Genomic DNA, 54839 nt, shown 5'->3' on the forward strand with positions numbered 1-54839 from the left:
GCTCTTAGCAATCCGTTTCATCTGGCCGAAGGCGAATGCCCACGCCTGTTCGCAGCCCTCGCTCCTTTTGCAGATCTGGCTCGCCTACTGCCGGTGGAAGAAGATGAAGACATCGAAGGCGCTCTGCTCGACCTGAGTCTGGATCAAGCCAGCCTGCCACAGCAGACACTTACACCAGGCAATACCGAACTACTACGCCGCCTTGAGCTCGGTCCTTTATTGATAGCCCTGCACGAGCCCGCACCACTGCAAGATCGAAGCGCACGCGAGCTGCTCGAACGTGTGCGGCACAACTGGCTGGGGCGCCAGCAGCGCCGACATGATCGTGCCGAACAGGCTATCGCCTGTAGCATGGTGGTCGGTTTGCAGCACATCCACGCCCATCTGCTCGAACACCGCCCTCTCAGGGTGGAAGCTCAGATGCTCGACAACAGTCCGGGGGGCGCACGCCTGCTATGCAGCCCGCAGCATGGCCAGCAGTTGCAGGTTGGCCAATTGCTGCTGTTGCCCGAAACCAGTAGCTCGCCGCTGCTGGCCATGGTGCGCTGGCGCCATCAGAATGCCGACGGTCTGTATCTGGGCCTACGCTATCTCAAAGGGCTTCCACGCCCTGTTTGGCTGCGACGTGCACCGAACGCGCAAACTCATCCCGGCGTATTGCAAAGCACCCCGGCGCCAGGCAACGGCTGGCATCATGGTCTGTGGTTGAATCAGGGGCAATTCGTCGAGGGTGAGAACCTCTGGCTGCAACTACTCAACGTAAACACCCAAACCATCGTGCCGTTGCCTGCGGCCAACCTCAAAACACCACTGGTCATCCGCCACCCATTGCGTCTGGGCTAAGCAGCTCTTGGACCTGTCTTGTGGAACTGCGAGACAGGTCACGCAGCAGATGGCCAGTGCGCACGGTTTTCGCTCAAGCCCCCTTCCTATAATCGCGGAACATTCACCCTGTTGTATCGCCGAGGCCAGTATGAGCCGCATTCCAGACCAAATCGTCGGTCCAGTTCCCAGCCAGATCATTAGTCAGGCACGCATCACCGCCACCGGTGCCGGCAACAAGGCGTCCGAGTTCAACGTCGCCGCCTGGCTCAACCTGCCGGGCCTCGGGGAGTTACCCGTGTCGCTGCTGGTCAGCTACCTCGATGGCAGCGAGCAACGCGAGGTGGCCGTTGAGCACGGCAAGGTCAACAGTCAGGGCAAGATCATGCTCTCAGGCGTGGCTCGCCTGCCGCACAAACAGAAGATCAGCGACATGCAGGTTCGCCTGCGCAGCGCCGTGCCGATTCGCAGCCTGATAGTCGAGGAACTGTTCGTCCAGGCCGCCGACCCGATCAGCGCCGGCAGCAAGGCTTTCGCCTGATCCATACCTCGCCACAGGGATGTGGCCGCTACACTTCCGCTTCGCCCCCGCACGCAAGTCCTCTCGCCTCTCCAGCCGGAGCCTCACGTCCTTGATTGCCCTTGGGCGCCAGTGACTCGGGCCACTCGAAAAACTGCAGCCCCGTGACCCGCCGAAGACTCTCAAGCGCCTGCTGCGGCCGGGCCTGATGCAGGAAGATCACACGTTCACCAGCCGACTTGGAGCGAGACATCAGTTATTCCGGAAATAGCTCAACGATGCACTCGGTGTCTGCCAAAAGCATGCCAGCCATTTGAGGGCATGCACGCTAGCCCTGCCGAGACGTACACCACTGCCCCACGAAACAAACTGCCGTTTTTCGTCACCCGGCCATGGGCTTGAGCCACTGCTGCACACTGCCACTGAACAACTCGGCCTGTTCCTCCTGAAGCATTTCCAGCGCCTGGCGCAACGCCGGATACCAGGCTTCCTCCAGCTGCGCCGGCAACTGCCCGGCGCGCGGCAGGGGCCAGGGGCAACGGACCAGCAGCTGATTGAGGCTGAAATGCCCCAGATCGCGACTGAGCACCCAGCCGCCACCACTGACCCGACAGACCAAGCGCTCAGTCTCGAGAAAATCGACCAGCTCATCCCACTCGTCCTCGGGCAGCGGCCAGCCTTCTCGGGCCAGGTCCGCATGCCAGAGCGGCCGGCCACGCTGCTGGCGCTCCAGAAACACACGCAATACCGCCAGCAGCACCAGCACCCGTGGCAGGCCGCGCTTGCGCCAGCGCCGCGAGGAAGACAGGTTGCACACCAGCTCCGCGCCAAACAGCACGATTACCCAGGACAGATAGACCCACAGCAGGAACAGCGGCACCGTGGCAAAGGCGCCATAGATCAGCTGATAACCGGGAAACAGGCTGACAAACAGGCCGAACAGCGCCTTGGCCACCTCGAACAGCACGGCGGTAAATATTCCGCCGAGCAATGCATGGCGCAGCGGCACGCGGGTATTGGGCACGGCGGCATAGATCAGGGTGAAGGCGGCTACGCTGAAAGCCACCGGCGTCAACCCCAGCAGCAGCGTCGCTCCCGGCAGCGCATGCGGCCCGGAAAGCAGCGACAGCGACGCGATATAGGTACTGAGCACGAAGCCACTGCCGAGCAGCAGCGGCCCCAGACTGAGAATGGCCCAGTACAGCAGAAAGCTGGTCACCCCGCGCCGAGGCTGACGCAGGCGCCAGATGGTGTTGAAGGCCTTCTCGATGGTCAGCAGCATGAGAAACGCCGTCACCGCCAGCAGCACCACACCAATCCAGGTCAGCTGTCGTGCCTGCTGGATAAACCCCTGCAGGTAGACCTGCACCGCCTCGCCGGTGGATGGCACGAAATTGCGGAAGATAAAGCTCTGAATCTGCTCGCCAACCCCCTGAAACGCGGGAATGGCCGAGAGCATGGCAAAGGTCACGGTCATCATCGGCACCACGGCGAACAACGTGGTGTAGGTCAGCGCGGCTGCGCTGTGGGTTCCGCGATCGGCCTGAAACCGCTGCAGAAGGAACTGCCCGAACTCCAGCAGGTCCACTAGGCGCTTGCGCATGCTCTCTCCTTGGATGCCCGACGCGTCATTCACCAGCCCCAGGCTGGCGACAGACGGGTAGAATAGCCGCCTCACCCAAGGCCCGGCGACCCCGTGATGACTGAATTGATCCTCTACCACAACCCACGCTGCTCGAAATCCCGCGGCGCTCTCGAACTGCTGGAAAGCGCCGGCCACAGCGTCAGCATCCTGCGCTATCTGGAAACCCCTCCCAGCGCCGACGAGCTCAAGACCCTGCTGGGCAAGCTCGGCATCCCTGCCCGTCAGCTGCTGCGCAGCGGCGAAGATGAATACAAGAGCCTGCAGCTGGACAACCCGGCGCTGGACGATGATGCGCTGATTGCTGCCATGGCGGCCCATCCCAAACTGATCGAGCGCCCCATCCTGATTGCCGGCGACCGCGCCGTGGTCGGACGGCCGCCGGAAAAGGTGCTGGAGCTACTGGCATGAGCAACCCCTACATTCTCGTGCTGTATTACAGCCGCCATGGCGCCACCGCCGAAATGGCCCGGCAAATTGCCCGCGGCGTGGAGCTGGGCGGCCTCGAAGCGCGCCTGCGCACCGTGCCCGCCGTCTCTCCCGAGTGCAGCGCCGTGGCCCCGGAGATCCCCGAGGAAGGCGCGCTTTACGCCTCGCTGGAAGACCTGCAGCACTGCGCCGGCCTGGCCCTGGGCAGCCCGACCCGCTTCGGCAACATGGCTTCGGCCCTCAAGCACTTTATCGACGGCAGCAGCAGCCTGTGGCTGAGCGGCGCCCTGGTCGGCAAGCCAGCTGGCGTGTTCACCTCCACCGCCAGCCTGCACGGCGGCCAGGAAAGCACCCTGCTGTCCATGCTGCTGCCACTGCTGCACCACGGCATGCTGGTCTGCGGCCTGCCCTACAGCGAGAATGCCCTGCTGGAAACCCGGGGCGGCGGCACGCCTTACGGCGCCAGCCACCACGCCGGTGCCGATGGCAAACGCCCGCTGGATGGACACGAACTGGCCCTGTGCCGCGCACTCGGCCAGCGTCTGGCCGAAACCGCCCGCCGTCTGGAGACTGACCGTGGCTAAGCAAGCTAAACCACTACCGGCACTGGAATGGCTGCAACCGCGCCTGAAGCTGAGCCGCGCCCTGAGCCTGTTCAACTTCGTTGCCCTGTTTGCCGTGCTGGCGATCTGGAACCTGGGCTTTGCCGACCTGCATGGCGCCAACCCGTGGATCGTCATCAGCATCCAACTGGTGCCGCTGCTGCTGCTGGCACCCGGCATGCTGCTGGGCAACGCCCGCGCCCATGCCTGGCTGTGCTTCGTGGTGAATATCTATTTCATTCAGGGCATTCTGGCCGCCATCGACCCGGCACGCGCCCTGTACGGCATCCTGCAGGCCATCATCAGCTTTGCCCTGTTCAGCAGCGCCCTGCTCTACACGCGCTGGCGCTTCCAGTACGACCGTAAGCTGGCAGGCGAGTAAGCCAATCGCCTGCGCGGCAACGCGCAGGCCCTGCTACCAGCCCAGGGTTTCCTTGAGGAAGGGAATGGTCAGCTTGCGCTGTGCCTGCAAGGAAGCCTGATCGAGCTGTTCGAGCAACTCGAACAAGGCACTCATGCTGCGGGCGCCACGGGTGAGGATAAAACGCCCCACCTCGTCCGGCATCTGCAGGCCACGCCGCGAGGCGCGCAACTGCAGCGCACGCAGCTTGTCCTCATCGGCCAGTTCCTGCAGCTGGAACACCAGCGCCAGGGTCAGGCGCGACTGCAGATCCGGCAACTGCACACCCAGCTCGCGCGGCGAAGTCGCCGCCGCCAGCAGCAAGCGCTTGCCGGCATCGCGCAGGCGATTGAACAGGTGGAACAGCGCCTCTTCCCAATCGGCACGACCGGCCACGGCCTCCAGATCATCCAGACAGACCAGCTCACACTGTTCGAGGTTGTCCAGCAGCTCCGGGCCGTAATCGGCCACTTCGGCAAGCGGCAGATACACCGCTGCTTCATCACGCTGCTCGAAGCGCAGACAGGCGGCCTGCAACAGATGGCTGCGCCCGACACCGGCCGCTCCCCACAGGTAGATCAGACTGTCGGTCCAGCCGGCGTCCGCCTCGCACAGACGCTCGACATAGCCGAGGGCCGCCGCGTTGGCGCCGGGGTAATAGTTGGCGAAGGTGGCGTCATCACGCAGACGCACCCCCAAAGGGAGCTGGATTGGTTTCATGCCGGGGGCGAGGCTTCTTGCGAAACCTCGAGGGACTCTCCATAAAGTTCGGAAAGTTTATACAAATCATGCACATGGCGCAGCAGAACCATGATCACCGCCGCCACGGGCAGGGCCAGCAGAATACCGGTGAAGCCAAACAGCTGGCCGCCGGCAAGGATGGCGAAGATCACCGCGACCGGATGCAGGCCGATGCGGTCGCCCACCAGCCAGGGCGTCAGCAGCATGCCCTCGAGCAACTGGCCGACGGTGAAGACCACCAGCACACCGATCAGCGGATACCAGTCGCCCGCGCCGAACTGGAACAGAACCGCCACCAGTGCGGCGCCCAACCCGACCACCAGCCCCATGTAGGGCACGATGCTGGCCAGACCGGCCAGCAGACCGATCAACAGCCCCAGCTCAAGGCCCACCAGCATCAGCCCGGCGGCGTAGATGGTGGCCAGCGCCAGCATCACCAGCAGTTGCCCGCGCACAAACGCCCCCAGCACCTCATGGCATTCGGCGGTCAAGCGCATGACCAGCCCTTCTCGCCGCCGCGGCAAGAGGCCACGCAGCTTGTGCATCAGCACATCCCAGTCGCGCATCAGGTAAAAACTGACAATCGGCACCAGCAGCAGGTTGCCGATAAAGCCCACCAGCGCCAGGCTCGACTGAGTCACCTGCAGCAGCAAAGCGCCGAGGATATCGCTGGTACGGGTGGGGTTATCCGCCACCGCTGCCTTCAAGCGGTCAAACTGCCAGAAGTCCGCACTCAGCCCCAACTGCACCTGCAACCAGGGCATCGCGCTGTGCTGCAGCCAGTCGAGCATCTGTGGCGTCAGTTCATACAGGCGCATCAGTTGCCGCCCCAACAGCGGCAGGAAGATCAGCAGCAACACGGCCACAGCCACGGCAAACAGCAGAAACACCAGCGCAACGCCCAGGCTGCGCGAAAGCTTCAGGCGCTCCAGCCTGTCAACCAGCGGATCGCCCAGATAGGCCAGCAGCATGGCCACCAGAAACGGTGGCAGGATCGGCGTGAGCAGATAGACCAGCCAGCCGGTCAGAAAGATGCCGACCAGCCACAACCAGCGCAGTGAATCGCTCATCATCAGGCCCTCAACCGCGCGGAGCGGTACTTGCGCCCCCAGACCCAGACGTAATGCCCGCCACTGAGCACGGCCAGCAGCAGAACGGTGATGATCAGTGCTGGACGTACTTCGGCAAATGCCGGCAGGATGCTCAGCTCCAACAGCACGGCCAGTACCAGCACAATCTGCATCAGGGTCGAGAACTTGCCCAGCCAGGTGGGTCGGAACTGCAACGGTCCCACCAGATAACGGAACAAGGACGCGCCACTGACAATCAGCAGGTCCCTGAGCAACACCACCGCCGTCAGCCACCAGGGCAGCACTGCGGTGAGGCTCAGGCACAGATAGCTGGTGACCAGCAGCAGCTTGTCGGCAATCGGATCAAGGATCGAACCCAGACGGGTGATCCACTTGAAGCGCCGCGCCAGAAAACCATCCAGCGCATCGGTGAACCCGGCCACGGCAAACAGGCCAAGGGCCTGACCATGACGCTCAGCCAGCAGCAGCCAGGCAATCGGGATGGTCAGCAGCAGGCGCAGCACGGTCAGCAGGTTGGGCAGTTGACGCATGCTGGCACTCCTTGGTCGGGCGTTTACCAGTGGAAACGCAGGGTATCGGCAGCCGGCGTCGGGCCAGGAGCTGCGGGAGCCGCAGGAGCCGCTTCAGCGCTGACTGCCGGACTTTCCTGCAAACGGGCCAGCGCCAGCTGCGCTCGCAGCTGTTCGGCACTGGCACTGACACGGTAGGTCAGACGACTCCCGTCCACCTTGACCAACTGCGCGGCGAAGGGCTCCAGCAGACGCTGCAACTCGGCATAGCGGGCCAGATCGGCACCCTCCACTTCCAGGGTCAGGCTGCGCGCCGCTCCCGGTGCGACCACAAAACGCGGCGCCAGTCGCTCGCTGACAGCCAGCAGGACGGCATCGGCCAGTTGCGCCGGATCGGCAGCCGAGGCTGTGCCCTGCTCGCGGGCATCACCCAGCCACAGGCGCCAGGATGCCTGCCACTGCCCACCATTGTCCTTGGCCTGCACCGCCAGCAGCGCATCGGCGGCATAGCGCTCGGAGGCAGATCGCAGAGTCGCCGGGTCATTGGCGGACAGGTTCTCGGGGGTACCCACCAGTTGCTCATTCAGATCAGCCAGCGGCAGACGCAAAGGCAGGCCGCGATGCTGCGCGCCACGGGCCAGCATGGTGGCACTGTCCTGTCCGTCGCCGGCCAGGCTGCTGCCGGCATCAGTCTCGGTCAGCCACCAGGCCAGAATGGCCGGCCGGTTGGCACCCCACAGCGACAAACCCGCCCGCTGCAAAGCCGCGTCGGTACTGACCGGATCGAACTGCACCAGCAGGGCATCGGCCTCATAACCGTACTGACTGATCACCTGCTGCGGATTCTTGCGCAGCTCCGCCAGCCCGAGGTTCTGCACGGCAGCCGCAGAGCCGGTCAGGCGCAGCACCAGAGTATCCAGCGCGCGCGTCAGTGCGGCACTGCGTTCCTCCGGCTGCTGCCCGCCCACAGCCTCGCGCACCTGATACAGATCGGTGACGGTCTGCGCCCAGGCGGCCGGTGCCAACAGGGCAAGACAGAGGAGGAACGGGCGGAAGACGGCGCGCATAAGGCTCTCGCAGGGTTGGACGGCGGAAAAGCGCATACCTTAAACAGCCCGCCGCCCTGCGGCAACCGCGGCCACCGGCTTTTCTGGCCGCTGGCCGGCAAGCCTGATAAAATCGCGCGCCTCGCAGACTGTGGCCCACGTGCCCGGTCAACTACCGAATTCCCCCGCAAAGGCCTGGATTTATGAGCAAGCAACCCTCCATCAGCTACAAAGACGCCGGTGTAGACATCGACGCCGGTGAAGCCCTGGTCGAACGCATCAAGGGCGTCGCCAAGCGCACCGCGCGTCCGGAAGTGATGGGCGGTCTGGGCGGCTTCGGCGCCCTCTGCGAAATCCCGGCCGGTTACAAGCAGCCTGTGCTGGTCTCCGGCACCGACGGTGTCGGCACCAAGCTGCGCCTGGCACTGAACCTGAACAAGCACGACAGCATCGGCCAGGACCTGGTCGCCATGTGCGTCAACGATCTGGTCGTGTGCGGCGCCGAGCCGCTGTTCTTCCTCGACTACTACGCCACCGGCAAACTGAATGTCGACGTGGCCGCCACCGTGGTGACCGGCATCGGCGCCGGCTGCGAGCTGGCCGGCTGCTCTCTGGTCGGCGGCGAGACTGCCGAAATGCCCGGCATGTATGAAGGCGAAGACTACGACCTGGCCGGTTTCTGCGTCGGTGTTGTGGAAAAGAGCGAAATCATCGACGGCTCGAAAGTCGCCACCGGTGACGCCCTGATCGCCCTTCCTTCTTCCGGCCCGCACTCCAACGGCTACTCGCTGATCCGCAAGATCCTCGAAGTATCCGGTGCCGACATCGAAACCACCGAACTGGACGGCAAGAAGCTGGCCGACCTGCTGATGGCGCCGACCCGCATCTACGTCAAGCCGCTGCTGAAACTGATCAAGGACACCGGCGCGGTGAAGGCCATGGCCCACATCACCGGCGGCGGCCTGCTCGACAACATCCCGCGCGTACTGCCGCAAGGCGCCCAGGCAGTGGTCGACGTGGCCAGCTGGACCCGCCCTGCGGTGTTCGACTGGCTGCAGGAGAAGGGCAACGTCGACGAGCATGAAATGCACCGCGTCCTCAACTGCGGCGTGGGCATGGTCATCTGTGTCGCCCAGGACCAGGTCGAAGCTGCGCTGGCCAGCCTGCGCGCCTCCGGCGAAGCACCGTGGGTGATCGGCCAGATCGGCGTGGCCGCCGAAGGCGCCGCTCAGGTTCAGCTGAACAACCTGAAAGCCCACTGATGACCTGCAAGGTTGTCGTACTGATCTCGGGCTCTGGCAGCAACCTGCAGGCCCTGATCGACAGTCTCAACACAGACAGCCCGGCGCAGATCTGCGCGGTGATTTCCAACCGCGCCGATGCGTTCGGCCTGCAGCGCGCGGCCAACGCCGGGATCGCCACCCAGGTACTGGACCACAAGGCCTTTGCCGACCGCGAAGCCTTTGATGGCGCACTGATCGAGGCCATCGATGCGTACCAGGCCGACCTGGTGATCCTCGCCGGTTTCATGCGCATTCTTACTGCCGGTTTCGTCCGCCACTACCAGGGCCGCCTGCTCAATATCCACCCGTCACTGCTGCCCAAATACAAAGGGCTGCACACTCACCAGCGCGCACTGGAAGCCGGTGATAGCGAGCATGGCTGCAGCGTGCACTTCGTCACCGAGGAACTCGACGGCGGTCCGCTGGTCGTACAGGCCGTCGTGCCTGTTATGGCTGACGACACACCGGAGACCCTGGCCGGGCGCGTGCATATCGCCGAGCACCAGATCTACCCGCTGGCCATGCACTGGTTCGCCCAGGGCCGCCTGCAGCTGGACGAGTCCGGCTGCCAGCTGGATGGTCAGTTGCTGCCTGCCAGCGGCCAGGTCATTCGTACATCCTGATTGGGGAGTTTCACCGCATGCGTGCTCTGCTGCTTGTCGCCCTTGCCCTTGTGGGCCTGAATGCTCAGGCCTTCGAGCTGCATCCTTACTCCGCCAGCTACACCGCCGACTGGAAGCAGGTACCCATCAGCGGCACGGCTGAGCGCAGCCTCAAGCCGCTGGGCGATGGCCGCTGGGAGCTGAATTTCGAGGCTGCCATGCTGGTGGCCAGTCTCAGCGAAGTCAGCACCTTTCGTGTCGAGAATGACGCCCTGCTGCCCCTGACCTACCGTTTCAATCGCGGCGGTCTGGGTAAGAGCAAGCAGGTCGAACATGACTTCGACTGGACCGAAAAGCAGGTGATCGGCAGCGATCGCGGCGAACAGGTACGCCTGCCGCTGAACCGCGGCATGCTCGACAAATCGACCTATCAGCTGGCCCTGCAGCAGGCCGTGGCCAACGGCGAGAAGAACGTCAGCTATCAGGTGATCGACGGCGACGAACTGGATACCTATGACTTCCGCGTGCTGGGTGAAGAGCGGGTACGTACTCAGGCCGGCCTGATCGATGCGATCAAGGTCGAGCGGGTACGCGATCCGACCAAGAGCGCGCGCAAGACCGTGCTGTGGTTCGCCAAGGACTGGGACTTCCTGCTGGTACGCCTGCATCAGGTCGAGAAGGACGGCAAGGAATACCAGATCATGCTCAAGGAAGGCGAAGTCAACGGCCGCAAGGTGGTTGGCGCGAAGAACTGAAGCGTTGCAGATATGAAAAAGCCGGGCAATTGCCCGGCTTTTTCATGGGGTGGCGTTACCACATCAGGTCGTCGGGAACCTGATAGGCGGCGTATGGATCATCGGCATCCGGCGCCTCGGTCGGCGTATTGAGCAGGATCACCCGGCGCGGATCACGCTCCTGAATGCGCAGCGCCGCCTCACGCGGGATCATCTCGTAGCCGCCGCCATGGCGGACAATGGCCAGCGAGCCGCGGCTGAGCTTGTCGCGCAGCATGGCGTTGACCGCAATACGTTTGATCTTCTTCTCGTCGACGAAGTTGTAGTAGTCATCGCTCTGCAGCTTGGGCAGGCGCGAGCTTTCGATCAGCTGTTTGATCTGCGCGGCGCGGGCCTTCTGCTCGGCCTTTTCCTTCTGCTGTTCGTTCAGCGCCTGGTCGCGCGCAGCCTTCTCGGCCTGCGCCTGCAGGGCAGCCTGCCTGATCGCATCGTCGACTTCCACCTGGCCTTTCTTTTCCAGGCGCTGCTGTTTCTGTTTCTGCTTGCCGGCCTGTTTGGCCTGCTTTTCACTGACCAGACCGGCTTTCATCAGCTGGTCGCGAAGGGAAAGACTCATGGAGGGTTCTCGTTCAGTTCGACTCAGCAGCCCAGGGCTGCCTTTTCCTGTTTCTTGGCTTCGCCCCACAGGGCATCCAGCTCATCCAGGCTGCAATTCTCGATGGGACGGCCGGCATCACGCAACGCCTGCTCGATGAAGCGGAAGCGCCGCTCGAACTTGCCATTGGCCGCCCGCAGCGCCGCCTCCGGTTCGACCTTGAGATGGCGGGCCAGATTGACCACGACAAACAGCAGGTCGCCAAGCTCCTCGGCAATGGCCTGCGGATCGTTCTCGCTCATGGCCTCGAGCACTTCATCGAGTTCTTCGCGCACCTTGTCCAGCACCGGCAGGGCCTCCGGCCAGTCGAAGCCCACCTGCGCCGCGCGCTTCTGCAGCTTGGCCGCGCGCGACAGGGCCGGCAGGGCCTGGGGCACATCATCCAGCAGCGACAACTGCTCGGGAGCAGCCGCCCTGGCGGCACGTTCCTCGGCCTTGAGTTCTTCCCAGCGCTGCTTGACCGCCGCCTCTTCCAGCTTCTGCGCATCCGGCGCCGCATACAGATCGCCATCCGGGAACACGTGCGGGTGCCGGCGGATCAGCTTGGCGGTGATGCCATCGACCACCTCGGCAAAACCGAAGCGCCCCTCCTCTGACGCCAACTGGCTGTAGTAGACCACCTGGAACAGCAGATCACCCAGCTCGCCGGGCAGATGATCGAAATCGCCGCGCTCGATGGCATCGGCGACCTCGTAAGCCTCTTCGAGGGTGTAGGGCACGATGCTGGCGTAGCTCTGTTTGAGGTCCCACGGGCAGCCGTGCTCGGGGTGACGCAGACGCGCCATCAGCTGCAACAGATCGTCGAGCTTATACATCCTTACTGCCCCGCTCGCGGCGCGTCTCGATCACGTTGGGCAACTGGCTGATGCGCGCAAGCAAGCGACCCAGAGCCTCCAGCCCGGGAATCTCGATGGTCAGGCGCATGGCCGCGGTGTTGTCTTCCTTGTTCGAGCGGGTGTTGACCGCCAGCACGTTGATCTTCTCGTTGAGCAGCACCTGCGACACGTCGCGCAGCAGACCGGAACGGTCGTAGGCACGCACCAGGATATCCACCGGATAGGTCTGCACCGGCGCGCTGCCCCAGCTCACCTGAATCATCCGGTGCGCCTCGCGCTCGACCAGTTGCAGCGCGGTCGGGCAATCCTGGCGGTGGATGGTCACACCACGGCCGACCGTGATGTAGCCAATGATCGGATCACCCGGCAGCGGCTGGCAGCAACCGGCCATCTGGGTGAGCAGGTTGCCCACCCCGAGAATCTGTACATCGTCGTGACGTCCGGGGCGGCTGCTGGGTTTGCGCGGAATCAGCTCCAGCTGTTCGCTGCTGCGATCCGGCTCGACCAGTTGCTGCGCCTGGTTGACCGTGGGCGCCAGACGCAGGTCGCCGGCCCCGAGTGCCGCATACAGGTCATCGGCGGTCTTGAGGTTGCACTTCTCGGCGAGCCTGGTGAAATCCACCGGCGGCATGGCAAGACGGGCCAGCTCGCGTTCGAGCATCTGCTTGCCGGCGGCGACGTTCTGCTCGCGGTCCTGCTGCTTGAACCAGTGAACGATCTTGGCCCGCGCCCGGCTGGTGGTGACATAGCCCAGGTTGGAGTTGAGCCAGTCGCGGCTCGGCGCGCCGTTCTTGCCGGTGATGATCGTCACCTGATCGCCGGTGTGCAGGCTGTAGGTCAGCGGCACGATGCGCCCGTTGATCTTGGCGCCACGGCAGTTGTGGCCGATCTGGGTATGCACGCGGTAGGCGAAGTCCAGCGGCGTAGCCCCCTTGGGCAGGTCGATGGCATGCCCGTCCGGGGTGAACACGTAGACGCGGTCCGGCTCGATATCGACCTTGAGCTGCTCGGCCAGGCCGCCGATGTCGCCCAGCTCCTCGTGCCACTCGAGCACCTGACGCAGCCAGGCCATCTTCTCTTCGTAGTGGTTGGAGTTGCCTTTGACGTCGGTACCCTTGTACTTCCAGTGCGCACAGACGCCCAGCTCGGCTTCCTCGTGCATGCCATGGGTACGGATCTGCACCTCCAGCACCTTGCCTTCCGGCCCGAGCACGGCGGTGTGCAGCGAACGGTAGCCGTTCTCCTTGGGGTTGGCGATGTAGTCGTCGAACTCCTTGGGGATATGTCGCCACAGGCTGTGCACGATGCCGAGCGTGGTGTAGCAGTCGCGCACCTCGGGCACCAGCACGCGCACCGCACGCACGTCGTAGATCTGGCTGAACTCCAGACCTTTCTTCTGCATCTTTCGCCAGATCGAATAGATGTGTTTCGCCCGCCCGCTGATGTCGGCCTTGATCCCGGCGGCGCTCAGCTCGTCGCGCAGCTGCTGCATGACGTCACTGATGTACTGCTGGCGGTCGAGACGACGCTCGTGCAGCAGCTTGGCAATCTGTTTGTACTGCTCGGGCTCCAGATAGCGGAAGGACAGGTCCTCCAGCTCCCACTTGATGTGACCGATGCCCAGGCGATGAGCCAGCGGCGCGTAGATGTCGAACACCTCGCGCGCCACGCGGTGACGCTTCTCTTCGTCGGCGTCCTTGACCTCGCGGATGGCACAGGTGCGCTCGGCCAGTTTGATCAGCGCCACGCGCACATCATCGACCATGGCCACCAGCATCTTGCGCAGGTTCTCCACCTGCGCCTGGGAGCCAAGCACCAGAGAGTCGCGCGGGTTGACGCTGTTGCTGATCGCCGCCATGCGCAGCACGCCCTTGATCAGCTTGCCGACCACCGGGCCAAAGCGCTCCTGCACGGCGGCCAGACTGACCTTGTCCTCGCGCACCGCGCGATAGATCACCGCCGCTACCAGCGAATCCTGATCAAGCTTGAGATCGGCGAGAATCTCGGCAATCTCGAGGCCGGTGCGGAAACTCGAATTACCCTCGGCCCAGATATTCTTCTGCGCAATCGCCTGCTGCTCGACATCGCGGGCGTATTCGCACGCCATGCGAAGGCCATCACGCTCGAGCGCCGGATCGAGCGCGACGATGTGATCCAGCCATGCATCGAGGTTGAGGCTGCCGTCATCGTTGACCGGCTGCGAAGCCCTTACCTGTACCATCTTGCATCCTCTTGCAGAGCCGGCCTTCCATGGGCCGGTCGGATTACAGGAGCTTCCTAGCAGACCGCTGGAAAGCTACCTGCGTTGCCATCGCTGCGTTAAAAACAGGCTCAAAATGCTCATTTACCACACACGTAAACTGCGCTTTTTCGCCTGTTTTCGCCTTGCGCTGACTGCCTCGCCAACGCTTTCCAAAGGCCTGCTAGCTCCTCTCGAACAACGCCATCGCCTCGACATGCGCCGTCTGGGGGAACATGTCGAGGATTCCAGCCTTGCGCAGCCGGTAGCCCTGTCGGACCAGCTCGGCGGCATCCCGCGCCAGCGTGGCGGGGTTGCAGGAAACGTACAGCACACGCTCGGCGCCCAGGCGTTGCATATCACGCACCACCTCGAAGGCGCCGTCTCGCGGCGGGTCCAGCAAAACGGCAGGGAAGCCGGATTCTGCCCAACTCGCCGCGTGCAGAGGCTGCGCCAGATCAGCGCACAGCACCCGCACATTGTTCAGACCATTGGCCACGGCGTTGGCCTGGGCACGCTCGACCATCGCCGCCACGCCCTCCACGGCCACCACTTCATGCACCCGCCGCGCCAGCGGCAGGGCAAAGTTGCCCAGACCGCAGAACAGGTCGAGCACACGCTCACCGGCCTGCGGCGCCAGCCAGTCTAGCGCCTGAGCCACCATCTGCTCATTGATAGAGGCATTGACCTGCACGAAGTCGCCCGGCCGCCAGGCCAGCTCCACGACATAGGCCGGCAGGGCAAAGCCCAGCTCGGCACCGGCCTGATCCGGGTAAGGCTCTCCCTCGCCATGCCACCACAACTGCACCTGCTGCTCGGCACAGAACTGCCGCAGCAGCTGCTGATCGGCCTCGGCCAGTGCCCCGGTATGGCGCAGCAGCAGCGCCACCCGGGTACCGCTGAACAGTTCGACATGGCCGATCCGCTCGGGGCGGCTGAACTGGCGCAACAGTGCCGGCAAAGCGCGGGCAATCGACTGCAAGGGCTGTACCAGCACCGGGCATTCGCCCAGGGCAACGATGTCCTGACTGGCGGCAGCGCGGAAGCCGACCTCCAGGCGCTTCTGCTTGGCATCCCAGCGCACGGCAATCCGCGTGCGCCGGCGATAGCCCAGCTCCGGACCGGTCAGCGGCGCAGCCCACTCCTCCGGCTGCACCTGCGCCAGACGCTGCAACTGTTCGGCCAGGCTACGCTGTTTCAGCGCCAGCTGTTCGGCATGCGGCAGGTGCTGCAGGCTGCAACCGCCGCAGCGCCCGGCGACTGCGCAGGCCGGCTGCCGGCGCAGCTCACTAGCCTTGAGCACGCGCTCGACGCGGGCATCGACCACCTTGCTGCGAGCGGCCAGCACACGGGCTTCGACGTCCTCACCGGCCAGAGCGCCGGCCACAAACCAGGTGCGGCCGTCGACATGCGCAATGCCGCGACCATCATGAGCCAGGCGCTCTATCTGCAGCTTCTGCTTCTTGCCCACCGGGACGCCGGCAGACTTGTCACCACCGGCCGGCTGGAAACGCAGGGTCTTGGGTTGGCGGGCCATGGCTATTGGTTAAACAGGCCGGACGACAGGTAACGGTCGCCGCGGTCACAGATGATCGCCACCATCAGCGCGTTCTCCACCTGCTGCGACAGACGCAGCATGGCCGCCACCGCACCGCCGGAGGAAACGCCGCAGAAGATGCCCTCCTCACGGGCCAGACGGCGCATGCAGTCCTCGGCCTCGGTCTGCGAGATATCCAGTACCTGATCGACCCGGCTGGCGTCGAAGATGCTCGGCAGGTATTCCTGCGGCCAGCGGCGAATCCCGGGAATGGCCGAGCCATCCTGTGGCTGCAGACCGATGATCTGCACCGCCGGGTTCTGTTCCTTGAGGTAGCGCGAGGTGCCCATGATGGTACCGGTGGTGCCCATCGAGCTGATGAAATGGGTGATGCGCCCAGCGGTCTGCCGCCAGATTTCCGGACCGGTGCTCTGGTAGTGAGCCACCGGGTTATCGGCATTGGCGAACTGATCCAGCACCTTGCCCCTGCCCTCGGCCTGCATGGCCAGCGCCAGATCACGCGCTTCCTCCATGCCACCGACCAGAATCAGCTCGGCGCCGTAGGCCGTCATGGCGGCCTTGCGCTCGGCGGTGGAGTTGTCCGGCATGATCAGGATCATGCGGTAGCCCTTGATCGCCGCCACCATGGCCAGGGCAATGCCGGTGTTGCCGCTGGTAGCCTCGATCAGGGTATCGCCGGGGTGGATGTCACCGCGCAACTCGGCCGCGCTGATCATCGACAACGCCGGGCGGTCCTTCACCGAGCCAGCCGGGTTGTTGCCTTCCAGCTTCACCAGCAGGGTATTGCTGGTCTGTCCCGCCAGGCGCTGCAGGCGCACCAGCGGCGTGTTGCCGACATAGTCGGCAATCGTGGGGAAATCAGTCATGACGTATCGGCACTCGGCCAGCATTACGGGGCACCTATGATAGCGGCAAACCGGAGCAGGCCATACCGCCACACGCGCCAGTTGTTTGCCGCTCGTTGCCGCGCCGCTACACTGCCGGAAAATCTGCAGGAGGCTGTGCGTGTTCAAGGACCTAAGCATCAAGAGCCGGGTATTGCTCCTTACCCTGCTGCCCAGCACCCTGCTGGCCTGCGTACTGGGCGGTTTCTTCAGCTGGATGCAGCTGTCAGACCTGCGCCAGCAGATCGAAGCCCGCGGCGCGCTGACCGCGGAGCAGCTGGCCGTACTCGCCGCCCCCGCCCTGCAGGCAGGCCAGAACGGACGCCTGCAACGCATTGCCGAAGCGGCGCTGGAGCAGGACGATGTGCGCAGCGTGCACATTCTCGCGACTGATCTGCAGCATGCCGCTCATGCAGGGCCACGCCTTAAGAACCCAGCGCCACGGGCAGACCGCCAGCGCCTGGCCGTATCTAGCGGCAGTGACAGCACACGTTTTCGCTTTCCAGTACTCGGCCGCCACTTCAACCTCGGAGCCCAGGCTACTGCCGCACCCGAGCACCTGCTGGGCTGGATTGATGTGGAAATTGTCCACAGCGGCATCTTGCTGAAAACCTATCAGGGACTGCTGGCCAGTCTGTTGCTGACATTGCTGGCCTTGGTCGCCACAGCCATGCTCGCCCTGCGCCTGTCACGTTCGGTCAACGGCCCGCTGCGGCGCATCCAGCAGGCGGTGGCGCAGCTGCGCGAAGGGCAACTGGACACCCGGCTTCCACTGCTCGGCAACGAGGAGCTGGATGCCCTGTCGGCCGGCATCAACCGCATGGCCGAGGCCCTGCAGAGCGCCCAGGAAGAGATGCAGCACAGCATCGACCAGGCCACCGAGGACGTCAGGCAGAATCTGGAAACCATCGAAATCCAGAACATCGAACTGGACCTGGCGCGCAAGGAAGCACTGGAGGCCAGCCGCATCAAGTCCGAGTTCCTCGCCAACATGAGCCACGAGATCCGCACCCCGCTCAACGGCATCATCGGCTTCACCCATCTGTTACTCAAAAGCGACATGACGCCCCGCCAGCTGGACTATCTGGCCACCATCGAAAAGTCCGCCGACAGCCTGATGGGGATCATCAACGAGGTGCTCGACTTCTCCAAGATCGAAGCCGGCAAGCTGGTGCTGGAGAAACTGCCGTTCAACCTCTGCGACCTGATCGAGGAAAGCCTCACCCTGCTCGCCCCCGGCGCCCACGAGAAGCAGCTCGAGCTGGTCAGCCTGTTCTACCGCGACACCCCGCGCGCCCTGATCGGCGACCCGCAGCGCCTCAAGCAGGTGCTCAACAACCTGATCAGCAACGCCATCAAGTTCACCCGCTCCGGCAGCATCGTGGTGCGCACCATGCTCGAAGACGAACGCGATGGCCGCGCCCAGCTGCGCATCAGTGTGCAGGACACCGGCATCGGCCTGTCCGACGAGGACCTGGCCGCCCTGTTCAAAGCCTTCAGCCAGGCGGACAACTCGCTCAGCCGGCAACCCGGCGGAACCGGCCTGGGTCTGGTCATTTCCCGGCGCATCATCGAACAGATGGGCGGCGAGATTGGCGTGGAAAGCCGACCTGGCGCCGGCTCGGAATTCTGGATCAGCCTCAGCCTGCCGCGGGCCCGTGAAGACATCGAAGACCAGCCACGCGCGCCCCTGCTGGGACGCCAGCTGGTCCTGCTGGAAAGTCACGAGCTGAGCCGCCAGGCCATGCAGCACCAGCTCGAAGACCTCGGACTGGAAGTCACCAGTTTTGCCGAGCGTGATGCCCTGCTGGCGCATGTCGCCCGGCAACAGGCCAGCGGACAGCCTGTCGGCCTGGCCCTGCTGGCCATCAGCCTCAGCGAGCTGCCCGCCGAACAACTCAATCCTCTGGTTCTGCAACTGGAGAAACTCGGCTGTCGCAGCCTGCTGCTCTGCCCGACCACCGAGCAGGCGCAACTGCACACCCTGCTTGGCAGCAGCCGCAGCCTGCTGCAGGCCAAACCCGCGTGCCGGCGCAAACTGCAGATCGGTCTCTGCGAACTGCTCGGGCCACGTCCGCAGCCAGTCGAAGAAGCGCCGGCCATGCCTGATCGGCCGCCGCGCCTGCTCTGCGTCGACGACAACCCGGCCAACCTGCTGCTGGTACAGACCCTCCTTGGCGACCTCGGCGCCGAGGTCACGGCGGTGGACAGCGGCTTTGCCGCCCTCGACATGCTCGAACGCAAGGAATTCGACCTGGTGTTCATGGACGTGCAAATGCCGGAAATGGACGGCCGCCAGACCACCGAGGAAATCCGCCGCCGCGAAGCCGTAGCCGGTCGCGCACCACTGCCGATCATTGCCCTGACGGCCCACGCCCTGGCCAATGAAAAGCGCGCACTGCTGCGCATCGGCATGGACGACTACCTGACCAAGCCGATCAGCGAGCGACAGCTGGTTCAGGTCATCCTCAAGTGGACTGGCCTCAGCCTGCGCCGCGTCAGCAGCGAAGGCGCCCAGCTCGACAGCAACCCGCAGATCGACCCGCTGCAACTGCCGGAGCTCGACAGCGAGGAAGGCCTGCGCCTGGCTGCCGGCAAATCGGTGCTGGCCGCCGACATGCTGGGGATGCTGCTGGCCTCTCTGGAAGCCGATCAGATTGCCATTCGCAATGCGCGCGAACAGCAGGATCATCCGGCCCTGCTCGAACGAGTGCACCGCCTACACGGCGCCACGCGCTACTGCGGTGTCCCGCAGTTGCGTGCCGCCTGCCAGCAGGCGGAAACCCTGCTCAAGGAAGGCGATGCAGGCGCGCAACAGGCACTCAATACTCTTGAAGAGGCCATCCGCCGCCTGCAGCAGCAAGCCCGTACACCGGCCTGAGGAAACCAGCCATGCACATCATGCTGTTCAGTTGTCAGCACTACGATCAGGACAGTTTCTCGGCGGCCAATGCGGCAGGCGCCTTTAGCCTTAGCTTTCAGCCCAGTCGACTGACCCTCGCTACCGCCGCCCTGGCCGATGGCGTGCCTGTGGTCTGCGCCTTTATCAACGATGACCTTTCGGCACCCGTCCTGCAGCGCCTGGCGGCCGGAGGCACACGACTGATTGCCCTGCGTTCGGCCGGCTACAACCATGTCGACCTCAAGGCGGCCGAACAGCTGGGCCTTGGCGTGGTGCGCGTGCCCGACTACTCACCGCACGCCATCGCCGAGCACGCCGTGGCTCTGATTCTGGCGCTCAACCGCCGCATCCACCGCGCCTACAACCGCACCCGCGAGGGCGACTTCTCCCTGCACGGGCTGATCGGCTTCGACCTGCACGGCAAGACCGTCGGTGTGATTGGCACCGGGCAGATAGGCGCGGCCTTCGCCCGCATCATGCTCGGCTTCGGTTGCCGGGTGCTGGCCAGCGATCCGCAGACCGACCCCGCCCTGCAGCAGGCCGGCGTTCACTATCTGCCGCTGGCCGAGCTGCTGCCGCAGACCGACATTCTCAGCCTGCACTGCCCGCTCAATGCCGCCACCCGTCACCTGATCGATGCCAGCGCACTGGCCAGCCTCAAACCCGGCGCCATGCTGATCAATACCGGTCGCGGCGCACTGGTGGATACACCGGCCCTGATCGGCGCCCTGAAAAGCGGTCGACTGGGGTATCTGGGCCTGGATGTCTACGAAGAAGAAGCCCAGTTGTTCTTCGCCGACTGCTCCGACCAGCCGCTGCAGGACGATGTGCTCGCGCGACTGCTGACCTTTCCCAATGTCATCATCACCGCTCACCAGGCCTTCCTTACCCGCGAGGCACTGGCGGCCATCGCCACCACCACCCTGAACAACATCAGCGCCTGGGACGCCGGCAAGCCCGTCAACCTTGTCAGCGCGGCCTGAGACCGCGCCCATGGTAGGATGCCCGCCCCTTGCGGAGGACTTATGGCCGAACACGATTTTCGCTACACCCTGCTCAACCCTGCCCACACCCTGACCGAGTGCCGCGCCATGGCACCCGGCCTGTACCAACTGACCGGCACTGGCGGCTCGGTACAAAACGGCGACACCCTGCTGGTCACGCTCAAGGGCAGCCGCGACCTGTTCATGCGCCTGCATGTGGACAAGGTCCGTCATCTGATCAACCCGCCGGGGCAGTGGACCGCGGTAGCCAAAGGCCCGGCATTCCGCGAACTGGCCATCCATACTTGGCGGGTGAACTGTGATGGCTGCGCAGCCACGCTGGACTTCGAGTTCGCCGTCGACGCCACCCTCGGCAACCCGGCACGCGAAGCCGCAGCACAGGCACGCATCGCCGAACTGGGCTGGCAGACCCGCGCTGGCCAGCACCTGTGCCCGAACTGCCAGAAGGAAACTGCCGCATGAAGATGATCGCCGCCCTGTTGCCGCTGGCCCTGCTGGGCGCCTGCGCCAGCGACCAGCCAAGCCTGCAAGCCGAGCGCACCTACCGTGTCGAGTGGATTGGTGAACGCCCACTGATCGACCGCAGCTACCTGACTGTCACCCTCGGCGAAGAGGGACGGGCTTACGGCAATGCCGGCTGCAACCACTGGTTCGGCGGCTACAGCCTGAATGACGAGCAACTGAGTTTCAGCGCCCCCGCCAGCACCATGAAGATGTGCCCGCCAGCACTCATGGAGCAGGAACAACGCTTTCTGAAGGCCCTGCAGTCGGTACAGCGTTGGGATTTCAGCGCCACCGGCGAGCTGCGCCTGTGGCCAGCCAGCGGAAAACCGATTCGACTGTTCGAAGATCAGCGCTGAGGCTAGAACAACAGCAACTGCTCTTGGGCCTCGCGCAGATCAATCAGGCGCACACCGAGGCCCAGTAAGCGCACCGGTTTACCTCCGCGGGCAAAAGCCGCCCCGAGCAGCACGGCGTAACTGTCCAGATCACGCCCGGCCCCACTCTGCTCCAGGGTAGTCTGGGTGAAGTCATGAAATTTGACCTTCACGTAGGGTTTGCCGGGCCGGTAACTGCCATCCAGCCGCGACAGACGCTGTTCCAGCTGGGCCAGCAGTTGCGGCAACTGCTGCAGACAGGCCTGCAGGTTAGGCAGATCACTGTCAAAGGTATGCTCGACACTGACTGACTGCCGGCGGCTGTCGGCCTCCACGGCACGCTCATCAATCCCCCGCGCCAGCCCCCACAAACGCTCACCGAAGCTGCCGAACTCGCGCAGCAGCGCCAGCTTGTCCCATTCGCGCAGATCGCTGCACAGCGTTATGCCCAGGCGCGACAGTTTGTCGGCTGTCACCTTGCCCACGCCATGCAGACGGCTGACCGGCAGCGCAGAGACAAAGCTCTCCACTTCATCAGGGGTAATCACGAAGAGACCGTTGGGCTTGCGCCAGTCACTGGCAATCTTGGCGAGAAACTTGTTTGGTGCCACCCCGGCCGAGACCGTGATGCGCAGCTCCTGCCAGACTCGCTGGCGAATCTCCCGAGCCATCCGAGTGGCACTGCCCGCGCAGCGGTCCGACTCGCTGACATCCACGTAGGCTTCGTCCAGTGATAATGGCTCGATGCGCTCGCTGTATTCACGCAGGATCGCGTGAATCTGCCGGGAGGCCATGCGGTAGGCCTCCATGCGCGGCTTGACCACCAGCAGATCCGGGCACAACTTGAGTGCCTGCCGGGTTGGCATGGCCGAGCGCACCCCCCAGGCACGCGCCTCGTAGTTGCAGGTAGCGATTACCCCGCGCCGCTCGGCCGCGCCCCCCACTGCCAGCGGACGACCGGCCAGCTGCGGGTCATCGCGCATCTCGATGGCGGCATAAAAGCAGTCGCAGTCGATGTGGATGATCTTGCGCACGGAAGTCCGTAAGGCCTCGGCAGGCATGCTCTGAGGACCGCAGTCTAGCACCGGCGCAACGCTAAGCATCTGAGCAAAAAACAGTTTTTCCAAACTAATGGTTGACACAAAAGTCTGCGCCAGTAGAATGTGCGGCGCGGGATGGAGCAGTCTGGTAGCTCGTCGGGCTCATAACCCGAAGGTCGTCGGTTCAAATCCGGCTCCCGCAACCAATTTCAAAGGCCACTCAACGAGTGGCCTTTTTTATTGCCCTACTTTTTACCGGCTTATTCAGATTAACTTAAGCTTGTTGTATTACCCTTGCGCTTAACCACTTTGCAACGGAGTCGCAACGATGAGCTGGAAAAACACCGAAGAGCGCTATGGCAGCCTGTCCATAGGCCTGCACTGGCTGACCCTGATCCTGATCGTGCTGGTGTACTGCACCATGGAATTCCGCGGAATCTTTCCAAAAGGCACGCCGGAACGGGATCTGATGAAACAGGCCCACTTCATCATCGGCCTGAGCATCTTCGCCCTCACCTTCCTGCGCATTGCTGCCCGTGCCATCGCCCCGGCACCGCGCATTGTGCCCGCCATCCCACAGTGGCAGGCCATCCCGGCCAAGCTGGTCCATCTGGCCCTTTATGCCCTGATGCTTGGCGCACCGCTGGCCGGCTGGCTGATCCTCAGCGGCGAAGCCAAGCCAATTCCGCTGGGACTGCCGGCGCTGATCGAGAAAAATCACAGCCTGGCCGAAACCGTGGAGCACTACCATGTGCTGGCTGCAGAAATCGGCTACTGGCTGATTGGCCTGCACGCGGCCGCCGCGATCTTCCACAAGCATGTGGTCAAAGACAACACGATGGAGCGCATGCTGCCGCAACGCGGTAACTCCTGAGTCTGACAGACAAGAAAAAGCCGGGGCATGCCCCGGCTTTTTTTGGCCCTCACAAAAGTCAGCGCGCCTGTGCGGCCGCCACAATCAGCGCCTTCATCTCGGCCACCGCCTGCTTGAACCCCACAAACAGGGCATGAGCGACAATCGCATGACCAATGTTCAGCTCGTTGATCCCGGCTATCGCCGCAACTACTTCGGCGTTGTGATAGTGCAGCCCGTGCCCCGCATTGACGATCAGGCCATGCGCCAGACCACACTCCACGCCCTCGCGGATACGCGCCAGCTCGCGGGCGGCCTCGGCAGGCGTCTGCGCGTCGGCATAGCGCCCGGTATGCAGCTCAATCGCCGGAGCACCAATCCGGACAGCGGCTTCGATCTGCCGCGGGTCGGCATCGATGAACAGTGAAACTTCACACCCATGCTGCGCCAGACGCTGCACGGCATCACGAATGCGGCCTTCCTGCGCCAGCACATCCAGACCACCTTCAGTGGTCAGCTCCTGACGGGTTTCCGGAACGAAACAGGCATGCGCCGGGCGAATCTCTTCGGCAAAGGCCAGCATGAACTCGGTGACTCCCATCTCGAAGTTCATCCGCGTCTGCAGCACCTCGCTGAGTACCCGCACATCGCGATCCTGAATGTGACGGCGATCCTCACGCAGGTGCACGGTAATACCATCGGCACCGGCCTCTTCAGCATCCAGAGCGGCCTTCACCGGATCAGGGTAACGGGTCCCACGGGCCTGACGCAGGGTGGCCACATGGTCGATGTTGACCCCCAGCAGAATGCGGTTGGCAGCAGTCACAATAAACTCCAGCGATAGTGAAAAGGTTGTGTCATCAGCTCTTGCGGAACAGTTCGCGACTGACCAGCGGACGGCCGCCCAAATGAGGGGCCAGAGCCTGACGCATCAGGCGCTTGGCCGCAGCAAGAACACCGGGAGTCTGCCAGTCAGCCTCATTCATGGCCAGCAGATCCGCGCCGTGAAACAGCCCTGGCTGCAATTGCGCCACAGGTTCAAAGCCGCTCTCCGCCAGCCAGCGATAAAGCCCTTGAGGGTTGATTGGCTGACCGTGGCGGTCCTGATCCAGAGCAAAACCGTACCCCAGCTCATCCAGCAGACGCCACTCGAAAGCACGAAGTAACGGCTCCAGCGGCCGCCCCTCAGCAAGAAGCGGCAGCGTCGCGGCATAGTGATCGAACAACACAGGATGCGGCGATTCTGCCGGCAGCAGACGAATCAGCAACTCGTTGAGGTACAGACCCGAAAACAGCGCATCGCCGGTCAGCAGGTTTGGCACCCCAGCCGGCTCCAGGCGGGCAACCGCCTTCAGCTCGCCTCGCCCGCGCAACTCAAGCTCAAGCGGAATGAAAGGTCTGACCAGGCTGCCAGCTTTGCCGCGCGCGCCCCGCAGCACTGCACGACAGCGCCCATGTGGCGTCAAAAAATCAACCAGCGCGCTGCTTTCCTTATAGGCACGACTGTGCAGAACATAGGCAGCCTGCGCCTGGGCAAGCATCGGCTAGCCCCCGACCGACCTAGATGTCGGTGTAGCCCAGCGAGCGCAGGGCGCGCTCATCATCGGACCAGCCGCCCTTGACCTTGACCCAGAGGTTTAGCATGACCTTGGAGTCGAACATCACCTCCATGTCCTTGCGGGCCTCCTGGCCAATGCGCTTGATCCGCTCACCCTTCTCGCCAATGATGATTTTCTTCTGGCCATCACGCTCAACCAGGATCAGCGCGTGAATATGCAACACACGCCCTTCCTGCTTGAACTCCTCGATCTCGACCGTGATCTGGTACGGCAATTCAGCACCGAGCTGGCGCATGATCTTCTCGCGCACCAGTTCGGCCGCGAGGAAACGGCTGGAGCGATCGGTAATCTGATCTTCCGGAAAGAAGTGCTCACCCTCGGGCAAATGGCTGGCCACCAGATTTTCCAGGGTATCCAGATTCTGCCCGTGCAGCGCGGAGATTGGCACAATCTCCGCCTTCGGCAATTGCTGCGCCAACCACTCCAGATGAGGCAGCAACTCGCTCTTGTCTTCCAGACGATCCGCCTTGTTCACCGCAATCAACAGCGGGCACTCGACATACTGGATACGCTCGAAGACCATCTGATCCTCGTCGGTCCAGCGGGTACGATCGACCACGAACACAACCACGTCGACATCCTTCAGGGCCGTCGACGCACTGCGGTTCATGTAGCGGTTGAGCGCCTTGTCATTGTTCTTGTGCATACCGGGCGTATCGACATAGATCACCTGCACACCGCCCTCGGTTTTGACCCCCAGCATGTTGTGCCGTGTCGTCTGCGGCTTACGCGAGGTAATCGCCAGCTTCTGCCCGAGGATATGATTGAGCAAGGTCGACTTGCCCACATTGGGCCGACCGACAATGGCCACATAGCCGCAGCGGCTGATTTCTTGCTCACTCATGACCATTCTCCACGCCCAGCGCCACCAGAGCGGCAGCAGCAGCGACCTGCTCGGCAATGCGCCGGCTGGCGCCCTGCCCCTGGGTCTTTTCATTCAATAGATCGACAGTGCACTGGACGAAGAACGTCCTGCAGTGCGGCTCACCCTGGATATCCACCACCTCGTAGCACGGCAGCTCGCTGGCACGTGACTGCAGGAACTCCTGCAGCCGGGTCTTGGGATCCTTGTTGGTATCCACCAGGGTCAGGCTGTCCAGTTCCTGGGTCAGCCAGGCCAGAACACGCTCACGCGCCATGTCCATGCCGGCATCCAGGTAGATAGCACCGATCAAGGCTTCCAGCGCATCGGCGAGGATCGATTCACGGCGAAAACCGCCGCTTTTCAATTCACCCGATCCCAGGCGCAGGTACTCACCCAGTTCGAAACCACGGGCCAGAATGGCCAGCGTCTCGCCTTTAACCAGACGAGCACGCAAACGTGACAGCTGCCCCTCACGAGCCTGCGGGAAGCGCTGATACAGCGCTTCCCCGGCCACGAAGTTGAGGATGGCATCACCTAGAAACTCCAGACGCTCGTTGTTGCGCCCGGCAAAACTGCGGTGGGTCAGGGCCAGGGTCAGCAGCGCCTGGTCCTGAAAGGTATAACCGAGCTGACGCTCAAGACGGCTTAAGGAATAACTCACGGCATGCGTACGCGGAATTCTTTGTCGAAACGCGCTACCAGATCTAGGTTACCAATCATGGGCTCGCGCTTTTCGTACTTGAGATGGACTTTGAACTGGTTATTCTCGACTTCAATCTGCATCGCATCCTCCAGATTGAGATCACGGATGCCGTTAACCGTCATTCCCTTCTGCATATGCGCATAAAAGTCGGCAGGCGACGTGACATCCGACATTCTTTCTTTCTCGACCGCAGTGATCATTTTCACCAGCGCCATGTTATCCATGTAGTGCGGCAACATTTTGAACGCCGTACTCGCCACGAAGCCGACGATGGCCAGCACCATCAGCCAGCTGAGCATGGACAAGCCTTTCTGCGCCTTGATCAGAGCCATCTTTCTCTCCTTACCGTTTTACCACTGTAATCCTGCGTGCCCACTGTGCAGCTTAGCGAATCAAACCGACCCGCGAGAAACCTGGCAAGTTGCGCATTTTCGGGTCCGCCCAGCTCATCCAGATGGCAAAAGCCTTACCGACGATATTGCGGTCCGGAACCATGCCCAGCAACTCAGGCGCGATCTTCGGATCATTCCAGTAGCGACTGTCATTGGAGTTGTCGCGGTTGTCGCCCATCATGAAATAGTGACCGACGGGTACTGTCCACTCGCGATTAGGCTCGATGCGATAGCGGCGCATTTCCTTGCGGATCAGATGCTCCACTTCACCCAGTTTTTCGCGATACAGCACTGCGCTACCCAGAGTTCCCGGCACTTCACCCAGCAACTGCTCGGCAACCGGCTGATCGTTGACCAGCAAACGCTTATCACTGGTATAGCGAACCTTGTCGCCAGGCAGTCCTACTACGCGCTTGATGTAATTAACGCTCGGATCGCTCGGGTAACGGAAGACCATCACGTCGCCACGCTGCGGATCACCCACCTCAATGATCTTGGTATCGATCACCGGCAGGCGAATACCATAAGCGAACTTGTTGACCAGAATGAAGTCGCCGACCTCCAGTGTGGGCTTCATCGAGCCCGACGGAATCTGAAACGGCTCGAAGAGAAACGAGCGCAGGACCAGCACGATGGCCAGCACCGGAAAGAACGACTTGCCGTACTCGACCAGCAGCGGCTCCTTGCTCAGTTGCTCGATGACTACAGCATCAGGCTCTGTAACCTGTCCTTCATAAGCACTGATCGCCGCCCGCCGCCGAGGAGCCAGCAAGATGGCATCCAACAAGGCCAGCGCACCGCACACAGCAACCGCAATGACCAACAGCAGCGGAAAATTGATCGACATAACGATTAGGTATCCACCTTGAGTACTGCAAGGAAGGCTTCTTGCGGGATTTCCACGCTGCCGACCTGCTTCATCCTTTTCTTACCGGCCTTCTGCTTCTCCAGCAGCTTCTTCTTGCGACTGACGTCGCCGCCGTAGCACTTGGCCAATACGTTCTTGCGCAGCGCCTTGACGGTGGTACGGGCAATGATCTGGCCGCCAATGGCTGCCTGAATTGCTACGTCGAACATCTGCCGCGGAATCAGCTCCTTCATCTTCTCGGTCAGCGCACGACCTTTCTGGTGCGCGCGATCACGGTGCACGATCAGCGCCAGGGCGTCGACCTTCTCACCGTTGATCATCACATCCAAGCGCACCAGATTGGCCGACTGGAAGCGGTCGAAGCTGTAATCCAGCGAGGCATAACCACGACTGACAGACTTCAGCCGGTCGAAGAAGTCCATCACCACTTCGTTCATCGGCAGGTCATAGGATATCTGCACCTGACTGCTGAGGAACTGCATATCGCGCTGCACGCCACGCTTCTCGATACACAGGGTAATGACGTTACCCAGATGCTCCTGCGGCACCAGGATATTGGCCCGCACGATCGGCTCACGCATGTCGAGGATGCCGGCCGGATCAGGCAGCTTTGACGGGTTGTCGACATAGAGAACTTCGCCGTTCTTCATCTCGACTTCAAATACCACGGTCGGCGCGGTGGTGATCAGATCAAGGTCGTACTCGCGCTCCAGGCGCTCCTGAATGATCTCCATGTGCAGCATGCCGAGGAAGCCGATACGGAAGCCGAAGCCCAGGGCATCGGAACTTTCCGGCTCATACTGCAGGGCAGCATCGTTCAGAGTCAGCTTCTGCAGGGCCTCACGGAAGTCCTCGAAGTCATCGGAGCTGACCGGGAACAGGCCGGCGTAGACCTGCGGCTTGACCCGCTTGAACCCCTCCAGCATCTCGACATCCGGCGTCGAAGACAGGGTCAGGGTATCGCCCACCGGCGCACCATGAATGTCCTTGATGCCGGCGATGATAAAGCCGACTTCGCCGGCCTTGAGATCCGCAGTTTCCGTGTGTTTCGGCGTAAACACACCCACGCTGTCGACCTGGTGAATCTTGCCGGTGGACTTGACCAGCACCTTGTCGCCTTTCTTGATGCGGCCATGGCGCACGCGCACCAGGGAGACCACGCCCAGGTAGTTGTCAAACCAGGAATCGATGATCAGCGCCTGCAGCGGTGCCTCGATATCACCTTCCGGCGGAGGGATCACTTGGACCAGGCGTTCCAGTACATCGATCACGCCCATGCCGCTCTTGGCACTGCAGGGCACGGCATCAGTGGCATCGATGCCGATGATGTGTTCGATCTCGTCCTTGACGCGATCCGGCTCGGCCTGCGGCAAGTCCATCTTGTTCAATACCGGCATGACCTCAAGGCCCTGCTCGATAGCGGTGTAGCAGTTGGCCACCGACTGCGCTTCCACACCCTGACCGGCGTCGACCACCAGAATCGCGCCCTCACAGGCCGCCAGCGAACGGCTGACTTCGTAGGTGAAGTCCACGTGACCGGGGGTATCAATGAAGTTCAGCTGGTAGGTCTTACCGTCCTGCGACGGGTAGTGCAGGGTCACACTGTGGGCCTTGATGGTAATCCCGCGCTCGCGCTCCAGATCCATGGAGTCCAGCACCTGAGCCTCCATCTCGCGATCAGACAGGCCGCCACAAATCTGGATAAAACGGTCTGCCAGGGTCGACTTGCCATGGTCGATGTGGGCAATGATGGAGAAATTGCGGATATGACTCAGGTCACTCACGGATCAACACTCTAGAACGGCCAAGGCGGACAGTCCGCCAAAATAGCCGCGAAGTTTACCCGAAGGCCGCCCCGGGCGTCACGCACGCCGTCGGCCAGGACATGCCTGGATACACAGGCACAGACATGCATCGACAGCGCAGACGGCGTAAGCTTGGCCATCTCTTTTATCGCCCACCAGCGCACTGGCACGGGCCTTCCAGACTTTCGCTTTCGAGGAACCGAGCATGAGCAACCGCCAAGCCGAAATCGCCGCCGCACTGGACGTCGTACCGCCCTTTGCTGACCAGACTGCCCTGATCCGGGAAGTCGAACAACGCAAGGCATTCATCAAAAACTGCCTGCGTAACGCTGGCCTGAAAGTTCTGGTCCTTGGCATCAGCGGCGGCGTCGACTCCTCGACAGCCGGGCGCCTGGCCCAGCTCTCCGTTGAGGAGCTACGCCAGGAAACAGGCGATGACAGTTACCGCTTCATCGCCGTGCGCCTGCCACACAACGTGCAGCATGACGAAGCCGACGCCCAGACCGCCATGCAATTCATCCGCGCCGACATCGAGGACTGCGTCAACATCGCCTCCAGCGTGCACGGTCTGGTCGAGCAGATCGACCATCTAGAGCCGCTCAGCGTCTCGCGCCGCGACTTCGTCATCGGCAACATCAAGGCCCGCATCCGCATGGTGGCGCAATTTGCCATCGCCAACGCCCACAATGGCCTGGTTATCGGCACTGACCACGCCGCCGAGGCAGTCATGGGTTTCTTCACCAAGTTCGGCGACGGCGCCTGCGACCTTGCCCCGCTCTCCGGCCTGGTCAAAGGCCAGGTACGCGCCATCGCCCAATACTTGGGCGCCCCCGAACAACTGGTCTTCAAGGTACCTACCGCGGATCTGGAAGAGCTACGCCCTGGCAAACCGGACGAAGAGGCCCACGGTGTCAGCTACACCGAAATCGATGCATTCCTTCATGGCCAGCCTGTCAGTGAGCATGCTTACAGCACCATCGTGCGCACCTATGACAACAGCCAGCACAAGCGCCAGCTGCCGCTGGTGCCCTAATAAAACTGCGCACAACAAAAAGGCGGCCTGAGCCGCCTTTTTGTTGCCTGCCGATTACTCAGCCAGTTTGAAGGTAATGAAGCTGGCGCGCCCCTGGCGCAGCACACGCATCGACACCGAACGCTTGGCCGGCAGCGCCTTAGCCACTTCGGCGAACTGCTTGGCCGACAGCACCGGCTGATTGTTCAGATGAGTGATCACGTCGCCCGGACGCAAGCCGATCAGAGCACCCGGCCCCTGCTGCACATCCTTAATCAGTACGCCACCGGCGATGTCAGCCGCCTGCTTCTGCTCTGCTGTCAGATCGACCACAGAAATACCCAGACGATTGCTGCTGCGCTCCGCGCCAGACGCCTCATCGGCAAGCAACTGATTGCCCTCATCAGGCAGACTGCCAACCTCCAGACTCAGCGTTTTGCGCTCACCATCGCGCATCAGTTCAAGCACAACCTTGCTGCCAGGCTTGAGCACACCCACCAGATGCGGAAGATCGCCAGAAACCACAACCGGCTGACCATTGGCCGAAAGAATCACATCGCCCACGCGCAAGCCGCCCTTCTGCGCCGGCCCCTTGTCCACCACCTGAGCCACCAGCGCACCCGCCGGCTTTTCCAGGCCGAAGGACTCGGCGAGGTCCTTGTTCACTTCCTGAATCACCACGCCGAGCCAGCCGCGACTGACCTTGCCACTGGCCTTCAGCTGATCAGCCACCGACAGCGCTACATCGATCGGAATGGCGAACGACACGCCCATAAAGCCACCGGAGCGGGTGTAAATCTGCGAGTTGATGCCGACCACCTCACCATCGAGGTTGAACAGCGGGCCACCCGAGTTACCCGGATTGATCGCCACATCGGTCTGGATGAACGGTACATAGTTCTCGTTCGGCAGGCTGCGGCCCTTGGCCGAAACGATGCCGGCCGTCACCGAATGATCGAAACCGAACGGCGAGCCAATGGCCAGCACCCACTCGCCCACTTTCAGCTCGTCGGACTTACCCAGTTTCAGAGTCGGCAGGTTCTTGCCCTCAACCTTGAGCAGCGCCACGTCGGTACGCGGGTCGGTACCGACCAGCTTGGCCTGCAGCTCGCTGCGATCGGACAAGCGCACCATGATCTCATCGGCATCGGCGACCACATGATTATTGGTCAGCACATAGCCATCGGCGGAGATGATGAAACCCGAACCCAGCGATTGCGCCTCGCGCTGACGACCGCCCGGCCCCTTGGGCATTTGCGGCATGCTGCGTTCGAAGAACTCGCGAAACATGGGAGGCAGACCTTCGAGGTCGGGCATCTGACCATTGATGACCACACCCGGCTGAGCCACCTTCTGCCGCGTGCTGATATTCACCACCGCAGGCGATGCCTGCTCGACCAGATCGGTGAAATCCGGCAACTCAGCGCGGGCAACCAGCACCTGCGACAACATCAGCAACGCCGCCAAGGCGGCTGAACATGACTTGAAACTTGGCATCAGTACTTCCTCGGATAAACCACAGCGGAATTACACAAGCGGGGCAGCACCGGGCAGATACGCCCGCAATACCACCGGATGCGCCCGGCGATCATGTGCCAGACGCGAATTCAGCGCGCGCAACAACAACCATCCAGCCAGCAGCCCCATCCCACCGGCGACGATCACCCAGGGCTCGGCAAACCCCAGCCATTGCATCAACCCCGCGCAAACGAAGAACAGCAGCAGCGGCAACAGGTAAACCAGCAGCGCCGAACGCAGCAGCCAGTCTTCGGCGACACCAATCACCACCTCATCACCCACCTGCAACTGCAGGTCACACAATGCGCGCACATGTCCGCGCGAGGCACGCACACCAATCTTGTCCATCAAACCCTGACCACAACCGGCATTGGCCGAACAGCCTCCGCAGGTCGACTGGCGCCGGGTCTCCACCCAGACAGCCCCTGCCTCAAGCGCCACTACACGGGCCTGTTCCTCGATCATGGCTGGCCTCCTGGTGCGCGCATCGACAGGGCCACCCGCTCCACCGTGGCGGGCGGCACTTCTCCCAGCACGGTGACCATAAACTCGCCCTGCGGCGTACTGTGCTGACGCGAGTTGATCGCCGTCGGCCCGGCCTGGCTATGGGCATCCCCGGCCTGGGCCTCGCGCAATGGCTCGATGAACACCGAAATAGAGGCAAGGCCATCGCCATACACCTGCGTCAACAGATCCTGACCACCCAGCGGATTGGGACGCCGCCAGGTTGCCAGAGCAACGAAGCCCGGCGGCAGCCAATCGGCGCGCCACACCTCGGCATCACGGGCAACTGCCAGAGGCTCGATTTCGCGACAATCCCCGGTGGCTCGCAATTGCTCATCTCCCGGAGCCTGCAGCTGCAGTTCGGTAAACTGCAGCCGTTCGAGCAACTGCCCCTGCGCCGCCAGCAATAACGAGCGCAACGGCAACCCGGTCTCACGGTCGAGTGACAACTGCATGGCATAACGATGAGGATCGCGTGGCAACAAGGCCAACTCCTCGACCTCTCGACCGGCAATACGGTTACTGCCAAGCAGACGCGGTTGGTAATGCGCGGTCAGCGCCTGGGTATTCAAATGGGTCAAGACCTGCTGGCGTGGAGGCAGCTGCAACTCATCCGCCGAGCCCGTCATGCAAAGCAGTCGCCCGTTCCGGCTCAGGCTTTCGCGCGGCATCCCGTCAAGCTGAAGCAGCCGCTCAGTCTGCTGCCCGTCGATCACACGCCGCCACAACTGGTGAGCGACAAAGCTGCCCTGACGCTCGTAGACAAAAGTTCCCTGGTAGCTCTGCGAGGCCTGCGCCTCGATCATCCGCGCCAGCCAGTCCCCGGTTTCATCGGCCCAGAGCAGCGGCGCGCTCAGCAGACCGAACAATCCCAGCCAGGTACGCATGATGCTTCTTAGCGTCCGTCCACACTGGCACCGCGCGCGTACGGCAAAGTGCCGCTGGCTGCGGCCGATCCGCCCTGCTGGGCATGCTGCTGCAGGTAATGCGGATAGCGCTCGCGCAGCCATGCCGAATCATTGCCCGGCGCGGCAGGAGCGCGTGGCGCCACCTGTGTCGATTCGCTGTAACCCGCCAGAATCGCCGGACCCTGCGTCTGCGGTTGGGTCATCTGCAAGGGCGTCGCCTGCTGGGCCAGCTGTGCACCGTTCAGTTCGTCCTGGTTGTACAGGCGCACACCACCGAGCACAGCCACAGTCACCGACGCCGCGACAGCCAGTCGCGCCCAGCCGCTGGTCCAGCGTGAAGCGCTGGGGGCTGACGCCACGCCAGGCATCGGTTCATCGGCCAGCGCCGCACTGACGGCAGCAGCCACGCTGAAGTTCGGCAGCACCGCCTCGCGATGCAAGGCGGCTCGGGCCAGTTGGTAGCGCGACCAGCTGGCATGCAGCTCACCACCAGCCTCAGCCGCCAGAATACGGCGGACTTCCAGCTCATCGGCTTCGTTATCCATCAGTGCCGATAACGATTCCTGCAGGGCTTCACGACTCATGGCAGCTCCTTTCACGGCTGACACCGTTGGCTCAGGCTTCCTGCAGCAGTGGCTGCAGGGCTTTATCAATGGCTTCACGCGCACGGAAGATGCGCGAGCGAACCGTACCCACCGGACATTGCATGACATTGGCAATGTCCTCGTAACTCAGACCATCGAATTCGCGCAGGCTCAAGGCCGTGCGCAAATCATCCGGCAACTGCTGCAGGGTGCGATGCACCGTGCTCTCAATCTCATCGCGCAACAGCAGGCGCTCGGGCGACTCATTGTCCTTGAGCGCATGATCGCCCTCGAAGAACTCGGCATCCTCGGCACTGATGTCACTATCCGGCGGCCGCCGACCGCGGGACACCAGATAGTTCTTCGCCGTGTTGATGGCGATGCGGTACAGCCAGGTGTAGAACGCACTGTCCCCGCGAAAATTCGCCAGCGCCCGGTAAGCCTTGATGAACGCCTCCTGGGCGACATCCTGAGCCTCCTGAGGATCGTGCACAAAACGCACGACCAGCCCGAGAATCCGGTGCTGATACTTCAATACCAACAGATCAAAAGCCCGCTTGTCGCCGCGTTGCACACGCTCAACCAGCTGCTGATCCTGCTCCTGGGTCAACATGCACACTCCTCGTACAACCCGAGGAAGCCTGCCGGACACCACCGCAACATCTTGCAAAGATAGACAGAGGCACCGCGCAAAAGTTCTCTCCTTGGGTCACCTGATTGCATCATTACCTGCAATCAGATTCCGGCAGCACTGCCGGCAAAATGTTCTTGCTTCCACTCATGCCGAGGGATGACAAGGCTATGGAACCTGGCGGCACGGGAAAGTTCCCGCGAAACACCCGGATATATCGAGCTATTGTGCCGCCCACCCCCTCTATATACTAGGGCCTGCCCCCGCGGATGCAGTCCATGAGCCAACACTTCCAACACGACGTTCTGATCATTGGCAGCGGTGCTGCCGGCCTGACCCTGGCCCTGACCCTGCCCGAGCGCCTGCGCATTGCCGTGCTGAGCAAGGGCGAGCTGGCCAACGGCTCGACCTACTGGGCGCAGGGCGGTGTGGCGGCGGTCCTGGACGAAAGCGACACGGTGGACTCCCACGTTGCCGACACCCTCAATGCCGGAGCCGGTCTGTGCCGCGAAGAAGCGGTGCGCTTTACCGTGGAAAATAGCCGCGAAGCCATCCAGTGGCTGATCGACCAGAACGTGCCCTTCACCCGCGAGAACGAGCAGGATCGTGAAGATGGCGGTTTTGCGTTCCACCTGACCCGCGAGGGCGGTCACAGCCATCGCCGCATCATCCACGCCGCCGACGCCACGGGCGCAGCGATCTTTACCACCCTGCTGGAAAAAGCCCGGCAGCGCAGCAATATCGAGCTGCTGGAACAGCGCGTGGCGGTGGACCTGATCACCGAACGCAAGCTCGGCCTGGCGGGCAATCGCTGTATGGGCGCCTATGTACTGAACCGCGTGAGCGGTGAAGTGGATACCCACAGCGCCCGTTTCGTCATCCTCGCCACCGGTGGTGCCGCCAAGGTCTACCTGTACACCAGCAACTCCGACGGTGCCTGCGGCGACGGCATTGCCATGGCCTGGCGCGCCGGCTGCCGGGTCGGCAATCTGGAATTCAACCAGTTCCACCCGACCTGCCTGTACCACCCGCAAGCCAAGAATTTCCTCATCACCGAAGCCGTCCGCGGCGAAGGCGGCCTGCTCAAGCTGCCCAACGGCGAACGCTTCATGCAGCGCTTCGACAGCCGCGGCGAGCTGGCCCCGCGCGACATCGTCGCCCGCGCCATCGACCATGAGATGAAGCGACTGGGTATTGACTGCGTCTACCTCGACATCAGCCACAAGCCGGCCGACTTCATCAGAAGCCACTTCCCCACCGTCTACGAACGCTGCCTGAGTTTCGGCATCGACATTACCCGCCAGGCCATCCCGGTGGTGCCGGCAGCGCACTACACCTGCGGCGGCGTGGTCGTCGACCAGCATGGGCAGACCGACGTACCCGGCCTGTACGCCATTGGCGAAACCAGTTTCACCGGCCTGCATGGTGCCAACCGCTTGGCCAGCAACTCACTGCTCGAATGCTTCGTCTATGCCCGCTCGGCTGCCGCCGACATCATCGCGCAGCTGGATCAGGTCAGACCCGCAGGCAACCTGCCCAGTTGGGATGCGAGCCAAGTCACCGACTCCGACGAGGACGTGATCATCGCGCACAACTGGGACGAGCTGCGGCGTTTCATGTGGGACTACGTCGGTATCGTGCGCACCAACAAGCGCCTGCAGCGCGCCCAGCACCGGGTGCGCCTGCTGCTCAGCGAAATCGACGAGTTCTACAGCAACTACAAGGTCAGCCGCGACCTGATCGAGCTGCGCAACCTGGCACTGGTCGCCGAACTGATGATCCGCTCGGCTATGCTGCGCCACGAGAGCCGGGGTCTGCACTACACCCTGGACTATCCCGAAATGCTTGAAGAGGCCCGCGACACTATTCTGGTGCCGCCCATCTACGGCGACTGAACTTCAGGCGCACCCGCAGACGTCGATGCAGCGCCGCCGGCAAGGCATCACAGGCGATGCACAAGCCACGGCGCCAGCGCTGATCCCTGAGACGAAAATGCAAGAAGATTGCCGGCGGCAACGCAAGGCTATCGGGGTACAACTGCACCGCCTGCCAGCCGTCACGAACGCTGTACAGCTGCCAGCCATCGGCATCATGACGCAGGCCAGAGATGGCTCCGGCACGGCGCATCAGAAGCTGACGCGGTATCACCCACGCTGCATGCATCAGCAACAGAGTCAGCAAAACGCCTTGCCAATGCCCAGGCAACTCTGCCAGCAAGATGGCCAGGGACGCCAGGGCGGCGACCAGCAGATAACCGCCCAGCAACAGGCGCGAGGGTCGCCAATGGCATTCGAAAGGTTCAATCGTCGACGTCATCGCCCGGCCCTCCCTGGCCGCTGGCGCCTGACCGCACAGCGTTACTGAGGCTGCACGCGATCCAGGATCATCTTGACCATGCGCTTGAGGTCGGCATCTTGCGGCTCTTCGCGCTGCATGAACCAGCCGAACATATCCTGATCCTCGCACTCCAGCAGTTTGCGGTAGCGTGCCTGATCCTCGGCATCCAGAGTGGCATAGACCTCCTGGACGAAAGGCACCAGCAGTACATCCAGCTCCAGCATGCCGCGACGGCTGTGCCAGTAGAGTCGTTTCAGTTCGGTTTCATCGGACATAGCGAGGCTCCCATCAGTCGGAGCGCATTATACCCGCAGCCTCACCGCTCTAGCGCTGACTTTCCGCGACAGCCTCACTATGATGAACGCCTCCAAGGGTTCAACAGCGTTATCCCATGACCACATCAGCGTTTTTCTGCCGCCTCGACCACGAAGCCGTGCTGGCGGTACGCGGCCCGGAAGCGGCCAAGTTTCTCCAGGGTCAGTTGACCTGCAACCTCAACTACCTCAGCGCCACCGCCAGCAGCCTGGGCGCTCGCTGCACACCCAAGGGCCGCATGACCTCCAGCTTCCGCATCCTGCCAGAGGGTGACGGTTACCTGCTGGCACTGGATGGCGACCTGCGCGACAGCCAACTGGCCGACCTGAAGAAATACATTGTCTTCTCCAAGGCTACCATTGCCGACGAAAGTGCCGAGTGGCAACGCTTCGGCCTGGGCCACTGCGACGCACTGCCGGCAGAGCTGGCCGCCCTGTTGCCGGAAGAGAACGACGCCATCCGCACCCACGAGCACCTGCTGGCCATCCGCCTGCCGGGGGCGCGTGCCGAGCTGTGGACCCGCACAGCCCTGGCCGACGAACTGCAACAGCAGCTGCGCAGCCTGCTCCGCGAAGGCAGCCTGAACGACTGGCGCCTGGCACAAATCCGCGCCGGTATCGGCCTGGTCGTCGGCGCCACCCGCGAGCTGTTCATTCCGCAGATGATCAACCTGCAGGCCGTGGGCGGCGTGAGCTTCAAGAAAGGCTGCTACACCGGGCAGGAAATCGTCGCGCGCATGCAGTACCTCGGCAAACTCAAGCGGCGTCTCTATCGCCTCAGCCTTACAGGCCCGGCACCTGAAGCCGGCAGCGAGCTGTTTTCGCCGGTACACGGCAGCTCGGTTGGCGAAGTAGTGCTGGCCGCCGACGCAGGTAACGGTCAGAGCGAACTGCTTGCCGTGCTGCAGGAGGATGCGGTCAACGACACTCGCATCCATCTGGCTAGCCTCGAAGGCCCGGCACTGCAACTACTGGATTTGCCCTATACACTCAACGCTGACCAAGAAATTCAGCGCTGACTACACTGAATCAGGCCCTATCACTAAGGATTGCCCATGACCTCTCTCGCCGAAAAAGTTCAGCAGGAACTGATCCAGGCTATCGAGAACGACGAACTGGTCCTGCCGACCCTGCCCGAGGTTGCCCTCAAGGTGCGCGAGGCCGCTGAAGACCCCAATGTAGGCATCGCCGACCTGGCCAAGGTGATTGGTAACGACGCTGCGCTCACCGCCCGCATCATCAAAGTAGTCAATAGCCCGCTGCTGCGTACCAGCAAGGAAATCACCGACCTGCATATGGCAGTAGGCCGACTGGGCATCAACTACACCGCCAACCTGGCCACAGGTCTGGCCATGGAACAGATGTTCCAGGCCACCAGCGATGTGGTAGACAAGAAGATGCGTGAGGTGTGGAACAAAAGCACCGAAATCGCGGGTATCTGCCACGTTCTGTGCAAGCACTACACTCGCCTGCTGCCCGACCAGGCAACCCTCGCAGGCCTGGTCTCCCAGATCGGCATTTTGCCTATCCTCACTTATGCCGAAGACCACAGCGAGCTGCTGGCCGACTCGATCAGCCTCAATCATGTGATTGAAGCCATTCACCCGATTGTGGGCGACAAGATTCTGCGCACCTGGGATTTCCCCGAGCCGATCGCCTGCGTTCCCAGCCAGTTCCTCAACTTCCAGCGCAACTCGACCAAGGCCGATTACGTCGACATCGTTCAGGTGGCCATGCTGCAAAGCTACCTGGGCAGTGAGCACCCCTACACCAAGCTGGACTGGTCGACTATCCCGGCCTTCGCCAAGCTGGGTCTAGACCCCAACGTCGACATGAAAGAGGACGAAGACCTCTCCGACGCCATGGAAGCCGCGATGAGCATGCTCCAGTAAGCGTCCCGACCATGAAAAAGCCCGCCGATTGGCGGGCTTTTTCATGCCTGTCTCATAAGGCCGGCAAACGCCAGTCGATCGGCGCTTTACCGCGCTGTTCGAGAAACTTGTTGGTGCGACTGAAGTGACCATTGCCCAGGAAGCCCCGATAGGCCGATAGCGGTGATGGATGCGCCGACTTTAGAATCAGGTGACGGGTCGGGTCGATCAGCTTTTCCTTGCTCTGCGCGTGACTGCCCCAGAGCAGGAACACCACCCCCTCGCACTCGCGGTTAACCACCTCGATCACCTTGTCGGTAAAGGGGCCCCAGCCTTCGGCAGCATGGGAGCCGGCACGTGCCTGCTCGACTGTCAGCGAGGTATTGAGCAGCAGCACGCCCTGATCGGCCCAGGACTGCAGGCAACCATGGGCCGGCAGGTCGATATTCAGGTCACGCTGCAGTTCCTTGAAGATATTCACCAGCGAAGGCGGCGCCGGCACGCCCGGCTGCACCGAGAAGCACAGGCCATGGGCCTGACCCGGGCCGTGATAGGGGTCCTGGCCGATGATCACGACCTTCACCTGGGGCAACGGTGTTGAGTTCAGGGCGTTGAAGATCAGCGGCCCCGGCGGAAAAACCACCTTGCCGGCCGCCTTCTCGCCACGCAGGAACTCGCTCAGCTTGAGCATGTAGGGCTTGTCGAACTCCTCGTGCAAGGCCGCTTTCCAGCTCTCTTCCAGCTTGACCCTGTCTGCCGCCGCCATTACCCCATCCCCATCCCGTGTCGTTGATCGCGGCACGCTAGTGAAGGGGGCGCGGCAAGTCAACCGCGATGCAGCGCCCGGTAATGGCTGGGCGCCAGGCCCACCACCCGACGAAACAGCCGCGAGAAGTAGTACGGATCGGTGTAGCCCAGTTGCTCGGCGATCTGCCGGACCTCCAACTGGCTCTCATCCAGCAGCCGGCAGGCATGGGCCATCTTCATCTGGATAAAGGCCTCGATCGGCGCCTGCCCGGTCAGGTCACGGTAGGTCTTGGCGAAATGAAAGCGCGACAGATTGAACGCCGCCGCCAACTCATCGAGATTCAGTGTTTCGTGCAGATGAGCCCGCAGCAGCGCCTGCACGGCCTCCACATCCAGCAAGCGACCGGAGCGCTGACGCCCGCGCAACGGCGCAATTGCCAGCGCAGTTAGCAGGCTCTGCAACTGATGGGCGGCATGCACGAAGTGCGGCAGGCTCAGGCCCTGACGCCGCACACCGAGCAGCGCATCGAACTCACTGAGCAAACGCGGCTGCACACCAATCCGACGCACACCCTGCCCCAGCGGCCTGAGAAACTCCCCCACCAGCTCGCCGTCACAGTGCACCCAGTAGATGGTCCAGGGCCGACCGGCCGCCGCGCCATAGGCATGCGCCTGGCCTCTGGGCAACACCAGCAGATCGCCACCCACCACCTCGAATCGTCCATCTGCTGTTTCCAGCCAGCCCTGCCCGGCCTTGCAGTAGATCAGCAGATCATCCTCTGGCTGTACGCGCTGCATGCCGTGTCCGGCCGCCTCCGGATAGAACCCCAGGGCAATGGGAAAGCAGGCATTACCGAGCGGGTGACGGGACAGCGCACGGCGCAGACGCGGTGGCGTAACGAAGCGCACACCCTGCGGCGGCAGCGGCCAGTTGGAGGTATCGACCAGTTCAGACATCAGAGACTCTCGAAGCAATACGCCAAGATAGTCCATCCCACGAACAAGATCGTCAATCCACAGGCCAGTCCTGCGGGGCTATAACGGAGGCATGACAACAACCGGCGGACCAAGAACCGCCTTATCGGAGAGTTCCATGAGCAGCATCCTGCCGCAGCTGATCGACGGGGAGTGGCGCCAGAGCCAGTCCCACGAAGCCATCGACGTCACCGACCCGGCCACCCAGGCGGTGATCGCCCGCGCGCCCAAGGCCACGCCCGAGGAAATCGAAGCCGCCGTGGCCAGCGCGCGTCAGGCCTTCCTCGCCTGGCGCGAAGTGCCGGCACCGGAGCGCGCGCGGCTGATGCTGCGCTACCAGCACCTGCTCAAGGAGCACCACGACGAGCTGGCCGAAATCCTCGCCCGCGAGACCGGCAAGACCTTCGCCGACGCCAAGGGCGACGTCTGGCGCGGCATCGAGGTGGCCGAGCAGGCCGCCAACATCTGCAGCCTGATGATGGGCGAGACGGTGGAGAACGTCGCCCGTGACATCGACACCGCCAGCTGGATTCAGCCGCTGGGCGTGTGCGTGGGCATCACCCCGTTCAACTTCCCGGCGATGATCCCGCTGTGGATGTTTCCGCTGGCCATCGCCTGCGGCAACACCTTCGTGCTCAAGCCCTCCGAGCAGGACCCGATGACGCCCAACCGCCTCGCGGAACTGTTCATCGAGGCCGGCGCGCCCAAGGGCGTGCTGCAGGTGCTACACGGTGGGCGTGAGGTGGTCGATGCGCTGATCACCCACCCGGAAGTGCGCGCCATCTCCTTCGTCGGCTCGGTGGCGGTCGGCCAGCACATCTACCGTACCGGCACCGACCATCTGAAACGCGTGCAGGCCTTCGCCGGCGCCAAGAACCACATGGTGATCATGCCCGACGCGCCCAAGGACCAGGTGCTCAGCAACCTGGTCGGCGCCAGTTGCGGCGCTGCCGGACAGCGCTGCATGGCCATCAGCGTGGCGGTGTTCGTCGGTGAGTCCAAGGCCTGGATCGCTGAACTGGCCGAGCAGATGGCCGCGCTGCGCCCCGGTTACTGGAGCGACACCGGCGCCGCCTACGGACCGGTCATCAGCCCGCAGGCCAAGGCCCGTGTGCTGGGCCTGATCGCACAGGGCAAGGCCGAGGGTGCCGAATGCCTGGTAGACGGTTCGGACTGCACAGTGGAAGGCTACCCCGACGGCAACTGGGTCGGCCCGACCCTGTTCCGCGGCGTCACCCCTCAGATGGCCATCTACCGCGAGGAAATCTTCGGCCCGGTGCTGGTGTGCATCGAGGTCGAGACCCTGGACGAGGCCATCGCCCTGGTCAACGCCAGCCCCTACGGCAACGGCACCAGCATCTTCACCCGCTCCGGCGGCGCCGCGCGGCACTACCAGCATGCGGTCGAGGTCGGCCAGGTCGGCATCAACGTGCCCATCCCGGTGCCGCTGCCGTTCTTCTCCTTCACAGGCTGGAAGGGCTCCTTCTATGGCGACCTGCACGCCTATGGCAAGCAGGCGGTGCGTTTCTACACCGAGACCAAGACGGTCACCAGCCGCTGGTTCGACGACAGCCCGGTGAGCGGGCCCAATCTGACCATCAGCCTGAAATAAGGGAGAACTTGCGCTTCCCTTGACCCCGCTCATGGAAAGCGCCGATTACGACCAATCGCTAATGCCCTTCCCCTTGCCGGGCCCGTCAGAGTCGCTGACCGGCCGCCACGGCCCGACAAGGAGGATGCAATGAAGCGACTGACTGCCACCCTGGCTCTGTGGGCCGGGATCACCGCCTGTGCGCAGGCTGCCGAGCCGATCACCCTCGGCCTCAACTACCCGCGCACCGGCCCGTACAAGGAGGAAGGCTTGGCCCAGATGCGCGGCGCCCTGCTGGCCATCGATGAGCTCAACGCCCAAGGCGGTGTGCTCGGCCGCCCTGTGCGCCTGGAAAGCCGCGACACCGCATCGCGTCCGGAAAAGGCCGTGAAGAACGTCAACAGTCTGGCCGATCAGGGCGCGGCCATGCTCTTCGGCGGCGCCTCCAGCGCGGTGGCCATCGCCGCCGGCCAACAGGCCCGCGAACGCGGCCTGCTGTACTTCGGCACCCTCACCTACTCCAACGACACCACCGGCAAGGACGGCCAGCGCTACCTGTTCCGCGAATGCAACAACGCCTGGATGAGCGCCCGAGCCCTCGGCCAGTACCTGAGCAAGACCCAGCCGGACAGCCGCTACTTCTACGTCACCGCCGACTACACCTGGGGCCTGACCACAGAGAGCTCGCTGCGCCAGACCACCGGCAGCACCGACACCGCCCAGCACCCCGGAGTCAAGGTGCCCTTCCCGCGCGCCCGCCAGCGTGACTTCCAGCAGGCCCTGCAGCAGGCCGCGCAGAGTCAGGCCCAGGTGCTGGTTCTGGTGCTGTTCGGCGAGGACCTGGTCGATGCCATGCGCATCGCCGGCAGCCTGGGCCTGACCGGCAAGCTGCAGATCGTCGCGCCCAACCTCACCCAGGCCATGGTCGAGCAGGCCGGCCCTCTGCTGATGCAGGGCGTGATCGGCACCGAGCCCTGGACCTGGCGCGTGCCCGAGCGCGAAGACTCGGCCGCGGGCAGAGCCTTCGTCGAGCAGTTCAGCCAGCGTTTTGGCGTCTACCCCTCCAGTTCCGCCGCTTCAGCCTACAGCATCGTCCACCAGTGGGCCGACGCCGCCGGGCGTGCCAACAGTCTGGACAGCGAGGCGCTGATCAAGGCCCTGGAAGGCCACCGCTACCGCCTGCTCAAAGGCGAGCAGCAGTGGCGCGCCTTCGACCACCAGAACGTGCAGAGCGTCTACGTGGTCAAGGTCAAGCCGCGCAACGAGGTGATGAAGGATCGCCTCAAGCAGGATTACTTCGACATCGTGCATCAACTCGACGGCGAGCAGGCCGCACCGAGCCTGGCCGAATGGCAGGCCGAGCGCCGCGCCGCCGGAAAACCCACCATCTTGCAGTGAGCCCCCATGGATTTCGAACTCAGTGAAGAACAACGCCTGCTGGTCGACAGCGCCCGCGCCTTCGCCGCTGCGGAGCTGACTCCGCACGCCGCTGACTGGGACCGCGAGCACCACTTCCCGGTGGACGTGATCAAGCGCGCCGCCGAGCAGGGCTACCTGGCCCTGTACCTGCCGGAAGAGGACGGCGGCCTGGGCCTCTCCAGGCTGTCGGCTTCACTGATCTTCGAACAGCTGGCCGCCGGCTGCATCGCCACCACGGCCTTCCTGACCATCCACAACATGGCCAGCTGGATGCTCGCCAGCTTTGGCGACCGGGCGCTCAAGGACGCCTGGCTGCCGAAGCTCACCAGCGGCCAGCTGCTGGCTTCCTACTGCCTGACCGAGCCGGACGCCGGCTCCGACGCCGCCCACCTGCGCACCCGTGCCCGCCGCAACGGCAACGACTACGTGCTCGATGGCAGCAAGTGTTTTATCTCCGGCGCCGGCAGCACCGATGTACTGATCGTCATGGCGCGCACCGGCGAGGACGGCGCCAAAGGCATCTCCTGCTTCCTGGTGCCCGGCGATGCGCCCGGGGTGAAGTACGGCCGCAACGAGCTGAAGATGGGCTGGCGCGCACAGCCGACCCGTACCATCAGCTTCGAGGGCGTGCGCATCCCGGCCGGCAACCGCATCGGGCCGGAAGGTCAGGGCTTCGTCTACGCCATGAAGGGCCTGGACGGTGGCCGCATCAACATCGCCAGCTGCTCGCTGGGCGCCGCTCAGGCCGCACTGGAGCAGAGTCTGCGCTACGTGGAGGAGCGCAAGCAGTTCGGCAAGGCCCTGGCCGAGTTCCAGGCCCTGCAGTTCAAGCTGGCCGACATGCTCACCGACCTGACGGCCAGCCGCCAGATGGTGCGCCTGGCTGCCGCCAAGCTCGACGCCCGCCACCCCGAGGCCACGCTGTACTGCGCCATGGCCAAGCGTTTCGCCACCGATCACTGCTTCACGGTATGCAACGAGGCCCTGCAGCTGCACGGCGGCTACGGCTACCTCAACGACTACCCGCTGGAGCGCTGGGTGCGCGACAGCCGCGTGCACCAGATTCTCGAAGGCACCAATGAAATCATGCGGGTGATCACCGCGCGCCGCCTGCTCGAGCAGGGCGGCATGCTCGATCGCCTGCTGTAAGACAAGGAGACCGCTATGAGCACCGCCATCGAAACCTACAAGTCCGGCCCCTTCGACCTGACCCACAAGCTGACCGTGGAAAAGCACGGTCACACCGCGCTGATCACCATCAATCATCCGCCAGCCAACACCTGGGACCGTGACTCGCTGATCGGCCTCAAGCAGCTGGTCGAGCACCTCAACCACGACGATGACATCTACGCCCTTGTGATCACCGGCCAGGGCAGCAAGTTCTTCTCTGCCGGCGCCGACCTCAACCTGTTCGCCGACGGCGACAAGGCCCGCGCCCGCGAAATGGCGCGTCGCTTCGGCGAGGCCTTCGAGGCGCTGAGTCACTTCCGTGGCGTGTCGATCGCCGCGATCAACGGCTACGCCATGGGCGGCGGCCTGGAGTGCGCGCTGGCCTGCGACATCCGCATCGCCGAGCGCCAGGCGCAGATGGCCCTGCCGGAAGCCACGGTGGGCCTGTTGCCCTGCGCCGGCGGCACCCAGAACCTGCCCTGGCTGGTGGGCGAAGGCTGGGCCAAGCGCATGATCCTCTGCGGCGAGCGCATCGATGCCGAGACCGCCCTGCGTATCGGCCTCATCGAGCAGGTGGTCGATACCGGCGAGGCCCGCGGCCACGCCCTGCTGCTGGCCTCCCGCGTGGCACGGCAGAGCCCGGTGGCGGTGCGCGCGATCAAGCCGCTGATTCAGGGCGCGCGGCAGCGCGGACCGAGCAGTTGGCTGCCGGAAGAGCGCGAGCGCTTCGTCGACCTGTTCGATGCCGACGACACCCGCGAGGGCGTCAACGCCTCCTCGAGAAGCGTGATCCCCAGTGGCGCAATAAATAAAGGCGGAACAAATGATGGACGTGCATTTCGAGGAACTCATCGCCCCCCACGGCGCGCGCATCGGCGTGGCCACCCTCAACGCCGAGAAAAGCCTTAACGCCCTGAGCCTGCCGATGGTCGAGGCGCTCGACGCCCACCTCAAACGCTGGGCCGAGGACCCGGCCATTGCCTGCGTGCTGCTGCGCGGCGCCGGGCCCAAGGCCTTCTGCGCCGGCGGCGACGTGGTGCAACTGGTGCAGCAATGCCGCGAGACACCGGGCACCGTGCCGGAACTGGCCAAGCGCTTCTTCGCCGACGAATACCGCCTGGATCACCGCATCCACACCTATCCCAAGCCGCTGATCTGCTGGGCCCACGGCCACGTGCTGGGCGGTGGCATGGGCCTGATGCAGGGCGCAAGCATCCGCATCGTCACCCCCAGCAGCCGGCTGGGTATGCCCGAGGTGAATATCGGCCTGTTCCCGGATGTCGGCGGCAGCTGGTTCCTCGCCCGTCTGCCGGGCCGGCTCGGCCTGTTCCTGGGCCTGACCGCCAGCCCGATCAACGCTCGCGACGCGCTGGACCTGAACCTGGCCGACCGCTTCCTGCTCGACGAGCAACAGGACGCAATGATTGACGGACTGGTGCAGATCAACTGGCAGGAGCAGCCGCAGGCGCAGCTCCTGAGCCTGCTCCAGGCCCTGGAGCACGAGGCGCTCAGCCATCTACCTGAGGCCCAGTGGCTACCCCGCCGGGCACGCCTCGATGCGCTGCTGGATGTGCCCGACCTGCCCAGCGCCTGGCATGCCCTGCTCGCCCTGCGCGAGGACGACGACGGCCTGCTGGCCCGCGCGGCAAAGACCGTCGCCGGCGGCTGCCCGCTGACCGGGCACCTGGTGTGGGAGCAGATCCGCCGCGCCCGGCACCTGTCGCTGGCCGAGGTGTTCCGCCTGGAATATGCCATGGCGCTGAACTGCTGTCGCCACCCGGAATTCCCGGAGGGCGTGCGCGCCCGGCTGATCGACAAGGACCACCAGCCCCGCTGGCACTGGCCGGATGTGAGCCATGTCCCGCCGGCAGCCATCGAAGCGCACTTCCACCCGGCGTGGGACGGCACACACCCGCTGGCCGATCTCTGACCCCAGCCACCTGTCGCACCAACCACCTGTCGCAAAAAGGAGAACAACAATGACGACAATCGCCTTTATCGGCCTCGGCCACATGGGCCTGCCCATGGCCCGCAACCTGCTGAAAGCCGGCTTTGCCCTGCGCGTGTTCGATCTGCTGCAGAGCGCCGTCGACAGCCTGGCGGCCGAGGGCGCCACGCCGGCCGCCAGCGCCGCCGAGGCGGTGGCCGGGGCCGGTGTTGTGGTGTCGATGCTGCCGGCCAGCCGTCATGTCGAGGGGCTGTACCTGGGCGAGAGCGGCCTCATGGCGCAGATCTCCCCCGGCAGTCTGGTGCTGGAATGCTCGACCATCGCCCCGGAGTCGGCGCGCAAGGTCCACGCCGCCGCCAGCGCGCGCGATATCGCCATGCTCGATGCGCCGGTCTCCGGTGGCACCGCCGGCGCGGCGGCCGGCACCCTGACCTTTATGGTTGGCGGCGATGCCGCTGTGCTTGAACGCGCCCGCCCGGTGCTGTCCGCCATGGGCAAGAACCTGTTCCACGCCGGCCCCGACGGCGCCGGCCAGGTGGCCAAGGTGTGCAACAACCAGCTGCTGGCCGTGCAGATGATCGGTACCGCCGAGGCCCTGGCACTCGGCGTGGCCAATGGCCTGGACGCGGCGACCCTGGCCGAGATCATGCGCCAGAGCTCCGGTGGCAACTGGGTGCTGGAGAAGTACAACCCCTGGCCGGGCGTGATGGAAAACGCCCCGGCTTCCAAGGGCTATTCCGGCGGTTTTATGAGCCAGCTGATGGCCAAGGACCTCGGTCTGGCCCAGGAGGCGGCCCAACTCACCGCCAGCAGCACGCCGATGGGCGCGCTGGCCCTGCAGCTGTACCGCCTGCTGCTCAAGCAGGGGCATGGCGAGCTGGACTTCTCGGCGGTGCAGAAGCTGTTTGTCGAGTAACCCAGTCAAACGCGAAAGCCACGGTCTGCTTGGTTATTGCGAGGTTGGGTTGGCTTCTTTGGCCGGAGCCTGGCCATTTGCTGCGCTGGCAGACGGTCCGGGTTTCGCCCTTCACGGGCGACTCACTTGATTCGCTTCGCTCACCCTTCGGGCCAGCCTGCAGCTGTTACTCCGCTTCGCTGCGTAGCTTTGCTTGTGCAAAGAAAGTAAGCAAAGAAACACACCCCTTCATCCGGCCCCGGCTCCGCCGGGGTCCACTCACTCCATCGTCGCTCCAAGGCCCTTGTAAGCCGGCCCCCGGAGCGGCGCCGGAAGGAGGGAAGTCGCGCGCAGCACGACCCGGATGTCGGGTGTCCTTTTTCTTTGGTTACTTTCTTGTTGGACAAGCAACAAGAAAGTGACTCGCCCAAGAAGGGCGAAACCCGGACCCTCAGCCTGCACGGAAAACGGCTGATGACCCCCAACCCAATAAACGATCGGCGCCTAGCGTTCCCTCAACGCCTCGGACTGCGCCCGCAGAATCGGCTTGAGCAGGTACGAAAGCACGCTCTTCTTGCCAGTGATGATGTCCACCGACGCCACCATCCCGGGAATGATCAGCAGCGGGCGCTTCTCGGTCCCCAGATGGCTCTTTTCGGTGCGCAACTGGATGACGTAGAAGCTGTTGCCATCCTCATCGGTGATGCTGTCGGCACCTATATTCACCAGCTCGGCCTTGAGCCCGCCGTAGATGGTGTAGTCATAGGCAGTGAACTTGACCATGGCTTCCTGCCCCGGATGAAGGAAGGCGATGTCCTGAGGACGGATGCGCGCTTCCACCAGCAGGTGATCATCCAGCGGTACCACCTCGACCAGATCGCTGCCGGGCTGGATCACCCCGCCGATGGTATTGACCAGCAGCTGCTTGACGATACCCCGAACCGGCGAGGTAACCAGAGTGCGCTTGACCCTGTCCTCCAGCGCCTTGCCGGTGGCCTGGATCTTGTTCAGTTCGGTGCTCACCTCATTGAGCTGGGTCAGCGCCTCGCTCCGGAAGCGCGAGCGGGTTTCCTCGATCTTGCGCTGCACCTCGACAATCGCCGACTCGGCCCGCGGAATCGCCAGCCCGGTGGCCTCCAGCTCGCCCTGGCTTTCCACTTCGGCACGCTTGAGGCGCAGCACTTCCACCTGGGAAATCGCCCCCTCGGCCACCAGCGGCTCGGACATCCGGATTTCCTGGCGCAGCAGGTTGAGGCTGTTGCGCACCTGAGCCTGTTTGGACTGAAACTCGCGCAGCTCCTGCTGGCGCTGCACCAGTTGCTCCTCCAGACCGGCCACTTCATCGGTGAGCTGCTGCTGACGGCTGTTGAACAGCTCGCGTTCACTGTCGGCCAGGCCCGGCGCCTTCTCCTGCACTTCCGCCGGCACCGCCAGTTCACGACCATCGACCTCGGCACGCAGGCGTTCGACCTGCATCAGCAGCGACAGGCGGTCAGCCTCGGTTTCGCCGACATTGGAGGCAAAACGTGTGTCGTCCAGGCGCAGCAGGGCATCGCCCTTTTCCACCAGTTGCCCCTCGCGGACAAACAGCTCGGCGACGATGCCACCTTCCAGGTTCTGGATCTTCTGCAGCTTGGATGAGGGAATCGCCTTGCCGTCACCACGGGTGACCTCGTCGACCACGGCGAAATGCGCCCACAGCAGGGCGAACAGGAAAAAGCCGACCAGCGCCCAGATGGTCAGGCGCACCACGCGCGGGGCATCTTCCACCAGAGCCTTGCTGACTTCCGGCAGCGGTTCGTCGCCAAGCGGGTCGCCGGCGCCGAAGTAGGCCCGCAGTACCTCGCGCCACTTCTGCAGAAACGATTTAGCTGACACTGATCTGCCCCCGCTTCAAGGCATCCATGACCGCCTCTTTCGGGCCGTCGGCAATAATCTGCCCGCGGTCGATGATCACCAGGCGGTCCACCAGGCTGAGCATGGACGCGCGGTGAGTCACCAGCAGCAGAGTCTTGTTGGCCAGCAGGGACTGCAGGCGCTGCTTGAGGCGTTCCTCGCCGGTGTTGTCCATCGAGCTGGTGGGCTCGTCCAGCAGCAGGATCGGCGGATCGAGCAGCAGCGCTCGGGCCAGAGCCACGTTCTGCCGCTGACCGCCGGAAAGATTCTGTCCGCGCTCACCCACCTGCATTTCGTAGCCTTCCGGGTGCAGCCGGGCAAACTCGTGCACCCCGGCCAGCTCGGCGGCCTGCAGCACCAGATCGTCCTCGACATAGCGCGCGCCGCTGACCAGGTTATCGCGCAGAGTACCGGCAAACAGCTGGATATCCTGCGGCACATAACCGATGTTGTGGCGCAGATCGCTGACGTCCAGCTGGCGGCTGTCAATACCGTCGACCAGCAGGCTGCCGGACTCGGGCTGGTAGAGGCCGACGATCAGCTTGGCCAGCGAGCTTTTACCCGAGCCGCTGCGGCCAATGATGCCGATCTTCTCGCCCGGCCGGACCACCATATTGATGCCCCTGAGCGCCTCCTGCTGCTGGTTGGGGTAACTGAAATCGACCTTGCGAAACTCGATGGCGCCCTGCAGATTCTGGCGTTTGAGCGGCCGCTCGTCCTCCACCCGCTCCTGCGGCAGGGCCATCATCTGCTCGACGTTGGTCATGGTCAGCTTGGCCTGCTGGTAACGGGTCAGCAGCCCGGACATCTGGGTCAGCGGACCAAGAGCGCGGCCATTGAGCATGTAGCAGGCAATCAGGCCGCCCATGCTGAGATCACCGGCGATGATCAGATAAACGCCCAGCACGATCATCAGCACACCGGCCATCTGCTGCAGCAACAGGGTCAGGTTCATCGCCAGACTGGAGAGCATCTTCACCCGCAGCTCCAGACGGCTGAGGGTGCCGATGGTCTGCTCCCAGAGGTACTGGCGCTCACTCTCGGCATTGTTGACCTTGACCGCATCGAGGCCGGCCAGCGTCTCGATCAGGCTCGACTGGCGTTCGGCGGACAGTGCCAGGGTGCGGTCGATGGTCTCCACCAGCGGCTTCTGCAACGCCCAGTTGATGGCAAACGCCAGCGGGAAGGCCAGCAGCGGAATCCACGCCAGGTGACCGCCAATCAGGGCAATGACCAGCAGAACCAGCAGGGTGAACGGCAGGTCGATCACGCTCGCCAGGGTCAGCGAGGCGAGGAAATCCCGCAGGCTCTGAAACTCGTGAATGTTCTGGGCAAAGCTGCCGACACGCGCCGGGCGGTACTTCATGGCCATGCCGACGATGCGCTCGAACAGCGTGGCGGAGATGATCAGATCAGTCTTCTTGCCGGCAAGATCCAGGCACAGGCCACGCAGGGTCTTGAGCAACAGGTCGAAGAAGAACGCACCACTGATGCCGATGGCCAGCACCCACAGGGTTGCTTCGGCCTGGTTGGGCACCACGCGGTCGTAGACGTTCATGGTGAACAACGGCACCAGCAGACCGATCACGTTGATCAGCAGGCTGGCCGCCACCGCATCGATGTACAGCCAGCGCGAGCGCAGCAGGGTATCGCGGAACCAGCGCTGGGTACGCGGAATCAGTTCGCCACGGCCAAGATCGAGCTTGTGCTGCGGCTGGGCGAAGAACACCTCACCGCTGTAGTCGGCCTCCAGCAGTTCGGCAGCGACCGTGACCTCGCCCCCCTCCGTCTCGCTGGGCATGATGCGTGCCCGGCCATCGTCTTCCCAGGCCAGCAGGATGGCGCATCGACCATCCTTGAGCAGAAGCATGGCCGGCAAGGCCAGTGCCGGGATCTGCTTGAGGCCACGGCGCAGCCAGCGGCCCTGCAGGCCGCCACGCGCAGCAGCACGGGGCAGCAACTCGGCCGTCAGACGCTGCTCGGGCAGCGGCAGACCGGCGGTGAGCATGGCCCGGCTGACCGACTTCTGGTGCAGGGCACACAGCGACAGCAGACTGTCCAGCAGCGGATCATCGTAGCGATCACGCGGATCGCTGGTGGGTAGCGCTTGACTGGTTTCGGCGGTCACTCGGTCATTCCCAGGCAGTAAGAATCTGATCAAAGTCTGCTGCGCGTCGGGCCTGCAGCGTTAAAAGCAGGCTCGAAATGCTCATTTACCATTCGTAAACTCCGCTTCCTCACCTGCTTTTGCCTTGCATGCCTCTAGCTCGCGAGACCTTGAACACATTCTGAGGGGCGATCAGTTCAGTCCTGGCAATTGTGCCTGACTCTTGACCTCGTCCAGTGCGGTAGCCGCCATCGGTGCCACTACGCCCTGACTCTTGAGCAAGGTGCCCATGGTGGCCTTGATCCGGTACTGGGTAAACAGCTCGATGAATTTCACTTCCTGCAGACGGCGCTGGGCGGTGAACAATTCGTTCTCGCTGTCGAGCAGATCGAGCAGGCTGCGCTCGCCCAGGGTGAACTGCTTCTGGTACGACGTGCGCACCTTGCTGCTGTAATCCACATATTCTTCGGCGATCGGCAACTGGGCACGGGCGTTATCCCAGGCATTCCAGGCCAGACCGAGGTCTTCGTTCAATACGCGCAGGGCATTGTTGCGAATGTCCATGGCCTCGTTGATCTGGTAGGACTTGGCTTCCAGATCGGCCTTGTTGCTGCCACCGGCAAACAGGTTGTAGCGCATGCGCAGCATGGCCTGCCAGTCGTTGTTGTGACCCGGATCACCGTCCAGGTTGTTGTCGGCACTGCGCGAGAGTTCAGCATCGAAGCGCGGATAGAAGGCCGACTTGGCCGCCTGGTACTGCTGCTCGGTGGCCTGCACATCAGCCTCGGCCGAACGCAGCAGCGGGTTGTCTTCAATCATCTGCCGGCGGGCCTGCTCGACAGTCTCCGGCAACTGGCCAACCAGACCGGCCGGCTCACTCAGACCTTCCGGGGCATTGCCGACCAGACTCAGGTAGTTCACCTGAGCATCATTGAAGTTGACCTCTTCGGTCAGCAGGTTGTTGCGCGCCTGGGCCAGGCGCGCCTCAGCCTGATCAAGGTCAGCCATGCGGCCCACGCCCTGCTGACTGCGCAGGCGGATCTGATCATAGATGCGCTCGTGGCTGCGCAGGTTTTCCTGAGCCAGGCGGACCAGCTCCTGGCGCTTGAGCACATTAAGGTAGGCATTGACCACATCGAGGCCAGTGCGCTCGGCAGTGCCGAGCAACGAGTACGCACGCGAGTTGACCGTGGCACGCTGGCGACCCACCTCGCTGGAGGTAGCAAAGCCGTCAAAGATCATCTGTTGCAGTCGTACGCTGGACTCGCCCCGGGTCAGGGTCTTGAAGCCATGCTCGTCGGTGCGGCTGCCGGGGCTGTCAGTCCCTTCCCGGCCATAGCCACCCAGCAGATCGACACTGGGCAGATAGCCACCCTTGGCGGCCTGCAGATTGGCATCGGCGCTCAGGCGACTATTGACCCCCGCACTCACCTCCGGATGCACCTCCAGGGCACGTTGCATGGCTTCTTGCAGGGTCTGGGCCGACACTGCGGCACTGGCTAGCATCAGCAGAGAGAATGACAGAGAGCGGCGCATCGGAATGTCGAATCCTTATAGACAGAAGTCAGATCGTAAAGACACAAGGCTGGCTAACCTTAAAGGCCCCAAGCACTACCATGACTCGCGGAAGTGAACAGTCGTGAACTGATATCAAAGTGACATCAACCTGACGAAGTGTTTATGATCAGTCCAAGCTGGTCAATAGTTTGGCATATCATTTATAGCTAACAGAAATAAGCCATAAAAGTGACGACAATAATTTGTTCGCCATCTATTCACCCGGACGTATTGGGACAGTACCCTGAAAAACTGTGACGCAGTCTACAAAACTAAATGGATTCGGAGTGAGTGAATGAGCAGCGTGGTTGCCATCATCAAAAGCGTTATCGGCCAAGTTTTTGCCGTTTCCATTGAAGGTATTCAGCGTCAGGTATTTGAAGGCGAACGCCTGTTGCAGGGCGAACAACTGCTGACCGGTAGCCTCGGCGCCGTGACCCTGCAAACCACAGAAGGCAAGACCATCGAACTGGGCAACAACCAGCAATGGCCGCTGCGTGAGGAGGAATCCAAACAGCAGGATGTTGATGAGGACTCCTCTGTAGAAGACCTGCAACAAGCCATTACCGCAGGTATCGACCCCTCCGCAGAAATAGACGACACCGCTGCTGGCCCGACCGCAGCAGGTGGGTCAAGTGGTGGCGGCTTCGGCGGCGGCCACAGTTTTGTCATGCTCGATGCCACCAACCAGCAACTGCAGGCAGAGGTCGGCTACACCACCGGCAACCTTGGCGAACTGGCCGCTGCGCAAGGCGTCGAGCAAGAGCGCGACGATAACCCGCGATCGCCACTGGAGCTGGATCCGGTTGCCCCTTCTCTTGTCATCAGCGGCGAAACTCAATCCCTGCTGATCGGTCAGTCGACCCAGATCCGTTTCAGCTTCAGTGAAAGCGTGCAGGGTTTCAGCGCTGCCGATATTGCTGCCAGCGGCGGCACCATCAGCGATCTGGCACAGATCAACGCCACCACCTGGGTCGCCACATTCACTCGAGGCCCCAGCGGCGCCCCCGGCATCAGCGTGCTGGCCGGCAGCTATACCGACTTGGTAGGCAACCCCGGAACCGCAGGTAGCCTTGCCATCAACGGAGCGCCGCAAACCAGTGACAGCACCGCCAGCACAGGCGAGAACGTCGTGTTCAACGGCAATGTGCCTGCCGCCAGCGATGTCGACGGCACGATCAGCAGCTACACCCTGCTGACGTCCCCCAGTGCCGGCAGCCTGACCTTCAACCCTAACGGCAGCTACAGCTTCAACCCCGACAGTGCCTTTGATGACCTCGCGGCTGGTGAAAGCCGCAACGTGACGTTTACCTATACCGCCACCGACAACAAC

The 54839-nt window shown here is 63.2% G+C and carries 53 protein-coding genes, 1 tRNA gene and 1 pseudogene; 25 read left to right on the forward strand and 30 right to left on the reverse strand.

The genetic code is table 11. From position 1 onward, the window contains the following. A partial coding sequence (locus tag CK486_RS16375; RefSeq protein WP_176481736.1) for a PilZ domain-containing protein occupies nt 1-843 on the forward strand: 843 nt, incomplete at its 5' end. Nucleotides 844-973: 130 nt separating this feature from the next. After that, nucleotides 974-1363 (forward strand): hypothetical protein, encoded by a 390-nt coding sequence (locus tag CK486_RS16380; RefSeq protein WP_095941381.1) that lies wholly within the window; start codon nt 974-976, stop codon nt 1361-1363. Between the two features lie 361 nt (nt 1364-1724). On the opposite strand, the gene CK486_RS16390 is transcribed toward CK486_RS16380, so the two are convergent. Continuing rightward, entirely contained in the window at nt 1725-2945 is a 1221-nt protein-coding gene (locus tag CK486_RS16390; RefSeq protein WP_095941383.1) for a virulence factor BrkB family protein, read from the reverse strand. Nucleotides 2946-3041: 96 nt separating this feature from the next. Here CK486_RS16390 and arsC point away from each other — a divergent pair, with 96 nt between their 5' ends. The 3 genes from arsC to CK486_RS16405 are packed head-to-tail and all read left to right on the forward strand — an operon-like array spanning nt 3042 to nt 4397. Continuing rightward, the gene (arsC, locus tag CK486_RS16395; protein WP_095941384.1) at nt 3042-3395 is read left to right on the forward strand and encodes an arsenate reductase (glutaredoxin); all 354 of its coding nucleotides are present in this window, start codon (nt 3042-3044) and stop codon (nt 3393-3395) included. Further along, entirely contained in the window at nt 3392-3997 is a 606-nt protein-coding gene (gene wrbA, locus CK486_RS16400) for an NAD(P)H:quinone oxidoreductase (protein WP_095941385.1), read from the forward strand. The genes arsC and wrbA overlap by 4 nt, the downstream gene beginning before the upstream one ends. Beyond that, a complete protein-coding gene (locus CK486_RS16405; protein ID WP_095941386.1) occupies nt 3990-4397 on the forward strand; it encodes a DUF2069 domain-containing protein in 408 nt (135 codons plus the stop codon). The genes wrbA and CK486_RS16405 overlap by 8 nt, the downstream gene beginning before the upstream one ends. A 33-nt stretch (nt 4398-4430) precedes the next feature. Here the strand turns inward: CK486_RS16405 and hda are convergent, their stop codons facing one another. The 4 genes from hda to CK486_RS16425 are packed head-to-tail and all read right to left on the reverse strand — an operon-like array spanning nt 4431 to nt 7823. Next, a complete protein-coding gene (hda, locus tag CK486_RS16410) occupies nt 4431-5135 on the reverse strand; it encodes a DnaA regulatory inactivator Hda (protein WP_095941387.1) in 705 nt (234 codons plus the stop codon). Further along, nucleotides 5132-6226, reverse strand: coding sequence for an AI-2E family transporter (locus CK486_RS16415; protein ID WP_095941429.1), 1095 nt, complete (start codon nt 6224-6226; stop codon nt 5132-5134). Before CK486_RS16415 ends, hda begins: the two co-directional genes overlap by 4 nt. 2 nt (nt 6227-6228) lie before the next feature. Further along, on the reverse strand, nt 6229-6777 hold the full coding sequence (locus tag CK486_RS16420; protein ID WP_095941388.1) for a CDP-alcohol phosphatidyltransferase family protein: 549 nt from the start codon (nt 6775-6777) through the stop codon (nt 6229-6231). A 23-nt stretch (nt 6778-6800) separates the two neighbouring features. Further along, a complete protein-coding gene (locus tag CK486_RS16425) occupies nt 6801-7823 on the reverse strand; it encodes a DUF2066 domain-containing protein (protein ID WP_095941389.1) in 1023 nt (340 codons plus the stop codon). A gap of 182 nt (nt 7824-8005) precedes the next feature. Between CK486_RS16425 and purM the strand changes: the two genes are divergently transcribed. From purM to CK486_RS16440, 3 genes are read left to right on the forward strand one after another with little or no spacing between them, the layout of a single operon-like run. After that, complete coding sequence (gene purM / locus CK486_RS16430) at nt 8006-9064, forward strand: phosphoribosylformylglycinamidine cyclo-ligase (RefSeq protein WP_095941390.1); 1059 nt, start codon at nt 8006-8008, stop codon at nt 9062-9064. Further along, nucleotides 9064-9708, forward strand: a complete 645-nt coding sequence (gene purN / locus CK486_RS16435; RefSeq protein ID WP_095941391.1) for a phosphoribosylglycinamide formyltransferase — start codon at nt 9064-9066, stop codon at nt 9706-9708. Before purM ends, purN begins: the two co-directional genes overlap by 1 nt. Nucleotides 9709-9725: 17 nt before the next feature. Continuing rightward, entirely contained in the window at nt 9726-10442 is a 717-nt protein-coding gene (locus CK486_RS16440; protein ID WP_095941392.1) for a DUF3108 domain-containing protein, read from the forward strand. A gap of 55 nt (nt 10443-10497) precedes the next feature. On the opposite strand, the gene CK486_RS16445 is transcribed toward CK486_RS16440, so the two are convergent. The 5 genes from CK486_RS16445 to cysM form a co-directional block, all read right to left on the reverse strand. Next, nucleotides 10498-11037: a DUF2058 domain-containing protein gene (locus CK486_RS16445; RefSeq protein ID WP_095941393.1), complete on the reverse strand. Its 540-nt coding sequence runs from the start codon at nt 11035-11037 to the stop codon at nt 10498-10500. A 23-nt stretch (nt 11038-11060) separates the two neighbouring features. After that, the gene (gene mazG / locus CK486_RS16450; RefSeq protein WP_095941394.1) at nt 11061-11891 is read right to left on the reverse strand and encodes a nucleoside triphosphate pyrophosphohydrolase; all 831 of its coding nucleotides are present in this window, start codon (nt 11889-11891) and stop codon (nt 11061-11063) included. After that, complete coding sequence (gene relA / locus CK486_RS16455) at nt 11884-14133, reverse strand: GTP diphosphokinase (protein WP_095941395.1); 2250 nt, start codon at nt 14131-14133, stop codon at nt 11884-11886. Before relA ends, mazG begins: the two co-directional genes overlap by 8 nt. A gap of 202 nt (nt 14134-14335) precedes the next feature. Beyond that, nucleotides 14336-15688: a 23S rRNA (uracil(1939)-C(5))-methyltransferase RlmD gene (gene rlmD, locus CK486_RS16460; protein ID WP_095941396.1), complete on the reverse strand. Its 1353-nt coding sequence runs from the start codon at nt 15686-15688 to the stop codon at nt 14336-14338. Nucleotides 15689-15690: 2 nt separating this feature from the next. After that, nucleotides 15691-16575 (reverse strand): cysteine synthase CysM, encoded by an 885-nt coding sequence (cysM, locus tag CK486_RS16465; RefSeq protein ID WP_371915510.1) that lies wholly within the window; start codon nt 16573-16575, stop codon nt 15691-15693. Between the two features lie 139 nt (nt 16576-16714). Between cysM and CK486_RS16470 the strand changes: the two genes are divergently transcribed. From CK486_RS16470 to CK486_RS16485, 4 genes are read left to right on the forward strand one after another with little or no spacing between them, the layout of a single operon-like run. Further along, nucleotides 16715-19474 (forward strand): response regulator, encoded by a 2760-nt coding sequence (locus CK486_RS16470; protein ID WP_095941398.1) that lies wholly within the window; start codon nt 16715-16717, stop codon nt 19472-19474. An 11-nt stretch (nt 19475-19485) separates the two neighbouring features. Further along, a complete protein-coding gene (locus tag CK486_RS16475; RefSeq protein ID WP_095941399.1) occupies nt 19486-20478 on the forward strand; it encodes a 2-hydroxyacid dehydrogenase in 993 nt (330 codons plus the stop codon). A 42-nt stretch (nt 20479-20520) separates the two neighbouring features. After that, on the forward strand, nt 20521-20961 hold the full coding sequence (locus CK486_RS16480) for a hypothetical protein (RefSeq protein WP_095941400.1): 441 nt from the start codon (nt 20521-20523) through the stop codon (nt 20959-20961). Next, on the forward strand, nt 20958-21359 hold the full coding sequence (locus CK486_RS16485; RefSeq protein WP_256574453.1) for an META domain-containing protein: 402 nt from the start codon (nt 20958-20960) through the stop codon (nt 21357-21359). The genes CK486_RS16480 and CK486_RS16485 overlap by 4 nt, the downstream gene beginning before the upstream one ends. 2 nt (nt 21360-21361) lie before the next feature. Here the strand turns inward: CK486_RS16485 and dinB are convergent, their stop codons facing one another. Continuing rightward, nucleotides 21362-22438: a DNA polymerase IV gene (gene dinB, locus CK486_RS16490; RefSeq protein WP_095941401.1), complete on the reverse strand. Its 1077-nt coding sequence runs from the start codon at nt 22436-22438 to the stop codon at nt 21362-21364. Nucleotides 22439-22546: 108 nt separating this feature from the next. Here dinB and CK486_RS16495 point away from each other — a divergent pair. Then, nucleotides 22547-22623, forward strand: a tRNA-Met gene (locus tag CK486_RS16495). Between the two features lie 122 nt (nt 22624-22745). Beyond that, nucleotides 22746-23291, forward strand: a complete 546-nt coding sequence (locus CK486_RS16500; protein ID WP_095941402.1) for a cytochrome b — start codon at nt 22746-22748, stop codon at nt 23289-23291. A gap of 58 nt (nt 23292-23349) precedes the next feature. Here the strand turns inward: CK486_RS16500 and pdxJ are convergent, their stop codons facing one another. From pdxJ to lepA, 7 genes are read right to left on the reverse strand one after another with little or no spacing between them, the layout of a single operon-like run. Further along, nucleotides 23350-24096: a pyridoxine 5'-phosphate synthase gene (pdxJ, locus tag CK486_RS16505; RefSeq protein WP_095941403.1), complete on the reverse strand. Its 747-nt coding sequence runs from the start codon at nt 24094-24096 to the stop codon at nt 23350-23352. Nucleotides 24097-24130: 34 nt separating this feature from the next. Then, nucleotides 24131-24811 (reverse strand): DNA repair protein RecO, encoded by a 681-nt coding sequence (gene recO / locus CK486_RS16510; RefSeq protein ID WP_095941404.1) that lies wholly within the window; start codon nt 24809-24811, stop codon nt 24131-24133. A gap of 19 nt (nt 24812-24830) precedes the next feature. Next, entirely contained in the window at nt 24831-25733 is a 903-nt protein-coding gene (era, locus tag CK486_RS16515; protein ID WP_095941405.1) for a GTPase Era, read from the reverse strand. Beyond that, nucleotides 25726-26415 (reverse strand): ribonuclease III, encoded by a 690-nt coding sequence (gene rnc, locus CK486_RS16520; protein ID WP_095941406.1) that lies wholly within the window; start codon nt 26413-26415, stop codon nt 25726-25728. Before rnc ends, era begins: the two co-directional genes overlap by 8 nt. Further along, entirely contained in the window at nt 26412-26789 is a 378-nt protein-coding gene (locus CK486_RS16525) for a DUF4845 domain-containing protein (protein ID WP_095941407.1), read from the reverse strand. Before CK486_RS16525 ends, rnc begins: the two co-directional genes overlap by 4 nt. 52 nt (nt 26790-26841) lie before the next feature. Beyond that, complete coding sequence (lepB, locus tag CK486_RS16530) at nt 26842-27696, reverse strand: signal peptidase I (protein ID WP_095941408.1); 855 nt, start codon at nt 27694-27696, stop codon at nt 26842-26844. Between the two features lie 5 nt (nt 27697-27701). Continuing rightward, complete coding sequence (gene lepA / locus CK486_RS16535; RefSeq protein WP_095941409.1) at nt 27702-29501, reverse strand: translation elongation factor 4; 1800 nt, start codon at nt 29499-29501, stop codon at nt 27702-27704. Between the two features lie 226 nt (nt 29502-29727). Here lepA and nadE point away from each other — a divergent pair, with 226 nt between their 5' ends. After that, nucleotides 29728-30555, forward strand: coding sequence for an ammonia-dependent NAD(+) synthetase (gene nadE, locus CK486_RS16540; protein WP_095941410.1), 828 nt, complete (start codon nt 29728-29730; stop codon nt 30553-30555). 54 nt (nt 30556-30609) lie between these two features. Here the strand turns inward: nadE and CK486_RS16545 are convergent, their stop codons facing one another. From CK486_RS16545 to rpoE, 5 genes are read right to left on the reverse strand one after another with little or no spacing between them, the layout of a single operon-like run. Beyond that, nucleotides 30610-32031: a DegQ family serine endoprotease gene (locus tag CK486_RS16545; RefSeq protein WP_095941411.1), complete on the reverse strand. Its 1422-nt coding sequence runs from the start codon at nt 32029-32031 to the stop codon at nt 30610-30612. A gap of 30 nt (nt 32032-32061) precedes the next feature. Next, nucleotides 32062-32517, reverse strand: coding sequence for a SoxR reducing system RseC family protein (locus tag CK486_RS16550; RefSeq protein WP_095941412.1), 456 nt, complete (start codon nt 32515-32517; stop codon nt 32062-32064). Further along, nucleotides 32514-33443, reverse strand: a complete 930-nt coding sequence (locus CK486_RS16555) for a MucB/RseB C-terminal domain-containing protein (protein ID WP_176481737.1) — start codon at nt 33441-33443, stop codon at nt 32514-32516. The genes CK486_RS16550 and CK486_RS16555 overlap by 4 nt, the downstream gene beginning before the upstream one ends. Before the next feature lie 8 nt (nt 33444-33451). Next, nucleotides 33452-34048 carry an RseA family anti-sigma factor gene (locus CK486_RS16560; protein WP_095941414.1) on the reverse strand — a complete coding sequence of 199 codons (597 nt, stop codon included), beginning with the start codon at nt 34046-34048 and terminating at the stop codon, nt 33452-33454. 31 nt (nt 34049-34079) lie between these two features. Next, nucleotides 34080-34661 carry an RNA polymerase sigma factor RpoE gene (rpoE, locus tag CK486_RS16565; protein WP_095941415.1) on the reverse strand — a complete coding sequence of 194 codons (582 nt, stop codon included), beginning with the start codon at nt 34659-34661 and terminating at the stop codon, nt 34080-34082. 296 nt (nt 34662-34957) lie between these two features. Here rpoE and nadB point away from each other — a divergent pair, with 296 nt between their 5' ends. Further along, on the forward strand, nt 34958-36574 hold the full coding sequence (gene nadB / locus CK486_RS16570; protein WP_095941416.1) for an L-aspartate oxidase: 1617 nt from the start codon (nt 34958-34960) through the stop codon (nt 36572-36574). On the opposite strand, the gene CK486_RS16575 is transcribed toward nadB, so the two are convergent. After that, nucleotides 36543-36995, reverse strand: coding sequence for a protein YgfX (locus CK486_RS16575; RefSeq protein ID WP_095941417.1), 453 nt, complete (start codon nt 36993-36995; stop codon nt 36543-36545). The two genes, nadB and CK486_RS16575, sit on opposite strands and share 32 nt — an antisense overlap. Nucleotides 36996-37036: 41 nt before the next feature. Further along, a complete protein-coding gene (locus CK486_RS16580; RefSeq protein WP_095941418.1) occupies nt 37037-37291 on the reverse strand; it encodes a succinate dehydrogenase assembly factor 2 in 255 nt (84 codons plus the stop codon). 116 nt (nt 37292-37407) lie between these two features. Between CK486_RS16580 and CK486_RS16585 the strand changes: the two genes are divergently transcribed. Both CK486_RS16585 and CK486_RS16590 read left to right on the forward strand, forming a co-directional pair. Beyond that, complete coding sequence (locus CK486_RS16585; protein WP_095941419.1) at nt 37408-38349, forward strand: folate-binding protein YgfZ; 942 nt, start codon at nt 37408-37410, stop codon at nt 38347-38349. Nucleotides 38350-38385: 36 nt separating this feature from the next. Then, nucleotides 38386-39222, forward strand: coding sequence for an HDOD domain-containing protein (locus tag CK486_RS16590; RefSeq protein WP_095941420.1), 837 nt, complete (start codon nt 38386-38388; stop codon nt 39220-39222). Nucleotides 39223-39274: 52 nt separating this feature from the next. Here the strand turns inward: CK486_RS16590 and ung are convergent, their stop codons facing one another. Further along, nucleotides 39275-39967 carry a uracil-DNA glycosylase gene (gene ung / locus CK486_RS16595; protein WP_095941421.1) on the reverse strand — a complete coding sequence of 231 codons (693 nt, stop codon included), beginning with the start codon at nt 39965-39967 and terminating at the stop codon, nt 39275-39277. A gap of 59 nt (nt 39968-40026) precedes the next feature. After that, entirely contained in the window at nt 40027-40905 is an 879-nt protein-coding gene (locus CK486_RS16600; RefSeq protein WP_095941422.1) for an AraC family transcriptional regulator, read from the reverse strand. Between the two features lie 136 nt (nt 40906-41041). On the opposite strand from CK486_RS16600, the gene CK486_RS16605 reads away from it, so the two are divergent. The 6 genes and pseudogenes from CK486_RS16605 to mmsB all read left to right on the forward strand — a co-directional run bounded on the left by CK486_RS16605 (nt 41042) and on the right by mmsB (nt 47967). Next, entirely contained in the window at nt 41042-42535 is a 1494-nt protein-coding gene (locus tag CK486_RS16605) for a CoA-acylating methylmalonate-semialdehyde dehydrogenase (RefSeq protein WP_095941423.1), read from the forward strand. 129 nt (nt 42536-42664) lie between these two features. Beyond that, complete coding sequence (locus tag CK486_RS16610; protein WP_095941424.1) at nt 42665-43912, forward strand: ABC transporter substrate-binding protein; 1248 nt, start codon at nt 42665-42667, stop codon at nt 43910-43912. A gap of 6 nt (nt 43913-43918) precedes the next feature. After that, complete coding sequence (locus tag CK486_RS16615; protein ID WP_095941425.1) at nt 43919-45082, forward strand: isobutyryl-CoA dehydrogenase; 1164 nt, start codon at nt 43919-43921, stop codon at nt 45080-45082. 15 nt (nt 45083-45097) lie between these two features. Beyond that, nucleotides 45098-45915: pseudogene (locus CK486_RS16620) on the forward strand (enoyl-CoA hydratase). A 14-nt stretch (nt 45916-45929) separates the two neighbouring features. After that, entirely contained in the window at nt 45930-47033 is a 1104-nt protein-coding gene (locus CK486_RS16625; RefSeq protein WP_095941431.1) for an enoyl-CoA hydratase/isomerase family protein, read from the forward strand. Nucleotides 47034-47082: 49 nt separating this feature from the next. After that, nucleotides 47083-47967, forward strand: coding sequence for a 3-hydroxyisobutyrate dehydrogenase (gene mmsB, locus CK486_RS16630; protein ID WP_095941426.1), 885 nt, complete (start codon nt 47083-47085; stop codon nt 47965-47967). Between the two features lie 483 nt (nt 47968-48450). Here the strand turns inward: mmsB and CK486_RS16635 are convergent, their stop codons facing one another. From CK486_RS16635 to CK486_RS16645, 3 genes are all read right to left on the reverse strand, one after another. Continuing rightward, on the reverse strand, nt 48451-49806 hold the full coding sequence (locus CK486_RS16635) for an HlyD family type I secretion periplasmic adaptor subunit (protein WP_095941432.1): 1356 nt from the start codon (nt 49804-49806) through the stop codon (nt 48451-48453). A gap of 7 nt (nt 49807-49813) precedes the next feature. Continuing rightward, nucleotides 49814-51970: a type I secretion system permease/ATPase gene (locus CK486_RS16640; protein ID WP_095941427.1), complete on the reverse strand. Its 2157-nt coding sequence runs from the start codon at nt 51968-51970 to the stop codon at nt 49814-49816. Nucleotides 51971-52141: 171 nt separating this feature from the next. Beyond that, the gene (locus CK486_RS16645) at nt 52142-53485 is read right to left on the reverse strand and encodes a TolC family outer membrane protein (protein WP_095941428.1); all 1344 of its coding nucleotides are present in this window, start codon (nt 53483-53485) and stop codon (nt 52142-52144) included. Nucleotides 53486-53801: 316 nt separating this feature from the next. Here CK486_RS16645 and CK486_RS16650 point away from each other — a divergent pair. After that, nucleotides 53802-54839 (forward strand): retention module-containing protein (locus CK486_RS16650; RefSeq protein ID WP_141248923.1); only part of this gene is annotated, 1038 nt, incomplete at its 3' end.

This window comes from Pseudomonas sp. HAR-UPW-AIA-41, from assembly GCF_002304225.1.
Classification (GTDB): domain Bacteria; phylum Pseudomonadota; class Gammaproteobacteria; order Pseudomonadales; family Pseudomonadaceae; genus Aquipseudomonas.

Coding starts and splice junctions, on each gene's coding strand:
- CK486_RS16380 (WP_095941381.1), top strand. CDS start 974: ATGAGCCGCATTCCAGACCAAATCGTCGGTCCAGTTCCCAGCCAGATC.
- CK486_RS16390 (WP_095941383.1), bottom strand. CDS start 2,945: ATGCGCAAGCGCCTAGTGGACCTGCTGGAGTTCGGGCAGTTCCTTCTG.
- arsC (WP_095941384.1), top strand. CDS start 3,042: ATGACTGAATTGATCCTCTACCACAACCCACGCTGCTCGAAATCCCGC.
- wrbA (WP_095941385.1), top strand. CDS start 3,392: ATGAGCAACCCCTACATTCTCGTGCTGTATTACAGCCGCCATGGCGCC.
- hda (WP_095941387.1), bottom strand. CDS start 5,135: ATGAAACCAATCCAGCTCCCTTTGGGGGTGCGTCTGCGTGATGACGCC.
- CK486_RS16415 (WP_095941429.1), bottom strand. CDS start 6,226: ATGAGCGATTCACTGCGCTGGTTGTGGCTGGTCGGCATCTTTCTGACC.
- CK486_RS16420 (WP_095941388.1), bottom strand. CDS start 6,777: ATGCGTCAACTGCCCAACCTGCTGACCGTGCTGCGCCTGCTGCTGACC.
- CK486_RS16425 (WP_095941389.1), bottom strand. CDS start 7,823: ATGCGCGCCGTCTTCCGCCCGTTCCTCCTCTGTCTTGCCCTGTTGGCA.
- purM (WP_095941390.1), top strand. CDS start 8,006: ATGAGCAAGCAACCCTCCATCAGCTACAAAGACGCCGGTGTAGACATC.
- purN (WP_095941391.1), top strand. CDS start 9,064: ATGACCTGCAAGGTTGTCGTACTGATCTCGGGCTCTGGCAGCAACCTG.
- CK486_RS16440 (WP_095941392.1), top strand. CDS start 9,726: ATGCGTGCTCTGCTGCTTGTCGCCCTTGCCCTTGTGGGCCTGAATGCT.
- CK486_RS16445 (WP_095941393.1), bottom strand. CDS start 11,037: ATGAGTCTTTCCCTTCGCGACCAGCTGATGAAAGCCGGTCTGGTCAGT.
- mazG (WP_095941394.1), bottom strand. CDS start 11,891: ATGTATAAGCTCGACGATCTGTTGCAGCTGATGGCGCGTCTGCGTCAC.
- relA (WP_095941395.1), bottom strand. CDS start 14,133: ATGGTACAGGTAAGGGCTTCGCAGCCGGTCAACGATGACGGCAGCCTC.
- rlmD (WP_095941396.1), bottom strand. CDS start 15,688: ATGGCCCGCCAACCCAAGACCCTGCGTTTCCAGCCGGCCGGTGGTGAC.
- cysM (WP_371915510.1), bottom strand. CDS start 16,575: ATGACTGATTTCCCCACGATTGCCGACTATGTCGGCAACACGCCGCTG.
- CK486_RS16475 (WP_095941399.1), top strand. CDS start 19,486: ATGCACATCATGCTGTTCAGTTGTCAGCACTACGATCAGGACAGTTTC.
- CK486_RS16480 (WP_095941400.1), top strand. CDS start 20,521: ATGGCCGAACACGATTTTCGCTACACCCTGCTCAACCCTGCCCACACC.
- CK486_RS16485 (WP_256574453.1), top strand. CDS start 20,958: ATGAAGATGATCGCCGCCCTGTTGCCGCTGGCCCTGCTGGGCGCCTGC.
- dinB (WP_095941401.1), bottom strand. CDS start 22,438: ATGCCTGCCGAGGCCTTACGGACTTCCGTGCGCAAGATCATCCACATC.
- CK486_RS16500 (WP_095941402.1), top strand. CDS start 22,746: ATGAGCTGGAAAAACACCGAAGAGCGCTATGGCAGCCTGTCCATAGGC.
- recO (WP_095941404.1), bottom strand. CDS start 24,811: ATGCTTGCCCAGGCGCAGGCTGCCTATGTTCTGCACAGTCGTGCCTAT.
- era (WP_095941405.1), bottom strand. CDS start 25,733: ATGAGTGAGCAAGAAATCAGCCGCTGCGGCTATGTGGCCATTGTCGGT.
- CK486_RS16525 (WP_095941407.1), bottom strand. CDS start 26,789: ATGGCTCTGATCAAGGCGCAGAAAGGCTTGTCCATGCTCAGCTGGCTG.
- lepB (WP_095941408.1), bottom strand. CDS start 27,696: ATGTCGATCAATTTTCCGCTGCTGTTGGTCATTGCGGTTGCTGTGTGC.
- nadE (WP_095941410.1), top strand. CDS start 29,728: ATGAGCAACCGCCAAGCCGAAATCGCCGCCGCACTGGACGTCGTACCG.
- CK486_RS16545 (WP_095941411.1), bottom strand. CDS start 32,031: ATGCCAAGTTTCAAGTCATGTTCAGCCGCCTTGGCGGCGTTGCTGATG.
- CK486_RS16550 (WP_095941412.1), bottom strand. CDS start 32,517: ATGATCGAGGAACAGGCCCGTGTAGTGGCGCTTGAGGCAGGGGCTGTC.
- CK486_RS16555 (WP_176481737.1), bottom strand. CDS start 33,443: ATGCGTACCTGGCTGGGATTGTTCGGTCTGCTGAGCGCGCCGCTGCTC.
- CK486_RS16560 (WP_095941414.1), bottom strand. CDS start 34,048: ATGAGTCGTGAAGCCCTGCAGGAATCGTTATCGGCACTGATGGATAAC.
- rpoE (WP_095941415.1), bottom strand. CDS start 34,661: ATGTTGACCCAGGAGCAGGATCAGCAGCTGGTTGAGCGTGTGCAACGC.
- nadB (WP_095941416.1), top strand. CDS start 34,958: ATGAGCCAACACTTCCAACACGACGTTCTGATCATTGGCAGCGGTGCT.
- CK486_RS16575 (WP_095941417.1), bottom strand. CDS start 36,995: ATGACGTCGACGATTGAACCTTTCGAATGCCATTGGCGACCCTCGCGC.
- CK486_RS16580 (WP_095941418.1), bottom strand. CDS start 37,291: ATGTCCGATGAAACCGAACTGAAACGACTCTACTGGCACAGCCGTCGC.
- CK486_RS16585 (WP_095941419.1), top strand. CDS start 37,408: ATGACCACATCAGCGTTTTTCTGCCGCCTCGACCACGAAGCCGTGCTG.
- CK486_RS16590 (WP_095941420.1), top strand. CDS start 38,386: ATGACCTCTCTCGCCGAAAAAGTTCAGCAGGAACTGATCCAGGCTATC.
- ung (WP_095941421.1), bottom strand. CDS start 39,967: ATGGCGGCGGCAGACAGGGTCAAGCTGGAAGAGAGCTGGAAAGCGGCC.
- CK486_RS16600 (WP_095941422.1), bottom strand. CDS start 40,905: ATGTCTGAACTGGTCGATACCTCCAACTGGCCGCTGCCGCCGCAGGGT.
- CK486_RS16605 (WP_095941423.1), top strand. CDS start 41,042: ATGAGCAGCATCCTGCCGCAGCTGATCGACGGGGAGTGGCGCCAGAGC.
- CK486_RS16610 (WP_095941424.1), top strand. CDS start 42,665: ATGAAGCGACTGACTGCCACCCTGGCTCTGTGGGCCGGGATCACCGCC.
- CK486_RS16615 (WP_095941425.1), top strand. CDS start 43,919: ATGGATTTCGAACTCAGTGAAGAACAACGCCTGCTGGTCGACAGCGCC.
- CK486_RS16625 (WP_095941431.1), top strand. CDS start 45,930: ATGGACGTGCATTTCGAGGAACTCATCGCCCCCCACGGCGCGCGCATC.
- mmsB (WP_095941426.1), top strand. CDS start 47,083: ATGACGACAATCGCCTTTATCGGCCTCGGCCACATGGGCCTGCCCATG.
- CK486_RS16645 (WP_095941428.1), bottom strand. CDS start 53,485: ATGCGCCGCTCTCTGTCATTCTCTCTGCTGATGCTAGCCAGTGCCGCA.